This is a genomic window from Pseudomonas grimontii (assembly GCF_007858185.1).
Classification (GTDB): Bacteria; Pseudomonadota; Gammaproteobacteria; order Pseudomonadales; family Pseudomonadaceae; genus Aquipseudomonas; species Aquipseudomonas grimontii.
This window is the reverse complement of sequence record NZ_VFES01000006.1, coordinates 229,258-280,971: the sequence shown is the minus strand read 5'-3', so window position 1 is coordinate 280,971 and position 51,714 is coordinate 229,258. Positions and strand designations below refer to the sequence as shown.

Here is a 51,714-nt window from a genome sequence, read left to right as displayed (position 1 = left end):
CACAATGAGCATTCAGCCAAGCCGTTCAAGTGGAATAAAACGGCTGAGGCCATCATTAGCTCGGTACATAAAGCGAAGCTGAGTGTGATAAAAAATAAATTAATGGATTAACCGCTCAAGCCACTAGATGCTCAGTGACCTGATTAAGCTCTTGGATGAGCGAGCAACCGAAGCCGGGTTCACATCCCCCGAGAATGGTGTCTTGACGTTTATAGACGATCCTCACTGGCCGGGCCCTCCTCCAACGACTCAATTGAAGTATTGGTCGACCACTTTTGCATCTGTTTTGCTTGTGCGCGTCGACGGCGCTACGGCGGAGGAAGCCTGGATAGAAACAAAGCATGCTGAAGCGTTTCTAGACGCCGGACTTCTACGACTGGAAAAAAAGGGTTCAGTGGTGGATGGCTACCTGGTTTTAGCGCTGGCGCAATCGAATGAAGAGCTCAAGCAATTCATTAATGACGTCGAGAAAGATACGAGGTTCGTCAGGAAGCACGTCGTGTACAAGGACGCCGACGGCTGGCAACGGTGCCAACGTATCACCCCGCTTGGATTGGCAGGGCCGTATGAACAGGCTGACTACTCGCAGTTCGTGCCTGAAAATGAAGAGATGGCTGGCCTGCTGGCATCCCTATCAACGTCAAAAGGAAAGGAACTCGCACGCAATCATGGAAAGAAGTGGGATTTGAATGAATAACTTACCTATCAAATTCATTTCGGTAGAGATCCAGAATTTTCGAGGCGTGCGAGATGTTCTACGAATCCCACTAAACGCACCGCTGACGATCATTCACGCAGCCAACGGCACCGGTAAAAGCACCATATGCTATGCATTGGAATGGTTGCTAACGAATAAAGTGAACGATCTTCCAACTACCACTGATTTTTCGTGCCATTGGGGATCTGGCGACACATTTGTCAGCGCTGAATGTGAGATCAACAGCGAACGTTATCAACTAGAACGGATCAAGGGTAAAGCTTGGATCAAAAAACAGGGTGATCGCAAAAAGAAACCCATCAAAGACGCTAATCTGCTGGAGATGCTCACCCCAGCCTCCATTTCGGGTGGTAGCGCCCAAGCCACGACCAAAGCACGCCGTGACTGGCTACGCAATTGCAGGTGGCTATACGCAAACTCCTTGGCCCTTTTGGTAGACAACAGCGAATCGGCGCTCCGACAACAGATATTTGCGGACATATTGGGGCTGGGCCACCTTGCGAGCACACTCAGCAATTTAAAAGAATACCGGACTGAGCTTCCCAAAACCCAAGGTTTGGAGACAAAGCTGCAGGCGCTTGTGACAGAAATCGAAGCGCTTGAAGCAAGGCTTTCTGAAAGCCGGCATGAGCGCGACCAAGTCGCTCTCAAGCTGAATGAGGTGCTAGCTGGATTTCCAGACACTCAGTCAACAGGAAACCTTCTGCATGATTTCAAAACTGTTCAATTGAAGGTGGCCGGGCTACTGCAGACGGCTAAGCGTCAGAAGACCGTATTGAGTTTGTTGCAGGAGGGATGGGCGGAATACGAATCCGGTCTTCAGCAGTTGGGAATCAACCGGGATTTGCTGAAAGAGATTACTGAAACCATCGCGAAATTGAACAATGAGCACAGCCAGCTAGCTGAGAAGCTCTCTGCCCTCAATGCACAAATGGGCCAAGCCAAGATTAATGTTGACTGGGCGCGAAAAAATACCGAAATTCTGGATCGCTGGGACACCATCATTGCCGATCCGGTCTTCGTCCAGCGGTTCCCTCAACCCGATATTTCCTTCGAACTTTTGCAGCAAAACTTCGTTGAATATGGCTGGGATGCAGACCGGCAACAGCGATGGCTGAATGCTCTCGAATACTTGATCAGCCAGAAGAGCACCTTGTTGGATCTCCTCCAACGAAAAGAAGATTTGCTACGCAACCCTGTCTTACCCCCAGCAAACTTCGTTCAGACATCAAAATCTGCAGATGAGGCCAAGCAAGCGAGAATAAAAGCTCAAGCCGAATTCGACGCTTTATCAAGCGTTATAGATCGTCTAAGAGCTCTCGGACATGAAGCGGTGAAAGCTCTCACGAGTGGTCATTGCCCCTTGTGCAGCCATGACTGGAAATCGGCTGACGCATTGCACGAGCACCTTACTTACGCTGCTGCGACACCAGAGTTGCAGGCGGCCAAAAGCAACCTGGAAACGGCTCAGGCGACCGAGCAGCTGTGGAGCTCATCATTACAAACCGCTAACCTACAGCAATCTTCAGCTGAAAATTATTCCGCCCAGCTTAAGTCTGTAGCCGACAAACTGAAGTCAATTGACGAGAAAACAAGCTATTTAGCAACCATGAATAAAGCTGAGTTCTCAGCGTCTGACGTCAACAGCTTTGAATACCTGCTAACCAGTATCAAAATCGCGCTTGATGCAAAAAAAATCGCAGAAGCAATGCCAAGGATTGATGAGTTCTTTCAGCTGCCGTCTTCAGTCAACGCAAGAGATGGGGTACCTGCTGCACGGAAGGCCCTGATTCATTACACCCAGCATTTCGAGCAACAACTTAAGTCGGACGGTGCAGAGCAACCGGCTCTCACCCGCTCCGTGGCCGAGAAACTCCAAAGTATTCAGGCCAAAACCCAAGAATCTCACCAGGTCAACGCCAGCATTGCGGCGGTTTCTGAAATAGTAAATCGTTTCCAAAGCCAATGGAACGAAGTCAACAGCGGTCTCCCAGTTTCAGTGGAGTTGCACACCGCAACACAAACTTGCGTGGAAGGAGAACTCGCGAGAGCGGAGGGATATGAACTTAATATTAGCGAGTGCAAAATTCTCCTGAGTGTCGATGACGACTCCGAGAGATTGAGGAGCCTTCACAAAGAAAAGCAGGTGGTAACAGAGAAGCTCAAGGCAGGCCAAAGCCACATAACAGCCGCTGACAATGCGATCGGTCGATACAGCGATCATGTTCGTAACGCGACCGTTTCGAGTCTATCCCCCCTTTTGGGCCCAGCGACTGAATTGTTCTCTCGGATGCACGCCAACGAGGTCTATCACAAGCTGAGTGTCTCTGGGGACGATTTGAACTGGATGGTACTCGCTGAAGGTCACGACACACCGTTGGAAGCTCAAGAAAAATTAAGCCAAGGACAGCGGCAAGACCTGGCGCTATCTCTCTACCTTGCGAGAGCAAAAAGTACCGGTGGCAGTTTCCTGCTAGATGAACCGATCGCCCACCTGGATGACCTGAACCGCGTGGCGATGCTGGACATTTTCAGACTTGCCGCGACATCAATGCCGAACATGAATTTGATCCTTACTACCGCAAGCGACAGTTTAGCTCGACACCTGATGCAGAAATTTTCCAGCATCTCAGATAAGAAGCTATTGAACACAATCTATCTGGAAGGAAACCCGCGTACGGGCGTGAAAGCGACTGTAAATGGAATTCCTACCGATACAGCGGCGTAGTTTTCTAGGAATTGGAGAAACCACTGGGCCGGGAGATTAAGCATTTCCCGACTCAGAAGCCGAAGCTGATACCACCCGTTTAAAAATGAAAGCACATAGTTGGCCTGACAAGCCTAACTACAGGGATAAAAAAATGGGGCGAGGAAAAGAGTTCTTTCGAGGGATGACCAAAACCCGTCTGAAGGAGGTGATTCGGGAGGAAATCGCAGCGGTTGATTTCGGACAGGAATTTGAGTCCTCCCTCATTGCCGACCTCATACTCCAGAAACATTACCACTGCGCGGCGCAACGCCTTCGCCCTAGTCTCTTTCGAAAACTACACCGACACGGAGCGGCTTACGATTTCCAAGGCTACTTTCCAGACCATGGCTGGCACGGGGTCTCATGGACGCAATGCATCGACTCTCGAGACGAAATGGCCTGGTTGGATCGGGCGCTCAGGGATGCCGCGCACCCTATAATTTCCAGCTATAGGTCGACACACCCAATATGCGAACGGTGCGGGAACACCCCCTCAAGTGAAGTTGACCACGTGTCTCCCGAGTTCAACGTTGTGGTCACCCAGATCATTCAGACGCTCAGCCCTCCCCAGATCGAGGAGATATTTTCCCGCTTTAACTGGCTGGACAAAGAGCCATTCTCTTTGCCGCTAGGGCACGCTGCTTTGCAGCTTCTTGATGACGCTCATCAGACTGCAATCCTCCAAGCCGTATGCAGGCCGTGCCATGTGCTCAACGGGAATGAACGGCGGCGCTGAGCGACTCGGAGACTGGCGATGAAACCAAACTGACTACCTCCTCGTGGGTAATCCTCAGCAATTGGACTTGCTGGCACACAAGCCCGCTTATGAAGGTGCCTACAAAACCCGGGGCGATTCAGACTTCAGGTGGGCGATCAGCTAGCGGGCTTGTGCTTGCCCGTTCTCTGCGCTGGTCAAGAAACGACAATGCGATCTCCAAGCCGCTTTCGGACGGCTTCTCTCAACTGGACTTTGCCGAGATCGTCGAGAATAGAGACTGAAAGAGGTTCGGAAGCCACCAACAATTGACGTCCGGGATGATCCGGCTCAAGCATATCGAGGATTCGATCGGCAGTCGTACGATCACGCCTGGCCATGGCGTTGGCGCCAACCAGTAGCAGAGCGCGTCGCTTGTTCGAGTTGGCGACCCGCTCAAAGAGTTTAAGGGCATATTCCGCGGAAGCATGGGCGCCGACGAGATGAGCCGCTGACGCGGCAAGGATTGGCGGCGCACTCAGCAGAAACGCGGATGTCAGATGCGCGACAATGCTAGGGTCTACGGAATCGGCGTCGGCCAGGGCGTCAATGGCGTCGAGGCGTATCCAACGGGCTTCCGGAATATTGACGAGGTTCGATATTTTCTGCTGGATTCTGGCGCTGCAGCAATTCGCTGCGACGATCAGGGCATTTCGGCTAAGCGCGCGGTCGACCGTTGTGGCGGCAAGATCGAGAAGAGTATTGCCGATTGCATCGGATAAGGGACCGTTCACTGCAAGGGCAACGACTGCCTCTTGCGCAATATCAAAGCTCTCGGGCTCGTCGTAGTGCGGTTCGGCGCTCGACCAAGTGTCATGTATCAGAAACAACAGCGTTTTGAGGTGATCCGGGTGCGGCCGTTCTGCAAGCAGGGCGACTAGGGCGCGGCGTACGCGGCTACCTGGATCGGATGCCATTGCGAGGATTGCAGGCGGCAAGGGATCCGGGAATGTCGGCGCCAGATGAAACAGCGCCGTACGGCGCGCATCGGCGCGCTGGTGGCGAAGCGCAGCCTCAACAAGGACGGTATCGCCAATCGCAATCGCCGCCTCGGTCGCACTGACGGCATGCTCTGTACGGCTGGCAATGGTCAGCCATCGGATGATCGCTGGCGAGGCGTCGCCTCTGCTTGCGATGATGACCGGCACGACAAGTTCGAGCGCATCCGCATTGAGTTGCGAGGCACAAGCCGTCAGGAATGAGAGCGTCGGACCGTTGACCTTGCGAGCTTTCCGCTTCCTGGTTGGAATCGCTTTGTAGATTTCCTTTAGTTCCCTTGTAAGCGCACCTGTAATCAGCCTTAGTGTGGCCGCATGGCTGTCTTTTCTGAGTTGCCGACGGGCGCGCTGTATGGCAGTTAGCAGGGAGACTTGTCGATCAGGCTGTCCACTATTCACCTGGAATGCGGCGACCAGGGAGTTTGGTGCGACTTTCAAAGCTGTGAGCGCAAGCTCGTCACAAAGATCCACCTCAGAGGGGACTGAGCTGATCCGCGCCGTAAGCGTAGGCTCCAGCGCTTCGCGCCAGTGCTCTCGCGCTGCCGCCCAGACATATGGCTCCTCATCCATACCCTTGCCCGCTACGAGAATGGCTCGAAGCTCGCCTTCACCCACCGGTCCGGGGGAGGTTGAAAGCGCCAGCGCCCAGGCACGGACCAACTCCGCTACGCGCGGGTGGTTGGCAAGGACCAGCCAGCGACCCTCTACGCGAAGCTGGCGGATGTAGGCGTCGATAAAGACGCCGGATGTGTAACCGTCGCCTTCATGGTTCGACTGCGCGGCCTCTTCAGCGGCATGGTCCCGTTCGCCATCCTCAATTGCACGCCATTCCTCTCGGCCACTCTTAGCGTGTTGACGGTGGATGCTCGCGAGGTCGTCCAACGCAGCCTGCACTATCCTCTCGAACCCTGCTAGATCGCGCACGGCGCCGGCTGCGACGGCGTTGGCGTTAAGCTCGAAGCCGTGGCCGACCATCTCCTGCGCGGCGTCGAGATAGGCAGTGGTCAGGTTGGGTGCGAAGCGATCGAGCCGCTTGGCGAAGCCCACTCCGTAATCCCCTCGGTCGAAGCCAAGCTCCTCACGAATAAATCGAGCGGCAACTTTGGCCGCGATGGGGCTCGCGGACACAGTGTCGTGCCAGGCATCGTCAAAGACCGGCGGCTGCCAGTTACGGGTGAAGAAGGAAGCCCCCCGCTGTGTACCTTTCAACAGCCATCGCGCCACGCGGCTTGGTATCGAGGCATCGCTACCCACCTCGGACGCCAGCTCCAGCAATGGTGCGAACCTGGAGCCGGGGTCCATGAGGCTTTCATCCAGCCAGGCATCGATCGCTTCCTGGCTGTCGGAGTCAATTGCGAAGGTTTGGTCAACGTCCGGTCGGCCAGCGAACGTGCGAACAACTTCATAAACTCGGGCTGCCGTTTCCATGCCCCAGTCGCGATGCGTTGACGGTAGCTGAACGAGCGCGGAGATCAGGGTTTCGATCGCAAACTCGCTCTGCCCCCAGTTGCCCCTTGCGAAGGCCTCAAAGCCTTGGCGGACGCTCGGATGAGCGAAGGCGATCGTGCGGGCCGGCTGCCGCAGATGGCGGGCCGCGACCATACGGTCTACGAGGCGATCCAAGCCATCGCCTAGCGCTCGATCAAGTCCACGTAGGGCGCGTTGAAGAGCGTGAAGTCGGGCGCGGTCGAACTGGCCACGCGCCGCCAGCAGCGCCCAAACGATGGCTGAGGTTCCGCAAGTGTCGATGGATGATAGAGCTCTGACGACGACACCTTCCACCGCATCGCGCTGCGCCAACTCGAGCAACCGGCGAAAGAAGATATGGTCTTCTTCCCCGGCATCGGGGCCAGTTTGCATGTGGGCGAAATACAGCTCTATCTCGAGCGGCGTCCCAAGCTTGTCGAGCACCTCATCGCGAAACGCGTACGCCTTGGTTTGCAGAGCGGCCGGTAGCTGATCCATGCGATTGTCATGAATGTCGCGGAGTTGACCATCCCGATACTGGCCGGCATCCAACTCGACCGACCACGTGTTGAGACTCACCCCGACCTTGGCGCTCTGCATCATGTCGCTGCGGGACGTGATGACGAACTGGTGATCCGGTGTAGCCTTGGCGAGCAGGCGCGGCAGCTGCTCGGTCCATGCTTCGCTGCCCCCGCGAAGGCTAAATTGGCCCCACGGATCATCGACATAGAAGAGTGTCGATCCGTTGTTAACGACCTTGCGCACGCTGGTCGGCGAATCGTCCGCGCCGATGGTAACGACTTCCAGCGCACCATCGCGCCGTCGCGCGATATCGCATAGCTTGAGCGCCGCCTGCGTCTTGCCCGTACCTGAAGGGCCCATAATCACGACTGCATTCTTGTCGTTTAGGATTCTGAGCATTTCATTGAAGTTCGCAGGCGCCACGAAATGCTCGAGGCTGGCAGAGCTGGCCAGGAACCCGCCGTGCGTCCTTACCGTCGCGAGAAGATCGTCGCTCGTCCATAGACCGGGCGTGCTGCCTCGGGTCCTTCGCTTGGCTTCGAGACGCAGCTTTGCGATCAGATTTTGCTGCTCGACCTTCGGGACATGCAGCAGGTCCGACATCAGTTCCCGGATATCGGATGCGAGCTGCTTTTCGGTGAGCTTGCCCCAGATCGCGACACGGCCTTCGGGCGAAGCTTTCAGTGTGGCATGAAGGCTCGGAGGGAAGCTTGCCTTGTCGGATACCTCTTCGAAGCCTTCGACCAGCAGGTTACGCGCGACACCCTTGGCGTCGGCATTGGTCACGAGCAGATAGCGGGTGTTCGGATCGTCGAGATGATGCAGTGCTTTTCGGCGCCCACCTTTTTTGTCGGAGCCGTGCTTGAGCAGACCCTCGAAATTTTCGACCGACCAGGGCTCGCCGTTGTCCATTTTGATTTGGATGACAAGCTTATATCCGCCAGAGACAGTCGCACTGGGTTGTACGCGTCCTGGCACGTTGGGCTCCAGATCCGCCTCCAGATCTTCCTCGTTTGCCGGTTCCAGCACCAGGCGCGTAGCCGCTTTGGAAATGAGGAGGAGTTGCAGGGCTGCGAGGATCGAGACGTCGAGCTGATAGTCGAAGCCGGCTTGAGCGGCGGCCGCGCCCCGCAGGGGACGCCTTGCTTCCGCGCTATCGGAGAAGGATGTGTCCGACGCGTCGGAGTGCGATTGCTTGATGTCTCGACTATTATTTGTCGACATCGTCGAACACCGAGCGCTTTGTCACGACGGGGGTGGAAGGCGGAGCTTCATCCTTCTTTTGCGTCACGATGTGCGTCCAATCCGCTTCGTCTTCGGAGCCTTCATCATGCTGGCGCTTGCGCTCTTCAAGCGCCTCGACTGAGCGTTTCACGTGATCGCGCGCGTCGTCGATCAAAGCCGTGGCGTCCGCGTCGACACCAGTCGTCTCAATGCGATCAAGCACGCCGAGAAGCTTTTTAAAGTGGCTGTCAGGCTCTTCGTCCAAGTCAGCATCGGCGGCGATCTCATCGATCCTCTCTTCGAGCGACGGCAGCACAGTTGTCCGCAGCGCCAAGCCCACACCGATAAGCCTTAGCGGCGGTATGACCGCTAGCATCTGTGGCTCGTCGAAGAAGGAGACGTCGAGACCGTTGATCACGGCAGATTCCAGCCTGTCGGCTACCTCAGAGCGCAGATCGTTAGGCAAGACGCTGAGGTGATGAGCACGTGCATAGGTGGCGATCCGGGGATCGTTGCTAGTGAGATCAGATTGCCAGCAGGACCGTCGAAGTAGATTGGGAAATTGCTCGACGGCTTTGACGAACACGGCCTCGCTCGAACGATAGGAGAGGAAGTGGAACAGCATCCAATTGCGGTGCAATTCGTCGGGCGTGCGGCCAAGTCGTGCGACCAGAGCGTCGTCGAGGGTTGTCTGGATGACAAGCGCATCTCGAATGAGCGGCGAGCCCTCGCACGTGAAGCTGCTGAGAATGGTGTCGATAGTCGCGCCTCGTATGAGCGCCGCCATCATATGGGGTTTCTGGCGCAGAATCTCCGTTAGGGCGTCGGAGATCGTCGGATGGGCGAAGGTCCATTTTGATCCGGAAAGCTTCAGGAACGAGCCCTTCAGCTCAGCGAAACAATCCTGAATCTTAGTGAGAGTGTACCCAGTCAGCTCGGCGACCGCCTGTGCGGCCGAAGCGTCATGATCGCTAGGATCGAATCCGCCCTGATGGACATACACGAGGATGAGCGCGGCCTGCAGCTGATCATCTAAGGCGTTGACGGTATCAATCAGATGCTCTGTCGGCTCCTCCATAAAGCGTACGAGTGAGCTTTCGCGAGGTGCTAGGCCCTTGGTGAAGTTCGGGTCCCCGAGACGTTCGGCGATCCCTGGGAGAAAATCGCGAACCGCAGCGACAGCGGTTAGATGCGGTTTGATGCTCGATCGCCAGCTCTGGCTCTGCTCACCGAAATTCACATGATTATAGAGAATCTGCGTCTTCTCTTCGAACGTCAACTCGCCGACATCCACCACCGCGCTGCCATCTGCGAATTGGGCAAGGTTCCGCTGCCCGAGCCGGCGCCGCGCCGCTTCATAGATATGTTTTCGGGAAGTTAGAAGAAATCGATTGCCATGTTTGATCGCGGCCCGCAGCTTGGAGAAGGCAGACGTCCAATCCTGCACATAGTCGTCGCGTAGCACATTGGAGCCGAAGGCATCGTCGATCCAGAAGAAGCGTCCCGGATCATTAGGATTCCAACCTGCCTCAAAGTCGCGCGGGCTGGTCAAAGCAAGTACGGTGTTGTCTGGATTTTCCGACGCTATGGTCGACACGATGGCGCCAATCGCCGATTTACCGCTAGAGGGATTACCGAGTAGCAACACTACGCCGTGCTCAGAGATCGCGTTGACCGCATCGCGATGAGCCTGGGTAGGCACATAGGTGCGAAGCTTTGGAATCCAGCTGTCAAGCAACGCCCGGCTCTGCTCGCTGAGCCGCTCATCTACGATCGAGGTGAGGTCGCCTAGGCCGTAGACCTGCGGAACGAGGGCCCGGAGGCGCGCGCTGCTCCTGATAACACGGACGATATACTGGCGACCAAGAATGTGCGGCTTACGCACGCCAAGCGCGCGGAGTTTGGCACGCATTGCGGCTGCGATGGGCGCATCTACGCTCATGTTCGTCATGAAGACGTAGGTTTCTGCTTGGCCGGCTTTGACCAGTTCCTCGACATGAGCGATCTCGGCGGTGAGATCACTGAGCTTCAACGCCTTTGCGGCATCGGACGTATGCTTGCATTGCACGGTTCCGATCAACAGGGCGTCGTTTTCTGCAGAAATGAGGAAGACCGCGTCCTGACCGCCGTCTTGAGCTTCGCGGAAGATTTCCACGGGCCGGCCGAGCACGACCTCGCATACCTGCGAGCATAGATCCTGAAACGCGCGCCAGCCGATGGTATGAAGCGCTAGATCGCTCCAAGGGCCGTTTGCTCTACGTTCGGGCAGCACAGAAGCCTCGATTAGCACACCTTAGTCCTTCGTGCAGTGGCAACAACACGTAGAACGCCGACCGGAGTAGGATGGATTTCCGCGTCTGAGACGTCCCAATTTGCATCCAAATCAAGACGGTATTTGTCGAAGCAGCGCTTTGCCACCTCTCTAGCTGACGGCAGACTATTGGGAGGATCCATGGAAAGCCCAGCGCCGCAGACCACTAAAAGGCTGCCGGCGTTCATAGAGGCTAGTAGTCGAGTGATTGTCTCAGGCGTCAAGCACCCCCCCACGGAGAAATATCTCGCCTACCTGATTCAGCTGCGATTTTGTCGATCCTGTTGATCGCATTAGTAGCACTCACCGTTGTTCCTCACTTTGGCTTTCTCAAAGCTCTTCTTGACCTGATCAATGATCGAAGGAGTCATGCCGCAGCGCTTCATTCCTTGGTCTCCTCAAATCTATCCTGTCCGACCTTGATCGCATAGCCTGACTTCAGACTGCCAATCAGCAGATACCCGCTGCGCGCTCAGAAAATCCGTTGAAGGTCGCCCGATTGCGGCATGTAAATGTGTACTTAAAAACCGTGACTGGAGACAGATTCCAGTGGAATCCAGAAAACGAAAAAAGCGGCTAAAGACCGCTATTCCGTGGCTTCCAGGCGTTCAGAGGGCCTTAGTGGAAGCAAATATGGCGCAGCGGACGAGACTCGAACACAAATACGCCTCTCAGATGGCAGCGCTACCAAGATCCATGATATCCGTGGGAGTAAATGTGGGAGTAATTTTGTAGACATGAAAAAGCCCAACCTTTTCAGATTGGGCTAAGTCATTGAAAAATATGGTCGGGACGGAGTGATTCGAACACTCGACCCCTTGCACCCCATGCTAGTGCGCTACCGGACTGCGCTACGCCCCGACTAGGCGTGTTACTGGGTTCGCTTCGTAACGAAGCGATCAGGAATATACCGCAAGCTTTTGAAATGTGGAAGTATTTTAAAAGCCTGTATCACTTCTTCAAAACCACCAGCACATCTTCCAGCTCGGAGATCATCTGGCGGATCAGTTGCTTGTACTGGGTGGTGTCGTCTTTGGCTTCATCACCGGACATACGCTGGCGCGCGCCGCTGATGGTGAACCCCTGATCATACAGCAACGCACGGATCTGTCGGATCATCAGCACATCCTGGCGCTGATAATACCGACGGTTCCCGGTGCGTTTGACGGGGTTGAGTTGAGGAAACTCCTGCTCCCAATAGCGCAGCACGTGCGGTTTTACCGCACAGAGCTCGCTGACTTCACCAATGGTGAAGTAGCGTTTGCCAGGGATGACGGGTAGCTCGTCGTTATGACTTGGTTCCAGCATAAGCCTCAACTCGGGCCTTCAACTTCTGCCCTGGACGAAAGGTGACCACACGGCGAGCCGTGATCGGGATTTCTTCTCCCGTTTTTGGATTGCGGCCAGGCCGCTGGCGTTTGTCCCGCAGGTCAAAATTGCCGAAACCGGACAATTTGACCTGTTCGTTGTCTTCCAGAGCGTGTCTGATCTCTTCAAAAAACAGCTCGACCAATTCCTTGGCCTCGCGCTTGTTCAGACCCAACTCTTCGTACAGACGTTCCGCCATCTCAGCTTTCGTCAAAGCCCCCATACGTCACTTCCTTAACGTGGCGTTTAACCTTTGTTCGAGCGAGGTGAGGATATTTTGTGTCGTGGTATTCACCTCGTCGTCATTAAGAGTGCGCGATGGATGCTGCCAGGTCAAGCCAACTGCAAGGCTTTTTCTATGCGGATCAATGCCTTTACCCTGATAGACGTCAAATAGCCTGAGGTCTGTCAGCCATTCCCCTGCATTTTCACGGATTACATCCAGAACGGCAGTGGCGGCGACTTCACGATCAGCGATCAGGGCAAGGTCGCGACGGACTTCAGGGAAGCGCGACAACTCGCTGAACTTAGGCATCTTGCCCGAGGCCACCTCAGCCAGGACCAGCTCGAAGACGAAGACCGGGCGGTCGAGCCCAAGGGTTTTCGACAGCTCTGGATGGATGGCGCCGACGAAGCCCACCAAGCGACCTTCGCGTTCGATACGCGCAGTCTGACCAGGGTGCAACGCCGGGTGGTTACCTGGCACAAATGTGAAGTCGTCCAGTGCGCCGGCAAAGCCCAATACCGCCTCCACGTCAGCTTTAACGTCGAAGAAGTCCACGGCATCACGGCCTTGCGCCCAACCTTCCGGCAAGCGGCTGCCGCAAACAACACCGGCCAGCATTGGCTCTTGCTTCAGGCCGTCGAGTTGACCGACAAACCGCAGGCCGCTTTCAAACATGCGCACGCGGTCTTGCTGACGGTTCAGGTTATGGGAAAGGGCTTTCACCAGGCCTGGCCACAGGGACGAGCGCATGGCGGCCATGTCGTTGGAGATCGGGTTGGCCAGCAGCAGCGGCTCGACGCCGGGGTTGAACAGTTCGAACTGCTTTGGATCGATGAAGCTGTAGGTCACCGCTTCCTGATAGCCACGGGCAACCAGCAGGCGACGCAACTCAGGCAAGTGCGCACGCGCTTCAGCCTTGGGCTGCGGTGCCAGACGCGCTTGTGGGTAACGAACCGGCAGGCGGTTGTAACCGTACAGGCGAGCCAATTCTTCGATCAGATCAACTTCCAGGCTGATATCGAAGCGATGGCTTGGCACTTCAACATGCCACTGCCCTTCCCCATCCGTAGAAATGTTCAACCCGAGGGCCGACAACAGTTGCTCGATTTCAGCCGGGGCGATAACCAGGCCGAGCATTTGCTCAACGCTTTTGGCGCGCAGGGTGATCGGCGCAATGGACGGCAGATGCTGTTCGCTGACCGTCTCAGTGATCGGGCCGGCTTCGCCACCGGTGATTTCCAGCAGCAGGCCAGTGGCGCGCTCCATGGCTTCACGGGCGAGCTTCCAGTCCACACCACGCTCATAGCGGTGCGAGGCATCGGTGTGCAGGCCGTAGGAGCGGGCCTTGCCAGCGATGGCAATCTGGTCGAAGAACGCGCTTTCAAGGAATACGTCGCGAGTGGTCGCGGACACACCACTGTGCTCGCCCCCCATCACGCCGGCAATCGCCAGGGCGCGGGAATGGTCAGCGATCACCAGGGTGTCGGCGCGCAGGCTGACTTCCTGGCCGTCGAGCAGAACCAGCTTCTCGCCTTCTTCGGCCATGCGCACGCGGATGCCGCCATTGATTTCGGCGAGATCGAAGGCGTGCAGCGGCTGGCCCAGTTCAAGCATCACGTAGTTGGTGATGTCGACGGCAGCGTCGATGCTGCGCACGTCGGCGCGACGCAGGCGCTCAACCATCCACAGCGGGGTTGGCTTGGACAGGTCAACGTTGCGGATGACACGCCCCAGGTAACGTGGGCAAGCATTTGGCGCCAGCACTTCGATCGGACGCACTTCATCATGCACCGCAGCCACTGCGGCAACCACTGGACGAGTAACTGGGGCGTTGTACAGCGCACCCACTTCACGTGCCAGGCCTGCCAGGCACAGGCAGTCGCCACGGTTCGGGGTCAGGTCAACCTCGATGCTGGCGTCTTCCAGTTCCAGGTAGACGCGAATGTCCTGGCCCACCGGCGCATCGGCCGGCAGTTCCATCAGGCCATCGTTGCCCTCACCTACTTGCAGCTCCGCCTGGGAGCACAACATGCCGTTGGACTCGACGCCACGCAGCTTGGCCTTCTTGATCTTGAAGTCGCCCGGCAGTTCGGCGCCGATCATGGCGAACGGGATCTTCAGGCCCGGGCGCACGTTAGGCGCTCCGCACACGACCTGGAACGTTTCCGCGCCATTGCTGACCTGGCACACACGCAACTTATCAGCATCGGGGTGTTGCTCGGTGCTCAGCACCTCGCCCACGACCACACCACTGAAAACACCGGCGGCCGGCGTAACGCTATCGACCTCAAGACCGGCCATCGACAGACGCGCAACCAGCGCGTCGCGATCTACCTGCGGGCTTACCCAGCCGCGCAGCCATTGTTCACTGAATTTCATCCTGCTCTCCTAAAGATTCGTTACGACTAGCGAAATTGCGCGAGGAACCGCAAGTCGTTGTCGAAGAACAGACGCAAGTCGTTCACGCCGTAACGCAGCATGGCCAGGCGCTCAACGCCCATGCCGAAGGCAAAGCCCGAGAACTCTTCCGGATCAATCCCGGACATGCGCAGCACGTTGGGGTGAACCATGCCGCAGCCCATCACTTCCAGCCAGCCGGTCTGCTTGCAGACGCGGCAGCCTTTACCGCTGCACATCACGCATTCCATGTCGACTTCCGCGGACGGTTCAGTGAACGGGAAGAACGATGGACGGAAACGCACCGCCAGTTCTTTCTCGAAGAACACCCGCAGGAACTCTTCGATGGTGCCCTTGAGGTCGGCGAAGTTGATGTCGCGATCAACCAGCAGGCCTTCGACCTGGTGGAACATCGGCGAGTGGGTGATATCGGAGTCGCTACGGTACACACGGCCTGGGCAGACAATGCGGATCGGCGGCTTGTTCGCTTCCATGGTGCGGACCTGTACCGGCGAGGTATGGGTGCGCAACAGCATGTTTGCGTTGAAATAGAAGGTGTCGTGCATCGACCGGGCCGGGTGATGGCCTGGGATGTTGAGCGCCTCGAAGTTGTGATAATCGTCTTCGACCTCAGGGCCTTCGGCAATGCCGTAGCCGATGTGGGTGAAGAACTGCTCGATACGTTCCAGAGTCCGGGTGATCAGATGCAGACCGCCCGAGGCCTGGCCACGGCCAGGCAAGGTCACATCAATGGACTCGGCGGCGAGCCTGGCCGCAAGATCGGCCTCCTCGAGCGACGCCTTGCGCGCATTGAGCACCTCTGTGACACGCTCCTTGGCGACGTTGATCAGCGCACCGACTTGCGGGCGCTCTTCAGCAGGCAAATTCCCCAGGGTCTTCATCACCTGAGTCAATTCACCCTTTTTGCCAAGGTAGTGAACCCGGATTTGCTCCAGGGCATTGATATCTTCAGCGCTTTGCACAGCCTCAAGAGCTTGAGCGACGAGCGCGTCCAGGTTTTCCATGTACAGACTCCAGATACAAAATAGGGGAAGAGCTTGAAGGCTCTTCCCCTATTTATGACGTTTACCACCTTGGGCTACAGGAGCAGCCCAGGGTGACTGTCGGGGGTACTTAAGCCAAGGTGGCTTTAGCTTTCTCGACAATCGCAGCAAACACCGCTTTTTCGTTCACGGCCAGTTCAGCCAGAACCTTACGGTCGATTTCGATGGACGCTTTTTTCAGGCCAGCGATGAAACGGCTGTAGGACAGACCGTTAACACGTGCACCAGCGTTGATACGAGCGATCCACAGAGCGCGGAACTGACGTTTTTTCTGACGACGGTCACGGTAGGCGTATTGGCCTGCCTTGATTACCGCTTGCTTGGCAACACGGAATACGCGTGAACGCGCGCCGTAGTAGCCTTTAGCGAGTTTCAGAATTTTTTTGTGACGTTTACGGGCAATGACGCCACGCTTTACACGAGCCATGAGTTACTTCCTCTATTCTTGATCCAAAATTAACGAAGGCGCAGCATGCGCTCGACTTTTGCCACGTCAGACGGATGCAGCAAGCTGCTACCGCGCAGTTGACGCTTACGCTTGGTCGACATTTTGGTCAGGATGTGGCTCTTGAAAGCGTGCTTGTGCTTGATACCGTTAGCAGTTTTCAGAAACCGCTTAGCAGCACCACTTTTAGTCTTCATCTTTGGCATGTTCGGATACTCCGCATTCAGTTGATAAACATAATCAGAAGGCCTGCCGTGCCCTGTTGATTACTTCTTCTTTTTCGGGGCGATGACCATGATCAGCTGGCGTCCTTCCATCTTAGGATGCTGTTCGACCGAACCGTACTCGAGCAGGTCAGCTTCAACCCGCTTGAGGAGTTCCATCCCCAGCTCCTGGTGGGCCATCTCACGGCCGCGGAATCGCAAGGATACCTTGGCCCTGTCCCCATCACTCAGGAAACGTACCAGGTTGCGCAGTTTTACCTGGTAATCCCCTTCCTCCGTCCCTGGACGAAACTTGATTTCTTTTACTTGAATCTGCTTTTGGTTCTTCTTCGCTGCGGCAACCTGCTTCTTCTTTTCGAAGATCGACTTGCCGTAGTCCATCACCCGGCAAACGGGTGGGATTGCATCGGCGGAGATTTCCACCAAGTCCAACTTGGACTCTTCTGCAATACGAAGCGCTTCATCAATCGAGACGATGCCAATCTGCTCGCCGTCAGCGCCAATTAACCGAACCTCGCGTGCCGAGATATTCTCGTTGATCGGGGCTTTCGGTGCAGCTCGTTTATCTTGTCTCATTTCACGCTTAATAATAATTACTCCGAATCTGGGCGACCACGCCGGGAAACCGCTTGCGCGAGGAACTCAGCGAACTGGGCGACGGGCATCGAGCCCAGGTCAGCACCTTCACGAGTACGCACAGCGACAGTCTGCATCTCGACTTCCCGATCTCCGATAACCAAAAGATAGGGAACCTTGAGCAAAGTATGCTCGCGGATTTTAAAGCCGATCTTTTCATTTCTCAAGTCGGACTTGGCACGAAATCCGCTTTCGTTGAGAGTTTTTTCAACTTCAGCAGCAAAATCTGCCTGTTTATCAGTGATATTCATGATCACTGCCTGAGTCGGAGCCAGCCACGCAGGGAACGCACCCTCGTAGTGCTCGATCAGGATACCGACGAACCGTTCGAACGAGCCGAGGATCGCCCGGTGCAGCATAACCGGGTGTTTACGGCTGTTATCTTCGGAGACGTATTCGGCTCCCAAACGGATCGGCAGGTTAAAATCGAGCTGCAAGGTACCACATTGCCAGACACGGCCAAGGCAATCTTTCAACGAGAACTCGATCTTCGGCCCGTAGAAGGCGCCTTCGCCCGGCTGCAGATCGTACGCGAGGCCCGCACTGTCTAGCGCAGCGGCCAGAGCCGCTTCGGCGCGATCCCACAGTTCGTCCGAGCCGACGCGTTTTTCCGGACGAGTGGACAGCTTCATCTCGACTTCGGTAAAGCCGAAATCGCGATAAACGTCCATGGTCAGCTTGATGAATGCAGCGGATTCGGCCTGCATCTGCTCTTCGGTGCAGAAGATGTGGGCGTCGTCCTGGGTGAAACCGCGCACACGCATGATGCCGTGCAACGCACCCGATGGTTCGTTACGGTGGCAGGCACCGAACTCGGCCAGACGCATCGGCAACTCGCGGTAGCTCTTCAAGCCCTGGTTGAACACCTGCACGTGGCATGGGCAGTTCATCGGCTTGATGGCGTAGTCGCGGTTTTCCGACTGGGTGGTGAACATGTTGTCGGCGTAGTTGGCCCAGTGCCCGGATTTCTCCCACAGGCTGCGATCAACGACCTGCGGGGTCTTGATCTCAAGGTAACCGTTGTCACGCTGAACCTTGCGCATGTACTGCTCAAGTACCTGGTAGAGAGTCCAGCCGTTCGGGTGCCAGAACACCATGCCCGGCGCTTCTTCCTGGAGATGAAACAGGTTCAGGCGTTTGCCGATCTTGCGGTGATCACGTTTTTCGGCTTCTTCAATACGCTGGATATAGGCGGCCAGCTGCTTCTTGTCAGCCCAGGCAGTGCCGTAGATCCGCTGCAGCTGCTCGTTCTTCGCGTCGCCGCGCCAGTAGGCACCGGACAGCTTGGTCAGCTTGAAGGACTTGAGGAAGCGCGTGTTCGGCACGTGCGGGCCACGGCACATGTCGACGTATTCTTCATGGTAGTACAGGCCCATGGCCTGCTCGTCCGGCATGTCTTCCACCAGGCGCAGCTTGTAGTCTTCGCCACGCGCAGTGAACACGTCGATCACTTCGGCACGCGGGGTGACTTTCTTGATGACGTCGTAATCTTTTTCGATCAGGGCGTGCATGCGCTGTTCGATAGCGGCCAGATCGTCCGGAGTGAAAGGACGCTCATAGGCGATGTCGTAATAAAAACCTTCGTCGATGACCGGGCCAATCACCATTTTCGCGGTTGGGTACAGCTGCTTGACCGCATGGCCAATCAAGTGCGCGCAAGAGTGGCGAATGATCTCCAGCCCCTCTTGATCCTTGGGCGTGATGATTTGCAGGCTGGCATCGGAGGTGATCAGGTCGCTGGCGTCAACCAGCTTGCCGTCGACCTTGCCGGCCACGGTGGCCTTGGCCAGGCCAGCACCAATGGATGCGGCAACCTCGGCTACGGAAACCGAATGATCGAATGAACGTTGACTGCCGTCGGGAAGAGTAATAGTTGGCATGGCGCCTCCTCTCCTAGTGGTGACCCCTACCAAAGGTCACGTGGGTTGGGATGAGCCAGTACAAGATCCAACACCAGGCCGTTCAGTGATGAACGCCTGCCTTACAGCGGCAGGAGCCTTTCGGCCAACCGATAATCGAACCACAGTGACTGGAGTGAGCTAAAAGGAAACATGGCAAGGCGGCAAATGGCGCGCCCGGAATTAGCCAAGCCAAAGATGCTAGCACAGATGAACGGTCATCGCGCCGGCAGTATCCGATGCAAACACAAATTCCAGCCTTTATAGCTGCAAAAGTGAACTTGAGCTGTACGCCACGCCTCAAACCCACTGAGAATCGCTGTTCGTCATCGACCCAAAGGAGCATCCCATGATGCGTTTTACCTCGACCCTCGCTCTCGCCGCTTCCCTGACCCTGCTTTCCCTCGGCGCGCAAGCAGCGGCCCCTTCGAACTGGCCAGCCGGTGCCCGTGACAGCTTCGTCAAAGACTGTACTTCCGCAGCCAGTCAGAACGTGGACGTGAAAACTGCCACAGCCCACTGCGAATGCGGCGCCGACAAGATCAACGCCGAATTGAGCACTGCGGAAATCAAGGAACTCATGACCAACCAGAACGCCAGCCCGGCGCTTAAAAACAAAGCGGTCGCGGCTATTTCGTCCTGCAAAGTCGTGAAGAAAAAGTAAGATCGGCCCCTGATCAGACGGCCGTTTTGCCAGAAAAACAGCCTTAAAACTGCCATTTCGCACAAATTACGCAGCTTTTACGGCTTTTTTTACCAGCTGATATTTCGCGCCAAAGCCCCGTAGATCGGGGCTTTCAGCCGACACAAGTACCAAACGCAACGCTATTGATTAGCAAACAATGCCTTGGGGGGGCTCCCAAGTCGAACATTTCGACTATGATAGCCCAGTGTGCCCAGTTGGCCTGAGCAGCACAGCACTACTGAAAATATATGTTTCTTGGAGATACACCATGTCTAATCGCCAAACCGGCACCGTTAAATGGTTCAACGATGAAAAAGGCTTCGGCTTCATCACTCCTCAAGGTGGCGGTGACGACCTGTTCGTACACTTCAAAGCTATCGAAAGCGACGGTTTCAAAAGCCTGAAAGAAGGCCAAACCGTTTCCTTCGTGGCTGAGAAAGGCCAAAAGGGTATGCAAGCTGCACAGGTTCGCGGCGAGTAATTCTCCGCTGAGCTAAAAAAACCCCGTCCATGTGACGGGGTTTTTTATGGGTGTTGCAAACGCCTGGAAGCGATCAGCCGCAATTAACGCGCGTGATCACCAGGTTGTCATCGGTGTTCAGGTTCAGGCGGTCGGAGCGGTATTCCAGCGTGATCATATCGTTGGGCTTGAGGATCCGTGCGTTCTGCGCACCGGCGCGGGTACGGGCCTGCTCCAGCAACTGGGGCGAGGCCTTCTGGCCGATGGTGAATTCGGCGGCCTTCGACTCACAGCGGCTATGACCGGCATCGGTCACGGCGGCGTCTTTGGCTGGCTCAGAGGCACCCGGGGTGCTGCAACCCGCCAACGCGAGTGCTGCCAACAAAGTACCTAATGATGCGAGCTTCCAAGGCATGAAGCCTCCTATTGAAAAATGAACAGAGATCGTGCGACAGCGGTCTGGCTGATTGGTTTCAAAACGTAAACCGCCGATAGGCAAGTCTGCCCGACTATCAGCAGGCATTCGCCCGATCAATCGTGACCAAATATGAACGCAATCAGTAGATGTCGATGTAATCAAACGGCGGCTTCGGCCAGTTCTGCTTCAGCGCATTAAAAATCTGTGTGACCCAGACCTCATCGCTGGCCGCGACGTTGCCGACATAGCCGGAGCCCTTGGCCCAGGTCTCCAGGCGAAACAGCAGGCCGTCGATGTCAGTGCCTCCCACCACCCCCGAAGATATGTAGGCAATCCCAGCCTTGGTCACACGCAGCTGGGTATGTTCGTCATCACTGGCACTGGCGATCAGCTGGCGCACGGCGGCCAGGGTCAGGTTCTCGGGGTTATTCAAATCGATCTGCACGCGGTGTCCCCCGGCAATTAAACAGGGGGACAGTGTCGCACAGCACCTGCTTCATGCCTAAGTAGCAGTGCCAAACCCCGCGCAAAATGATTAACTGCGCCCGTTAGAGCCGCGTTCCAGCGCATTGCCCCGTATTTCAACCCGTGAGACTTCCATGACCACCGTAACGCTCCAAGCCGACATCAAAGCCAAGTGGCCCCAAGGACAAAGCTCCTACAGTCCAGGAAGCCCGGAGGAACTGGCAATCATCGGTATCGACCTGCTGGTCAAGGAACTCGGCACCCAGGCAGCGCAAGCATTCATCGGCCAGGTATTCGAAAAATACCCGGCCGATCACATGGGGGCACAAGACCCCGAGCGCGAATAAGAACCGGCTGACGAGCCGTCGGCCGGGTTACTTCAAGCGCGCCAGGCGCTCGGTGAGCAGATCGAAGAAGCCCTGGGCGTCGCCGTTCTCAACCCAGAACACATTCTTTGTCTGCTTCAGGCCGTCGTACCAATCAACGATGGTCTGGCCGAAGGTCGGGCCTTCGCGGCTGTCCACCACCATATTGGCCTGACGCCCCGTGAACAAAGACGGCTTGAGCAGGTAGGCAATGACAGTGGCGTCATGGACCGGGCCGCCCGGAATACCGTAGTGCTCCATATCGCCCTTGACGTATTCATTGAGAATATCGCCGACGACCTTGCTCGCGTTGTTCTTGATATCGGCGATCTTTTTCAAGCGCGCCTCACTGGTCAGCACCTTGTGAGTCACGTCCAGCGGCAGGTAAGTCAGCTTGACGCCACTCTTGAGCACAATCTCGGCCGCAATCGGATCGGCAAACAGGTTGAACTCGGCAACCGGCGTAATGTTGCCGCCGTTGAAGTGCGCGCCGCCCATCACCACCACTTCCTTGATGCCTTGGGTGATTTCAGGGTCCTGAGTCAATGCCAGTGCCAAGTTGGTCTGCGGGCCGAGCATGGCAATGGTGATGCTGTGAGGCTTGGCAGCACGGAGGGTCTTGACCAGGTAATCAACGGCGTTGCCTTCAGCCAGGCCCTTTTTAGGCTCGTGGACGGTGACGCCGGAAATACCTTCTTTGCCATGGATGTTCTCGGCATAGATCGGTGTGCGCAGCAGCGGCTTGGGTGCGCCGGCGTACACCGGGATGTCTTCGCGCCCGGCCCACTCGCGGGCCAGACGCGCGTTACGCGAGGTCTTGTCCAGGCGCACGTTGCCGGCGACGGTGGTCAGCGCACGAATATTCAACTCGTCCGGTGAAGCCATGGCGAAGAGCAAAGCCACCACATCGTCGGCGCCTGGGTCGGTGTCGATGATCAAGTCGATTTTTTCCGCCGCCTGGGCGCTTGCAGCAGTGAGTGCGGACAAAAGCAGGACACTCCGAAACAGATTTCTCAGGGTTGGGAGACCACGTTGCATAAAACACTCCTTGTCGTTGGGAAACTCTAGAAGGTTACGCCGGACACCAGCGCGATATTGCAGTAAGGCTGGCACTCGCCGGTGCGCACGACAGCGCGCGCGTTACGGCTCAGTTGCTTGAATTGTTCATGGCTGAGCAGACGTCGCTCGCCGAGGGCGGCCTGTTCAGTCATCGCGTTCAGCTCAGTCAGCGCGGGTGGCTGCTTGAGCAGGATTTCTTCCGCCAGCACGTGGCTTTCCACCTGCATTTCACTGAGCACGATACGTAGGGTGCTGATGAAGTCCGGAATGCCCTGGGTCAGCGCCAGGTCAATCAACTCGACTCCCGGCGGCACTGGCAGGCCGGCGTCGCCGATCACCAGGATGTCGCCATGGCCCAGGGATGCGATCAAACGCGACAGAGCGATATTGAGCAGAGGGGTCTTTTTCATAAAGGCACAAAACCTTGAACGTCATGCAGCGTAGGAATGGAGGGTTGCGCACCGGCACGGGTGACTGACAATGCTGCCGCGACCTGGCCGAAACGGATGGCCTCGGCTTCACTTTTGCCACTGGCCAGTGCCGCGGCAAAACCACCGACAAAGGTATCGCCGGCAGCCGTGGTATCCACCGCCTTGACCTTGGGCGCCACCAGGTGCTCAAAGCCCTGGCCATCGGCAAACAACGCACCTTGGGCACCCAGGGTAATAATGACTTTACCGGCTCCCGCCTGGATCAGCCGTGTCGCCGCCGCCTTGGCACTGTCGAGGGAGTCGACTGTCACGCCGCTCAGTGCGCTGGCTTCGCTTTCGTTGGGAATCAGGTAATCGACCGAGGCGTACCAGTCGGCGGGCAATGGACCGCTGGCCGGCGCCGGGTTGAGGATCACGGTCTTGCCTAGTTCACGACCGCGCTTGAGGGTGTAGCCCACGGTGTCCATCGGCACTTCAAGCTGGCAGATGATCACATCGGCGGCCTGCAGCACCGCATCAGACGCCTGCAGTGAGGCGGGTGTCAGCTCGCCGTTGCTGCCGGCAACAATCACAATCGCGTTCTGGCTGCTGTCATCCACCACAATCAAGGCCACGCCACTGGAACCGTCCACGGTGCTCACCGCCTGGCAATCAATACCTTCCACCAGCAAGGCGTCACGCAGTTCAGTGCCATAGGCATCGGCACCGACACAGCCGATCATTGCCACATCAGCCCCCAGTCGCGCCGATGCCACGGCCTGGTTGGCGCCCTTGCCGCCAGGCACCGTGGAAAACGTCTGGCCGATCAAGGTCTCACCCGCACGGGGCAGCCGACTCGCGCGGGTGACCAGGTCCATGTTCAAGCTGCCTACTACCACTACTTTTGCTGGCATACATCAGTACTCATCAATTCGGTTCAGCGGTATTGGGCAAACACACCGGCGACTGGCGCCGTCGACTCGCGCAACACGATGCTTGGCGTCACGATGCGTTGATCGATCGGCAGTTGGGGGGGTTGCAATTCGTCGCAGTAAAAGCTCGGCAGCCGTCTCGCCCAGTTGCAGGATCGACTGGCCGACCGTGGTCAGCGCCGGGTACACGTAGCGGCTCATTTGAATGTCATCGAAACCGATCACCGACAGTTCGCCGGGCACGCGAATATTACGCTCCGCCGCCGCGCGCAACACGCCAAAGCCGATCATGTCGTTGCTGGCGAAAATCGCGCTGGGCGGGTTTTGCGCCAGCAATTGCACGGCAGCAGCATAACCGCCGGTGCTGGTGAAGTCGCTTTCCCGGATGCGATTGGCGATCACCCGCACACCCGCTTCATGGAGCGCACGGTGGTAACCCGCCAGGCGCATTTGCGCGACGCGCGTATGGGCCGGGCCGCCGATGCAGGCGATGTCCCGATGCCCCAGCTCAAGCAAGTGCCGGGTCGCCAGGTAGGCGCCCTCCTCGTGGTCGATGCGCACCAGGTCGACATCGATGCCATCCAGTGCCCGGTCGACAATCACCATGGGCGTGCGCACTGCGCTCAAGCCTGCGGCGAGGCCGCTGTCATCACCACCTACCGAGGTCACGATCAAGCCATCGACGCGTTTTTCCAGCAACACCCGCAAATAGCTGCGTTGTTTTTCCGCGTTGTCGTCGGAGTTGCAGAGAATCACGCAGTAGCCGTTACGCTCACAATAATCCTCAATGCCCCGGGCCAACTCGGCAAAATACGGGTTGAGGCTGTTGGGCACCAGCAATCCTATGGTGGCCGTGGTCTTGGCCTTGAGCGAACGCGCGACAGCGCTGGGCACGTAGTCGAGCTGCTTGATCGCCGCTTCAACCTTGATCCGTACCGGCTCGCTCACCGGGCGCGTCTTGTTCACCACATGGGATACCGTGGTGTAGGAAATACCCGCAAGCGCTGCCACATCCTTGATCGTCGCCATGGTTCAGCCTCGCCGACTGGCGCGGCGGCTGCGGTAAGTATCCAGGACCACGGCGATCACGATCACGGCACCGGTAATGATGCGCTTGGTGGGCTCCGTGGCACCGATCTGCGCAAGGCCGGCGGCCAATACCGAAATAATCAACACACCGAAGAAGGTACTGATCACCGACCCTCGCCCACCCATCAGGCTGGTACCTCCGATCACCACCGCAGCGATCACTTGCAGCTCCAGGCCGGAGCCCGCATTTGGGTCTGCTGCTTCCAGGCGCGAAATCTGGAACAACGCCGCCACACCGGCCAGCAGTCCCATGAGACTGAATACCAGAATCTTGTACGGCTTGGGGTTGATCCCGGCCAGGCGCACAGCTTCTTCGTTGGTGCCGATACCGATCAGGTAGCGACCGAATACGGTGCGGGTCAATACCAGTTGGGCGGCAATGATCACCAGCAAAGCGATGATGAACGACGGCGAAATGCCGAAGGCTATCGGGTTGGACAGCCAGGCAAACGAATCGCCGATATAGGCCGTGCGCGAACCGGTCATCTGGTACGCCACGCCACGAGCCATTTCCAACACACCAAGAGACACGATAAACGATGGAATGCGCCAGGCCACCGTGATCGAACCAGTGATAGTGCCGGCCAACGCGGCGCAGCCCATGCCGAGCACGGCGGCCGGTAAAACACTCCAGCCCCAACCGAGAATCGCCACGCTGACCGCCGACGCCGCCAACGCCAGCACCGAGCCCACCGACAGGTCGATACCGCCGATGATCAGGATGAAGGTCATGCCCACCGCCAGCACCATCAGGTCCGGAATCTGGTTGGCCAGGGTGCTGAACGTGTCATAGGACAGGAAGTGATCGCTGAGCACCGAAAACAGCGCGATCATCGCCAGCAATGCGCCGGCCAGCCCCAGGTAGGTGCCCAGGCCGTAGAAGTTGCCGCCGGTTTTACCGGGGGAAGTTGTGGTTTTCATGGGGTATTCCTAGGCGCGGCATCGTTGAGCAGCGCATCACGTTTCTGATAGCCGGCAAACGCGGCGGCGAGCAATTCGTCCTGGGTCCAGCTGTCGCGCTCGAAGGTCTCGATCAGGCGCCCGGCGGATAGCACGCCGATGCGGTCGCAGATCAGCATGAGTTCCCGCAGGTCGCTGGACACCACCACCAGCGCCTTGCCCTGGCGGGTCAACTCGCCGAGCAAGGCATAAATGTCGAACTTGGCACCGACGTCGATGCCCCGGGTAGGCTCGTCGAACAGCATTACTGAGCAATCGCGCTCCAGCCAGCGACCGATCACAACTTTCTGCTGGTTGCCGCCGGACAGTTCGGAGACCAATTGCGCCGGGCTGGAACTGCGGATACGCATGGCGTCGATCTGACGCTTGGCCAGTGCGGTTTCGTTGCGGTTATTGACCAAACCGCCAGCGGAAATTTCCGGCATGTTGCCCAGCGCGATATTCGCACTGATCGACTGGGTCAGCAGCAGCCCTTCGCCCTTGCGGTCCTCGGTGATCAGGGCAATGCCATGACCCACGGCGTCCACCGGCGAGCGGATACTCACCACCTGGGCCGGCGTCCCCAGGGCCACAGTGCCGCTGTCGGCCAGGTCGGCACCGAAGATAAGGCGCAGCAACTCTGTACGACCAGCGCCGATCAGGCCGGAAATGCCATAGATCTCACCGGCACGCACTTCAAAGGATACGTCGCGGACCTTGTCCGAGCGGGTCAGGCCCTTCACGGTCAGGGCCGGGCCGCCGATGCTGCGCGGTCCCAGGTCGATGTGTTCACCCAGCTCCCGGCCGACCATCAAGGTGACCAGTTGTTCGCTGTTGTAATTGGCCATCGGCTCGACGCAGACCAGTTTGCCGTCGCGCAATACCGCAATGCGCTGGGCGACACGGGCCAGCTCTTCCAACCGATGGGAAATGTAAATGATCGCCACGCCCCGAGCCTGCAAGCGGGTGATTTGCTCAAACAGCATCTCGACTTCACGGGCCGTGAGCATCGCCGTGGGCTCGTCGAGGATCAGCACATGGCAGTCGCCAATCAGGTTGCGGGCGATCTCGACCATCTGCTGGTGGCCGATACCCAGGCTGCCAACCAGAGTGTCCGGGTCGATGGCGTCCAGGCCGACCTGAGCCATGGCCTCGATCGCAGCCTTGCGCAACTGCTTGCGGCTGATCCAGCCACAGTGACTGGGCAGGTTATCCAGGAACAGGTTTTCGGCCACGGTCAGCGTCGGCAACAGGTTGAGTTCCTGCATGACCATGCGCACGCCCAACGCTTCAGCCTGGGTTCGGCTGCCGGGGCGGTAATCCTGGCCATTGAACTGCATGTTCCCGGTGGTCGGCATGACCAGCCCGCCAATGATCTTCGACAGCGTACTTTTGCCTGCGCCGTTCTCACCGGTCAGCGCCAACACTTCACCACGGTTGAGCGTGAGGGTGATGTCGGACAGAACCGGCTGGGCATAGGTCTTGCCGATACCGCTGACCGAGAGGACAGCGTTCGGGGCGGAAGATGACATAGGAAAATCTCCAGGCGTCCGCTCAGGACGAGCGGACGCTGTTGGGTGCCGCCAGGATTACTTTTTGAGGACGAGTTCGACCGGAGTTTCGATCACGCCATCTTTGGCATCGACTTTCTCACCCTTGACCAGCTTGAGCGCGTTCTGGATACCGAACACAGCCTGCTGCGCGGCCGCCTGGTCGGCAGTCGCCAGGACGCGACCGTCCTGCAGCATCGGCTTGATGGCTTCGATGTTGTCGTAACCCACCACCAGCACCTTGCCGGCCTTGCCAGCCGCGCGTACGGCGGAAACAGCGCCCAGGGCCATGTTGTCGTTACCGGCCAACAGAGCCTTGAGGTCCGGGTATTCACTCAACATGGCCGAGGCCACTTTCTGGCCCTGGTCAATTTCCCAGTTGCCGGATTGGATGGAAACGATCTTCATGCCCGCAGCGTCCATCGCATCCTTGTAGCCTGCGGTGCGTTGCTGGGCATTGGTGGTGGTCGGTACGCCTTCGATGATGCCGACCTTGTCGCCTGCCGCCAGTTGCTTGGCCAGGTAGTCGCCGACCAGCTTGGAACCTTTGCGATTGTCGGGACCGACGAAGGGAATATCGAGTTTTTTGCTTTTCAGAACGTCAGGGTCGAGGCGGTTGTCGATGTTGACGATCTTGATACCGGCGTCGGAGGCTTTCTTCAGCACGGTGACCAGCGCCTTGGAGTCGGCAGGCGCGATGACGATGGCGTTGACCTTAGCGAGGATCATTTGATTGACGATGTCGATCTGCGCGCTGGTATCGGTTTCGTTCTTGATACCGTTGGTGATCATGTCGAAATCAGCGGTGTGGTCTTTCTGATACGCCTTGGCACCGTCCTGCATGGTGACGAAGAATTCATTGGCAAGGGACTTCATCACGAGGCCGACCTTGGGTTTGGCGGCTGCGTCATCAGCGAATGCAGAGGAAAAAGGTAAGGCGGCGGATGCGGCAGCAAGCACAGCGACAGCAAGAAGACGTCCAGCGAATGGCAGCTTCATGGGTTCACTCCGATCTTATGATTATTGTGAGCAACGCTTGCACCGAAGTGTACTTCGGCGGCCCTCCCACCCGGGTGGCTGATACGAGCTGACAGGAGACTCAGTGAGCGCCCCATGAAACATCTCGCAAACGTTTGCGTTATTCAAACTATGAGAACCTTGTCGAGATTTGTCAACGGTAGAACACCGCCTTTCATGCAAGGCCTCTAGCCCCTGCCCTTCTGCCTTGTGAATGACGTCGCTAAACATATCCCCCACCGGTTCGTTCTCTGAAACGACAGGCTTCGGCGTATCGCTCAGGTTTTTCCGTGATCATTTTCGGACAACCGAACGCGATGCCGCAGCTTGTTCGGAAAGCCGGACAGCGGTACGACGCGACGCGCAAAAAGTCACGATATTTTTTGTTATAAATCAATAGTTTAATTTATATAAACGCACACAATCGGCTTGGTACAAATCCTGCTCTTACCCAGCACCCCGTGGCGTTCAGAACCGCCCGGGCGCTCTAGATGAACTTGCTACAGCACTCATCAAAAACCAGAGAGAAAAATAATGAAATCTGCATTGAAGAACTTTGTTCCGGGCGCGTTAGCCCTTCTGCTGCTGTTCCCTGTTGCCGCTCAGGCAAAGGAAGTCGAATCCAAGACCAAGCTGTCCAACGTGGTGATCCTTGCCACCGGCGGTACCATTGCCGGCGCTGGCGCCAGCGCAGCCAACAGCGCGACCTACCAGGCAGCCAAAGTTGGCATCGAGCAATTGATCGCCGGTGTTCCTGAGCTTAGCCAGATCGCGAATGTGCGCGGCGAGCAAGTGATGCAAATTGCGTCCGAAAGCATCAACAACGAGAACCTGCTGCAACTGGGCCGTCGCGTCGCCGAACTGGCCGACAGCAAGGACGTCGACGGCATCGTGATCACCCACGGTACCGACACCCTGGAAGAGACCGCCTACTTCCTGAACCTGGTGGAAAAAACCGACAAGCCTATCGTGGTGGTCGGCTCCATGCGCCCAGGCACCGCCATGTCGGCTGACGGCATGCTCAACCTGTACAACGCCGTGGCCGTGGCCGGCAGCAAGGATGCACGTGGCAAAGGCGTACTGGTGACCATGAACGACGAGATCCAATCGGGTCGCGACGTCAGCAAAATGATCAATATCAAGACCGAAGCGTTCAAGAGCCCATGGGGCCCGCTGGGCATGGTCGTTGAAGGCAAGTCCTACTGGTTCCGCCTGCCGGCCAAGCGTCACACCATGGACTCGGAATTCGATATCAAGAACATCAAGAGCTTGCCCGATGTTGAAATCGCCTACGGCTACGGCAACGTGAGCGACACAGCCTACAAGGCACTGGCCCAGGCTGGCGCCAAAGCCATCATCCACGCCGGCACCGGCAATGGTTCGGTGTCGTCCAAAGTGGTCCCTGCGCTGGTGGAGTTGCGCAAGCAAGGTGTGCAGATCATCCGTTCTTCCCATGTAAATGCCGGGGGCATGGTGCTGCGTAATGCCGAACAGCCAGACGACAAGTACGACTGGGTCGCCGCCCTTGACCTGAACCCGCAGAAAGCACGGATTCTGGCAATGGTTGCCCTGACCAAGACCCAGGACAGCAAAGAACTGCAACGGATGTTCTGGGAATATTGATTCCTGATGACATCGCTGTAGAGGCGGGTTTACCCGCCTCTACCTCATCTGCAAATCCCGCAACAAACACCTCCCCGCCTTACACCAAATCATCTAAACAGCTGTCAGACGAACTTATTGAATTTTAAGCGGTTGCGAAATTGCCCACAGTTAAATACTGTATGCACGTACAGCTTACTAAGGATCACTCCGTGGCAAAGTCCTCTTCCGCAGCGCTAACCCCACCTGATGCCTACGAACGCCTGGCCATTCGTGTGCAAAAGATCATCAACTCCACCAACGCCCAAAAAGCCAAGGCAGCCTTGATCTTCCGCTTGCCGGACGAGCCGGAAGACGAGTGGCAGCGCTTGCTGGAGGAAATCGCGGAGAACGACAACGTCACCCTCGCCTACCGGGATGACGGCGGCGTGCAGATTTTCTGGGTTGTGCCGAAGGAAGATTGATTCAATGAGTGCCCGTTTTATTGCTGTGTGTTGCCTGCTTTTTGCCGTGACTGCCCATGCCCAGGCACCCCGAACCTTCAGCGAAGCCAAGAAAGTCGCCTGGACGCTCTACGCGCCACAGTCCACCGAGTTCTATTGCGGCTGCAAATACACCGGCAATCGTGTTGACCTGAAAGCCTGCGGCTACATCCCGCGCAAAAACGCCAACCGTGCGGCGCGCATCGAGTGGGAGCACATTGTTCCGGCCTGGCAGATCGGACATCAGCGCCAGTGCTGGCAGAACGGTGGACGCAAGAACTGTACGCGCCATGACGACGTGTTCAAGCGTGCCGAAGCGGATTTGCACAACCTGGTGCCGAGCATCGGCGAGGTCAACGGAGATCGAAGCAACTTCAGTTTTGGCTGGCTGCCGGTGCAAAGCGGGCAGTACGGTTCATGCCTGACCCAGGTGGACTTCAAGGCCAAGAAGGTCATGCCGCGCCCGTCCATTCGCGGAATGATCGCACGCACTTATTTCTACATGAGCAAGCAGTACGGCTTGCGCCTGTCGAAACAGGATCGCCAGCTGTACGAAGCCTGGAACAAGACTTATCCAGTACAAGCCTGGGAGCGCCAGCGTAACCAGACAGTGGCGTGCGTGATGGGCCGTGGCAATGAGTTTGTCGGCCCGGTAAACCTGAAAGCCTGCGGTTGAACATGGGCGGCACTGCCGCCCAATCAGCCGTTACTGCGCGGCCTTGTGCTCGATGATCTCGGACACCGTGTCGCTTTTCTTGGCCCGCGCCATCTTCTCGTTGAGCAGTGTCTGCTTGGCTTCGGCCTCGGCCCTGGTTGCAAATGGCCCCAGCAGCACTTCGTCCTTGCCATCGACCTTCACGATATAAAAATTGAACCCGTGTTCGAGCAACCAGGCGGTCAGGTCCGTGATTGCCTGCAGCTTGTGGTCCGGCGGTCCTACTCGCAGGTCCCATTCCTGGGCGGCAATCGCGCCGGTTTGTGGCTGGCTTTCGGTCACGGCAGGCTTGGCCTTGGGGGCATCGACGCTTTTGCCTTCACCGCAACCGGCCAATGCCAACACCGCCATTGCCATCGCTACTTTACGCACTGCCCTGCTCCTTCAACGGATAAAGAGGCGACTTTATCATTCACTGTCTATTCTGGCCGTCATAAACGTTGGCTTAAACAATGCGAATGATGTATCCCAGACCTGTATGATGCCGCCATGGGAATTAATGTCGCCTCTATGCGTCCTAAAAGAGGCAGTCACAGGGACGCGCTTAGCAGTAAGCTACACACATACGACACCTGCCCTGTCTGAAACATGTGTCCTTAAAAGTAATCAAGGAGAAGTCCATGCTTATACTCACCCGCAAAGTTGGTGAAAGCATAAACATCGGTGATGACATTACGATCACCATCCTGGGCGTCAGCGGCCAGCAAGTACGAATCGGCATCAACGCACCTAAGGATGTTGCCGTGCATCGCGAGGAGATTTACCAACGCATCCAGGCCGGCCTGACCGCTCCGGACAAAAACCAGACGCCTTGAAGCGCCTTCAGTAGCCAGCCCTTTCGTTCACTGTAACGGCTGGCGAAAACCTCTTCGGTCTGCTTTTGTCTTTGTTTCGCGAACCGTTTTTTGCCGCACGCTCATCCATGCATCAAGATGAAACTATCTTCACGCCTGGAACTTCTTACATAATCTGCAACCGAATCCTCTGACTGATATCCCGCCATCCGTGTGCGCTTGGGAGCACGACGATGATGCCTGGCAATGCCCAGCCATTTTTTTCCAGATCCTGGATGATCGCCCTGCTGATAGGGCTGGTCTTTGTCGGTTTGGAATATGGACTGAAGATTGAAATAGAAGGCACAGACGCCCCCCGTTCGCGGCTGGACCTGGTACTGCTGCTATGTGGCTACCTGTTCATGTTCTGCCTCAAGCCCATCCAGATAGCCGTGCAGCGTAAGCTGTGCCAGCGAAACGTCCGCAACACCGCACGCTGAAGCCCCCCCTGGTTCACTATCAGATCGCCGGTATTTACAGCGTCGCAGCAAGACCTATTCTTGGGTGTGTTTGCACAGTCAGTAAGAAGGTGCCGGTACAGATGGATACGCTCACTAAAACCCAAATCGAATCTGAATTGGCGGCCCGCCTGCCCAGCTATACAGTCACGTGTACGCTGCACGCCGACGGCACGCTCTCGGCCGTGCTCAGCGGTCCGGAAACCGACCATTTCGCAATCACCGGAATCGTGCGGGCGCATTATCGCGGTGCCGAAGCGATTGCCCGGCTTGCGAACGAGATTCTCAGGGAGATGGTGCTGTCACGCCAAGGCATGCGCAGTGATCGAATGCAGGCGCCGCCTTACCCAGCCGCCCGCCAAGCAGGCCGAGACCGGTAGCGGGCTCGGCTTGCCTGTGTCAGCCCGCCACACTCTCCAGGTACAACAAGCCCTCTGCGTTGCGTTGCACCTGTAGCTGTTCATACCCATCAACCGAAGGATGCGCGGTCACCATGGGCTTGAGGTGCGTCGAGGTCACGACCATCACATCCGCTCCAGCCGCCTCCCCCGCACGAATACCCACCGTCGCATCCTCAAACACCAGGCAGTCCTGCACCGACACACCCAGGCGCTGTGCACCGAGCTGATAACAGGCAGGGTCAGGCTTGCCGATGGCCACGTCTTCAGCCGTGACCAGCACCGCTGGCGGTGTAATCCCTGCCGCTTGCAGTCGACGCAACGCCAGCTCCCTGGGTGCAGAGGTGACCAGCGCCCACTGCTCACCAGGCAAGCGGTTCAGAAATTCGACGGCACCGGAAATTGCAACGACGCCCTCCACATCATTGATTTCAGCCTCGGCAATCCACTGCGCTTCAATCTCTGGGTCGACGCCGGGCAATGCTTGGCGCGTGATGGTGTCGATCGCCCTGGCGCCATGAATGGTGGTCAGAAACGTCGCCACCTCCAGCCCATGGCGCTCAGCCCAGATACTCCACACCCGCTCGGCGGCGGCAATCGAATTGAGCAGCGTCCCGTCCATGTCGAACAGAAAGGCGCGGTAAGGGCGGGCAAATACGGCTGAACCTCGGATGGACACTGCGGGGTTTCCTCGTGGGCTGAAACGAATAATCGGCGCGATGCAATCTACGGATCACCCGGCTGCTTGTAAACGCCACCGACGCCGGCAATAACATGGCGACGTCGAGCGCCATGCGGGTGATCGAGGTAATTGCCCCTGCTCGAACGGAGGCGCAACGCACCGTCAGCTCAATCGAGGGCGCCATTGAGGACTTCGTAGATGATGCCCGTTGCAATGGCCACCAATATCAAGTCGGTGCCCGCCTGCTGCCACTCGTACCCATCGTAATGGGGCAAGCGGCCCAACAAACGGCCGTCCAGTTTCTTGGCAATGCCCGGCGGCAGCGGCTTGCCGCGTGCCAGGTTCTTCTGGATACCAGGCGGCAAGGCCGGCCCTGGACTCCAGTAGTCGCGATAACCGCCCAATACATTCAGCACGCTGCCACGGTCGACGCTGGGGCCGTGACTGCCTGACGCACCTTTGCCTTTGGGCTTGTCATGCCCCTGCCCGCCTTGACCATTACCTTTATTGTTCCCTTGCCCCTTGCCATTGCCTGGATCAGCCAGGGCCATACCGCTACCGGCAAACAATACAAGCGATAGTGCAACAGACACGAATTTCGGGCACTTGATCATGGCGATTATCCAGGTCAGGAATGTAGCAGAACTGTAGTCGAAGTTACCGCACCATGTGCGGAGTCAACTCACCTGGCCACCCACTTCCACCACGTCCACCGGGGTATTCCAGGCCGTCGAAACAGCGATGCGCAGCCCATCGACCAGGCCCTCTCCAAGCTGGCTCGACACGTGGATAAAACCACTGCGTACGCCCGAGCCCGCGAGTTCGTGCTGCAAGCGGTAGAACACCTGGTTGCACACGAAGGTACCGGCCGTCTGCGACACCGCCACCGCAATCCCCGCCTCGCGCACCGCTCTGGCCATGGCCTTGATCGGCAGCGTCGAGAAATACGCCGCAGGGCCGCCGACCACTACTTCCGTATCGATGGGCTGCTCCCCCAGATTATCGGGGATGCGCGCATCGTTGACGTTGATCGCCACCCGCTCAATAGAAATTTCGCTACGCCCAGGGGCCAACCCAGTGGCGATGACCATCGCCGGGCGTAGTTCACTGATCAGTTGGAGCAAGCACTCACTCGCCGTGGCAAACGCACAGGGCAACCGACGCGCAACAATCCGCACATCGTCGTCGAGCTGCATGCCGTCCAGTTGGCGCACGGCTTCCCAGGATGGGTTCACCACATCTTGATCAAAGGGCTCGAACCCCGTCAGCAATACAGTTCGCATCTTGGCCTCACATCAACAGGTAAAGCAGGACAATATTGACCACCAGCATCATCAACGCGGTCGGCAGTTGCGCCTTGATCACCGCGTTCTTGTCCGGCAACTCCAGTAACGCTGCCGGCACGATATTGAAGTTGGCAGCCATTGGCGTCATCAGCGTGCCGCAATAGCCAGAGAACATACCGATGGCCGCCATTACCGCCGGGTTACCGCCATAGATACCCACCAGCACCGGCACGCCGACGCCCCCAGTCATCACCGGGAACGCCGCGAAGCCGTTGCCCATGATCACCGTAAACAAGGCCATGCCCAACACGTACACCATGACCGCCACCAACTTGAAATCCAGGTTGATGTAGGTGGTGGTGACGTGTGCGACGGCCGTGCCGACACCTGCCTCATTGAACAGCAGGCCAAGCATCGCCAGCATCTGCGGCAGCACCATGGCCCAGCCCAAGGCCTCGGTGAGACGCCGGGATTCGCGCAAGGCCTGCACCGGCGTATCGCGGGTCAGCCAGCAAGCCAGGCCGAGGGCGATCAGGCAGCCGATGCCGAGAGACACGAAGGTGGTGTTTTTCGGGTCCAGCAGCGGTACGCCGCCAATCTCGGTGTGCTTGAGCAAGACCGAACCGATCACGGTGGTCAGCGGGATCGCCAGCGCCGGGATAAACAGCTTGTGCCCGAGGCGACCAGCACTGGCGCGCGAAGCCTTGTCATGCAACTCAGCATGGGTGCCACGGCCAACGCCGCCCAAACCGGCGATCAGCGCCATCACCACCACACCCGCACCGACAACTACCGAGGGCAGGCGCTCGCCCACCAGGAACGGGATGGCAAACAGCAGCCAGAACAGCGCACTGGACCAGCGCTTGGGGTGGGTTCGATCCAACAGAATCATGCCGGCGGTAATCAGCAGCAGGGCCCCGGCGAGCCAGTACAGGTATTGGATGGAGATGATCATTGCGCGGCCTCCACTGGGGTCGCGGCGGGCGTCATCTCGCGGGTCAGTCTTCGGTCAAACCGATGAAGTCGGATCGCGTGAATGATAAAGGCGCAAATCGCCGTAGGAATGCCCCACACCGCGATGTGCAGCGGCTCCACATCAATCCCCGAGCCCAATAGAAAGGTGTGCATCAACGCAATCGCACCAAAGGCGACGAAGATGTCTTCACCAAAAAACAGGCCGACGTTATCGGTGGCAGCGCACATGGCCAACACCTTGTGACGCAGTTTGTCCGGCAGTTTGCCGTAGCGCTTTTCCGCCGCGCCTTCGGCCATCGGTGCCAGCAGTGGGCGCACCATTTGCGGGTGACCGCCGAGACTGGTCAAGCCCATGGCTGCGGTGGACTCACGTACAAATAGATAGATGATCAGCAAACGCCCTACCGTGGCGCGCTCAAACCGCGCAATCCAGTTCTGCGCGTGCAGGCGCAAGCCGTGGCGCTCCAGCAAACCGATGACTGCGAGGGGCAACAACAGGATCAATTGCAGGGCACGAGTCTGTAGGAAACCATCACCCATAGTGGCGAGGATTTTCTCCAGCGGGAAGTGGGCTGCGAGCCCAGTGGCGATAGCCGCGGCGGTGACCACCAACAGCGGATTGAAACGCAAAACAAAGCCAACCACGATCACAAGTACGCCGATCAACGGCCATAAGTTCACAACAGTTTGCATGGCGGAGAGGTCCTTAAGTGCGCGCTGCGGCGCCATTACAGCAGGATGTGAACAAAGGGTTCACAGCAGGAAGTGGCGTGCAGTCGGCTCGGTTTTTTATTGTTGACCCGTCAGGGCGAGCGTCAGTGGCGGCAACTGTGCTGCCTGGGAGAGGGAGGTGTCCAACAAGAAAAATTGTTGCTGCAAACCAATAAATTTTGTGGGTAATGGAGGGCTGTGTGGGTAACAAGTTGCAGACAGGCTGTAAGGGATTCGCGCATCGTAGCGCCGCCTGTTTATCAAGTGTCCCCGCCACTGCGGTGGTGTTCAGCGCCAAAACAAGTTCAGGCGATTGCTAAACAGATGATCAGTGACATCAAGAGCACCAAGGCCAAGTAAGGCACCCCGCCTGGGATAACGCCAGCACGTCATCCCAGGCGCTTCTGGAAAAAGTAGCGTTGATGACCTGGCGGGTAATCGGCCATATGGCCAAATTCACTGAAGCCTAACTTGCGATAAAACCCAGGCGCCTGAAAGCTGAACGTGTCCAGCCAGATACCCGTACACCCCTTACGCAGGGCCGCCTCTTCAGCAGACAGCATCAAGCGAGTGCCCGTGCCTTGGGCGCGCATCGAATCAGGGATACTCAAGAGCTCTATGAACATCCATCCATAGGAAATTTTCCCGTAGAGACCGCCGACCACTTCTTGAGTCACGGGGTCGCGCAGTAAAATTCCGACCGTTTCGAACGCCATTTCACCGGTATGACTCAGGTTATAGGCTCTCAATGGTTTGAGAATTGCCTGGCGCTCTTCCTCAGACACGTTGTAAGACACTTCCATTGCCATCTCCATTGCAGCGCTCTGTGTTGGTTTGAAAAGCCGCTCACTATTGCTTCATGAATGCAAAAAGGGCCAACCCATTGGTTGACCCCAGAGATTCACTCACGCCAGATCGGTTGGCGTCAAAGCTGCTTGAATGTCTCCCGCGACACTTCCTGCAGACCTGCCTCGGTAATTTTCTTCCAATCGCTTTCCGTCACCGCCTGCATGCTTTCGCTTTGACGCGTGACTACATTCATCGCCTTTGCGCCCGGAGTTTCGATGCGCAGAAGGGACTTGCTAGTGACGTCAACGGAGAAAAATCCGGGAGTGAACCAAGACCAGAACTCGACGATATGAACCTTCACCATCGCCGCATCAGCAGCACTTGGCTCGCTTACGACCTCATAACCCGCCTGCTTATATGCCGAGGCTACCGACTCATTGACCAATTGGGAAAGTGTGCGGCCCGACGGGAGCAACACATCGCCCAGCGCCATGCCATAACCGTTACGCTTACGGGCAATGGCGCGTTCGGTGATGGTTTTGTCCGTGACTTCGTTATTCTTCAGCGAAGGAATGTCCGGACTACGAGGGTCGATTTGAAAGATGCGTTCGTCCACTGTACTGATCAGCACTTTCTTGCCATTGCTGGCAGTGGCTTGCACGTTACTCAACGGCGCAACATTGACATCGATCTCGGACCGACTGGTGGCACATCCCGCCAACACCATCAATGCCGCAATTCCCACAGCTAAACGAACGCTCATACCTACCACTCCCTCTCGCCATCATTGGCTTGACCGGAAATCGATCGAAAACGATTGTACCTAGATGATGGCACTTAGACACCTTTTGACCGACTCTGGAAACCGCGACTATCGTCACGTGTGCATCCAAGCCTGAGCCGGTATCGTTAACCCGAGCGACCATCATCGAACAAGGGACAGCACCGGTGACATCATCCACTCCAGCCACCGCCCTCAGCACGCGAACCCACCTGATCGCCCTGGTGGTCGCCGTAACTTTCTTCATGGAGAACCTTGACGCCACGGTAATCGCCACCGCACTGCCGACCATGGCGACCGCCTTCGGGGTGACACCGGTCGACATGAACATCGGCATCACCGCCTATATCCTCGCCGTGGCGATCTTCATACCGCTGTCCAGTTGGGTCGCCGACCGCTTTGGTGCGCGCCGGGTATTCGCTGGCGCAATCATCGTCTTCACCCTCGCCTCACTGCTCTGCGGGCTGAGCCAAAGTATTGAGATGTTCGTGTTCGCCCGAATCCTGCAAGGCATCGGCGGCGCATTGATGGTGCCCGTGGGACGCTTGGCGGTGTTACGCAATACGGATAAGAAAGACCTGGTGAAAATGATCGCGATCATTACCTGGCCGGGCCTGGTCGCACCGATTTTAGGACCGTTGGCCGGCGGGTTGATCGTGACGCATGCATCGTGGCCATGGATCTTCTACGTGAATCTGCCGTTGGGTGCGTTGGCATTGGCCGCCGCACTGTGGTTGGTTCCGGAAGGCCGTGAAGCCAGCGTGCGCACGTTCGATGCCAAGGGTTTTGTATTGCTGGCAGGCGCCTGTGTGGCGCTGCTGGGCGGGCTGGAATGGCTGGGCAACCAAACCGGTGAACGCCTTATCCCAGGCGCCATGCTGGTCGCGGCAGGCATCGCGCTGGCGGTGTGGGCCGTGCACCATTGCTGCCATTCCAGGGATCCGTTATTGCCGCTGGAGACCCTGTCCATCCATACATTTCGCGTGAGCATCTATGGCGGGTCGCTGTTTCGCCTGGCCATCAGCGCCCTGCCGTTCCTGCTGCCGCTGCTGTTTCAAGTCGCCTTTGGTTTATCCCCGGTGGATGCAGGCTTGCTGGTGCTGGCGGTATTCGCTGGCAACTTGGCGATGAAGCCGTTTACCACGGCCATCATGCGCCGCTATGGGTTTCGCCAAGTCTTGCTGGTAAATGGGGTGATCGGCGTGATGTCGATAGCCGCTTGCGCGTTTTTCACGACGCAGACCCCATTTGCACTGATCGTGGCAGTGTTGTTTGCGGGAGGGCTGTCCCGCTCCATGCAGTTCACCTGCTACAACTCGATCGGCTTCGCGGATGTGCCCAAGCCGCGCATGAGTGAGGCGTCGGCGCTGTTCAGCATGTCATTCCAGCTGGCCATGGGGATGGGCGTAACGGTGGCGGCGCTGCTGCTACGGGCATCCATGACCCTGCAGGGGCATGAGATGCAGGCACAGGTCGGGGATTTTCGCGTGGCGTTCGTCGGCGTGGCGCTGCTGGGAGCGTGGGCGCTGGTAGATGTATATCGCTTGAGGGTGGGAGCGGGAGAAAGTGTGTTGAATCGACAGTGAAGGCTGCGACTCAACACACTGTTGCCAGTATCAGGCGGTGGTACTGACCATCGAACCCGACGTGCTGTTGCCCTCATCGGTGACCGCCTGCAACAGCGCGGAAGTCACTGTCTGCAACGCCGCCGCAGTGCCGGCGATCTGCATCTGCGCCGCCGCTACTGCCGCCGCTTTGGCTTCTGCATTCTGGTTGCTGGACTGAGCTTTCTGCAAGGCTTGCTGCTGCGCTTGAAGCTGCTTTTGCAACTGCTCGATCTGCTTCTTCAATTCTTTGACGGTATCGGACTCCTTCGAGATCGAGGAGGCTTGGCCACCGCCACCGCCACTTACACCTGCCGCACCATTGGAATCAGCGTGCATGTTGACGGTCATGCCGCCTGCGCTGCTTGTACTTTCCTTGGTCGCGGCAGACGTCGAGCTGACAGTGCTTGGGGTGCTTGCTACGGAGGCGGTAGTGCTGATGTTGATAAGCATGCCAAGTGTCCGAGAGTAAGAGATTTGCGATCTCTATCGGCCTGGGTGTCGATTACTTTAGGCGGGGGTGGGAAGGTTTTCGGGTAGTAATAAATCGCACGAACAAAAAAGGGCCCACCTTTCGATGAGCCCTTCCAGACCGCCCAGCAGAGCGGATTTTGTTTGGTAGGCGCGATTGGACTCGAACCAACGACCCCCACCATGTCAAGAGCCACCATGCCAGGCGCCAGGCCACGTAGCCTATAGCCCTAAGAGAACGCCCATTCACATTATGAGGCGTCAATCATGGCTAACATTCGCTCCCTTCCCTCTGGCAACTGGAACGCTCAGGTTCGGTTGAGAGGAAGCCCCCCGCAGTCTAAAACATTCCCCACTCAAGCATTGGCCCAGGCATGGGCAGATCAGCTAGAGGCTGTTACCAAGACGCATCAGACGCACACCCTGTACACCCTTGGCATGACCTATTGCGAAACCATGCTCAAGGGCAAGGGTAGCTATGACCACGCAATCAAGATTGTTGACCAGCTCTTTGCTGCCTTCCCTCAGTCAATCCATGACATCACCCCTCAGCTAGTCAATGACTTCAAGCTGAAGCGTCTACAAACGGTCAAGCCTGCGACCTGTCGCATACAGCTAGCGTTCATGTCTCGTTTCTTCAGGTTCGCTAAGCGTGGCCTGCTCATAGACATACACAACCCCGTAAGTGACATAGCCCTACCCAAGCCAGACAAGTCGAGCGACAAGGTAATCAGTGCTGGCGAGCTTAGACAGTTGCTCAACAACCTCTCCCCCACCATGGCCCTAATCGTGGAACTAGCCTATGAGACAGCGATGAGACGCTCAGAAATACTCAAGCTCACAACCCAATGCCTTCACCTGGATGAGCGTATTGCGGATGTAGTGGATGGTAAGAACGGCACTAGGTCTGTGCCCTTGACCATGCGTGCCATAGAGCTACTGAAAGAAGCACAGCGGCTGGCTCTAGCAAACAAGGCACATAGGGGGAGACTGTTTATTGTGACGCCTCATGCAGTGTCACAGGCCGTTAGGCTGGCAAGGAACAAGGCAGGGCTTGACTGTAGCGTCAGGCTTCACCAGTTAAGACATACACGTATAACCAATGTAGCCAAGAAAGGATTCAACAACGCTCAGATAATGATTGTATCGGGACATAGGGATACTAGGTCCGTGGCTAGATACTCACATTTGAATGCGAAGGATGTACTTCACCTCATTGATTAAGCCACTTGTGAGCGCACAGGAACAACGATAGGCAATCGACTGCCACCCATATAGCCATGTAAGCCTGTAGCCCCTCATAGGGGCTTACAGTGGCAACGAGTAAAGGAATGGGTGTGCATGGGAGTTACGGATAGACATTATTTTCGAGAATCCGTGTAGAGTTTTCACTTAGATTTAAGTATATACGTATAGGAACTGAAATTATTTTCGCAATCGTTGTCCCCTTTTCCCTCAAAAACAAGTATATACGTAGAGGACTACAAATTATTTTAAAAAGCGCTGTCCTATTTTCTCTCAGAAACGAGTATAGATAGGTATAGAAAGCAATTTTCTAAACTATTTAAGTCACGCCTTGTAGACCTTTACCTCGAAAAACCAGTATAGCTTATACCAGCATAAAGATTGCTTCCTCACACTGCTTACACAGAGTCAGTAGGTTGCGGTCTTTTTTATTGCCTGGGCGATGAGCTTTCCAAAACAACACAGCTGAAGAGGAATCTAAAGAGAGGACAATAATGGAAATCGAAAAAATCATAGAAAGTAAAGCCATGAGCCTTAACACAACTGACCGAAAGCTCATGTACTTGATGATCAGAAATAATAGCAACGATGGCGCACGCTGGTGTGAAATTTCTCTCACAGAGTTTTCTTCAGCGACAGGCAAGTCACCTAGCGCATGCAGCAAAGTAATTCAATATCTAGTAAAGCATGAACTCATAGTCATCCGAAAGGTAAGACTTGGGTCTTCATATCGCAATCAATTTAAAACAATCCCGCTGGAGTATGACTAATGAACACAATAACCATGACAGAAATCAACGAACTCGCACGTCAGACAGGTAATACCTCAATGGCAGTCCTAACAGACCTTATCGAACGGGGCTATCAGCTAGTCGAAGAACCTCCCGCACCTAGAGGTAATCCATTGACTTCCTCTAAGGATGCGTTAGCACAGTGGAAGGCATCTAAGCAGAAGGTACGAGACGAGCTTTATAAAGCAGACCCTCTTGTTCGACAGCTTACTGACTTGGACACAGCATATAACTCATCCGCTCAGCAGGCCAAGCAAAGCATTGTCCAACGTGATGCGTTTGGAAATATTACAGGCACCACTAAATCCGTCCTCACTGGTGCAACCCAGAAAGAGCAAGCGGAACTGATGGCAGCCATTCGCGCAATGTATAATCAAGGAGAATAACCATGAAAGCAGTAGACCTAACACCAGCAGAAATTAAAGTGCTAGAACAACGTCGCTCAGCGCTAGGCGCTATCGACTGTAGCATTGAGCAAAAGAACAAACTCATCTCAGGCATTAGGGACTACAAAGGGAGTGAGTATGGTATGACTCAATATGGCTCATATCAGGTGCTGTCCGTTCATGGTAACAGCTCGCTCCCTGTAGAGCTTGAAGGAACCTTCACAGACGCTCGACATATTACCAGAACGATAGATAACTTAATCACAGAAGGGAAACTGATTGAACCCAAGTAACCCATGGGACATTTAAAAATATAAACATCTAGCCACACACATCTACCGCACCGACAACACAAGACAATTACAAAAACAACAATCGGAGCTACCTATTGATAAGAGTAGTTGACGCAATATGTGGGGCAGGAAAAACCACTTGGGTATTCGACCATATCCGCACAAACTCAGATAAGCGCTGGCTATTCGTATCTCCCTACCTTAGCGAAGTGGGTGACGGGAAAACCAAAGGGCGCATCCAACTAGAACTCCCCGCACTAGACTTCAAGGCTCCTGGTACGAGTTCACTTAGCAAGGCTTCACACCTCAAAAACCTTCTCACTGCCGGACACAATATTGCATGCACCCATGCGCTATTCGAGGACATTGATAAGGACACAGTACAAATCATCTATGAGAATGGCTACCACTTAATCATTGATGAAACGATGGACATGATTGAAGTCTGGAAAGAGTACCACCCTCAAGACATTACAGCACTCGCCGAGGCTGGCATGATTAACATTGCTGAAAGCGGCAAGGTAGAATGGAATCACATAAAGTATCCAAACTATAAAGGCCGTGACCTTTCAGTGAAGAACAAATGCGATATAGGCTCTCTATGGTTATATGGAGATAGTATCTTCATTGCTCGAACACCTCCTTGCGTCATTGATGCTGCCAAGACCGCTACCATTCTAACCTACCTTTTTGAGGGTAGCTTAATGGCTGCATGGCTGAAAGTTAACAAGCTGAGCTACACGCCCTACTACCCAGAAGGACTACGCTCAGAGGAGGAGATCAAGCGCATTATCAAGTCCAAGCTCAGCATTATCAATACGCCCAAGAAGGTGCTAGAGATACAGAGAGATGACAGAGGTATGTATGCACCACATACATTCTCTTACTCATGGTTTGAAAATGCTGACAGTGAGTCACTGAAAGTTCTTGGTGCGAGCCTAGAGAATGCTAGACAGAAGAGTATGCCGAAGGGTGCATACTTCTGGACGGCACCAATAGGCTCCACACCGTACCAACAATTAAAGGTTATGACTCATAAGCGCTGGCAGACTGACCTAGATAATAAAGACGGCTCCAAACACAGGACATTCGTTCCTTGGAACACTAGAGCAACCAACGATTTTGCAGACAGGACCAATTGCATATACGCGTACAACGTCTACCCGAACGTCTCAATAGTTCAACATTATAAGACCTTGGACATTGAGATTGACGCTGAGAAATATGCACTAGGCTACATGCTTCAATTCATCTTCAGAGGGTCGATAAGAACTCACAACCCTATGAGCATCTTGGTTGCTAGTGAGCGAATGAAAACCATGCTAGAAAACTGGCTAGAAATTTAGTGACAAGAAAAGCTCATTTCTTTGTCACCAAATCGCTAAACCCCCTTGTATTACGTGGCCTGTAGAGGGGCTCCCCTAAAGATATAGATATACCATAGATCAACGGCGTCAATACTGAGATCATTTTCTCTTAAAGACCTTTAAGGGTTTTTGATCTTTTAAAGCATACAAGACTACCAATCTTATGCTTAGAAGCAAAAGCAACGTCGGCATAGCCGACAAAGAGCACGCATTAAAAGATAAAATCAAAAGCAGAGCACCTACCAATGTATCGCTCTTGATCCTTTCTTTATGCGTATGCCACTCCGTGGCGTGCTTTTGCTTTTGCCTCTGTCACGCAGTGACGTTAAGACAACTTACCCAGGACAACACAATGTCAGACAATGATAATATTAGAATACCTGATCTAACCTCTTTCGTAATTCATAGCATCACCATACGAAGGGGTTTAGCCAAAGAGATTATTGCTAAGCGTGAGGACCACCAAGCGCTGTATGACATCTCATATAATCATGGCCTCTCTCTTCAAGCAGTAGGCTATCTATCAAGATGTTCACTAGAGGAAATTGAGAGAGCGCCCGCTACTCATCAACTCTAACAACCATAATTAAAAACAGAGACAAGTAATGAACCTAACAGATAAAGACAAGACAGAATACATTGAGACAAACTCACATTGCGCACTAGCTAAGCGTTTAGGCGTCAGCATGATTACGCTTGACACTTACGCAGAAGAACAAGGATGGAAAGAGGAACACCGTATCTATTGGCATGACAAATCAATTGAGATATTGAAACAGGAGCTAGTCAATGGAAATATTGCTGCCGTTAAGGAGATGTTAAAGGTAACTGGTGGCGTAAGACCTGTAGGACGCCCACGCAAATTAGAGGTTGAGCGTGAAATTGCTATCGACAAACGCATTCAGGAAGAATACGACGCAGATATTCGACGAATGAAGCTCGTAGACAGCAAACCAAGATAATTATTTATTAAGACGAGATGAGTGCATTGATCATAGAAGCTAGCGTTCAATTTAAAACAGTGGGCACTGGACATAGCAAGGGCAGGTAGAGCGTGATGCTCAGATTCTAGGCTTACCTAGATGCCCCTCAGGGGTGCTCAATGCGTTACCACACTGGCCGTTCTTCATAGGGGCTAACGCCCTCTACGCCTGATAGTTCAGCTACCAGTCACCTGCCCTCCTAACCACGCCAGAAGGGGTGAGCGTTCCACGTCTGAGCGTGGCTACTCCCATCGCTTATAGTCTCGATGCGACCGACTGTGCGTTCCTGATAGAACTACACCATTGAAGGTTCGCCCTACCGCTACTTACACATTCGCGCCCCTCAAAGTCAGGGACATACAGTTCAGCTTACGCAAGGCCCGTTTGCACAGCTACTGATATACGCCGTGCAGTGAGTAGCGTCAAGCCCTAGCCTCGCCGAACTTGGCAGGTCATCGCAGCCAATGCACGCGTCGTATCATCGTCGGATTTTGCTTGGGTCACATAGCCAGCCACGCAGTCACGAAAAGGCATGCTGATAGCGTATGAGAGAATCAAAGCGGAGCATACAATTGAAGCTGCAATCCATCTCATAACTCACCCTTCTATCGAGGCAATCAAGCGCTTGGATTTTTCTTCATATTATTAAGCATTTTCTCATTAACTTTCATGCGTGTCTCAAGCTGTCTATCAGAAAGCTTTCTCTTGCTCATCGTATCAATTGAAAATTTATACTCCCACTCATTTATCCAGCCTCTTGTATATGCATGAGTAATCGCTTCAAAATTTAGCGACTTACTCTCATCCTTTCGAACACGTTTCACTGCCTGAAAAATCAGATCTGAGGGTAAGCCAATAAATTTTTTAACACAGCAGTTCCCTACCGTAGCCATGCTTCGATTTTTCTTGTTTTGAAGTACACAGACTTCTTTAATCGGATAATGACCGCACAAGCAAGTCTCAAATTCATCCGCCTCATAAATATTGTGAAGCGCCCATTCACGCTTAGCTTCATCCCATGAGGTGGATTGAGATAGCGCGAGTATCTCTCTCGTCAAATTGTACTCAGACATTGCTTCCCCTCGCACATAGCGTATTGACACTATAGCAGCGGGAGAGACGTATAGAATTTTTCCTAGAAATTCATTAGCGACATTGCATATATAAGCACCCCACCCCACACCCCCTGCCCCACCCCTAGAGAGACGCCCCCGCCAGCCCTACAGCAGCACACAGAGCGTGCAGGATTCACCACAGAGCGTAGGGTGTTGAGCGTGGCCGACAGGCGTACCCGCCTCACAGCAGGCACGTAGCTCAGTTGGTTAGAAGCCTGCCCTTGCGAGGCACGAGCAACGGGCAAGGGAGTGAGCTTGCGAACGTACCACCACCTAGACAAGATAGTGAACGAGCCATGCATATCAATGGGTTAGGTAGAGTCGTTCACAAATCTGAGTGTGAACAGAGGCAGGCATGAATCCACGTTCACATTGCCTTGTGTGAACGAAGCCTATAATTTGTGAACGTTTTCTTAGGCAAAGAAAAAGGGGAACCCTTTCGGATTCCCCTTCACACCGCCCAGCAGAGCGGATTTTGTTTGGTAGGCGCGATTGGACTCGAACCAACGACCCCCACCATGTCAAGGTGGTGCTCTAACCAACTGAGCTACGTGCCTGCTGTGAGGCGGCATTCTACGGAATTCCGAAGGGGTGTCAACATCTTTTTTGCAGCTAACCCTATGAATATGCGAATTATTTATTTGCAGTCGGTGCACCGCACTTTTTTGGGTGGCTGGCAGGCAATTTTCAACTCAGGTAGGATCGGGGCACTCGTAAAAAATATAAAACAGAGGTTCCAGGATGGCGAACACCCCCTACCCCCAGTCGTATTACGCCGCTTCCGCAAATGCCGTTCCGCCGCGCCCAATGTTGCAAGGCGACGTTGAAACCGATGTGTGCGTGATTGGTGCCGGATATACCGGCCTGTCCAGCGCGCTGTTTCTGCTGGAGAACGGTTTTCGCGTGACGGTACTGGAAGCCGCCAAGGTGGGCTTTGGCGCATCGGGCCGCAATGGCGGGCAGATCGTCAACAGCTACAGCCGCGACATTGACGTGATCGAGCGCAGCGTCGGCCCCCAGCAGGCACAGTTGCTGGGGCAGATGGCGTTCGAGGGCGGCAGGATCATTCGCGAGCGGGTCGCCAAATACCAGATCCAATGCGATCTGAAGGACGGTGGCGTATTCGCAGCACTCAACAGCAAGCACATGGGCCACCTGGAGTCGCAGAAACGCTTGTGGGAGCGCTACGGCCATACACAGCTGGAGCTGCTGGACGAGCGTCGTATTCGCGAGGTAGTGGCCTGTGACAACTATGTCGGCGGACTGCTGGACATGAGTGGCGGCCACATCCATCCACTCAACCTGGCGCTGGGTGAAGCCGCAGCCGTGGAGTCCCTGGGCGGTACGATCTACGAACAATCGGCGGCAGTACGCATCGAGCGTGGCGCCAACCCGGTGGTCCACACCGCCGAAGGCAAGGTCAGGGCCAAGTTCATCATCGTCGCGGGCAATGCATACCTGGGTAACCTGGTACCGGAGTTGGCGGCCAAGTCGATGCCCTGTGGCACTCAGGTGATCACGACGGCGCCACTCGGGGACGAACTGGCCAAGACCCTCCTGCCGCAGGATTACTGCGTAGAGGACTGCAACTACCTGCTCGACTACTATCGCCTCACCAGCGACAAGCGCCTGATCTTCGGCGGCGGCGTGGTGTATGGCGCGCGCGACCCGGCGAACATCGAAGCAATCATCCGCCCGAAAATGCTCAAGGCCTTCCCGCAACTCAAGGATGTGAAGATCGACTACGCCTGGACCGGCAATTTCCTGCTGACTCTGTCGCGCTTGCCGCAGGTCGGTCGCCTGGGCGACAACATCTACTACTCACAGGGCTGCAGCGGCCATGGCGTGACGTACACCCACCTGGCGGGCAAGGTGCTGGCGGAAGCGCTGAGGGGCCAGGCAGAGCGTTTTGATGCGTTTGCCGACCTGCCGCACTACCCATTCCCGGGCGGGCAACTGTTGCGCACGCCGTTTGCGGCACTGGGGGCTTGGTATTACGGGCTGCGAGATAAGCTTGGCTTCTGACAAATCAATGGGAGCCGGTTCGCCGGCTCCCGCAGAAATTGCCAAATCGCAGACACAAAAAACCCCGGTCTTTCGACCAGGGTCTTTGCTATCGGATCAAAGTAGCCAGTGGCTTTCTTTGTGCTTCAAGGCGTTCAGTGGGCCTTGATGCAGATATGGCGCAGCGGACGGGACTCGAACCCGCGACCCCCGGCGTGACAGGCCGGTATTCTAACCGACTGAACTACCGCTGCGTATCGCTTGACCGGGTGAGTAAACCACCTCAACCGTCTTTAAACATCTGATCAAGCAGCCTTGGCTGTTCAATCTCAAGCCCGATAAATCGAACCTGGAAAATATGGCGCAGCGGACGGGACTCGAACCCGCGACCCCCGGCGTGACAGGCCGGTATTCTAACCGACTGAACTACCGCTGCGCGTCGGTGCAACCTTTAACGTTGCGTCTTACCCGAAGGCAAAACTCTCAAGAAGTGGTGGGTGATGACGGGATCGAACCGCCGACCCTCTGCTTGTAAGGCAGATGCTCTCCCAGCTGAGCTAATCACCCTTTGCTTCGTTGAGGCCGCGAAATTTACGCAGGTAGCGGACCTAAGTCAATAGCAGGATTGAGTTTTTTTCAAAAACAGCTTCGAATTGCAAGCTGCAAGCTACAAGTCGAAAGCCACCAAAATCCGCTTTAACTTGCAGCTCATCGCTTGAAGCTGCTCTTCACTGCTCATAGACCATCTTCTTGCTCATGCCACCGTCCACCACAAACTCTTGCCCGGTGACAAACCCGGCGTGGCGCGACAGCAACCACGCCACCATCGCCGCCACGTCCTCCACCGTCCCCACCCTGCCCGCCGGGTGCTGGGCATGATCGGCATCGGTCAAAGGCTCGGCACGCCGCGCCGCAGGATCGCGGGCATCGATCCAGCCAGGACTGACCGCATTCACCCGCACCTCCGGCCCGAGACTCATCGCCAAGGCATGCGTCAGCGCCAACAGACCGCCCTTGCTCGCGGCATAGGCCTCGCTATCCGGCTCCGACTGGCGAGCCCGGGTCGACGCCAGGTTGACAATGGCCCCGCCGTGGGCGCGCAGGTAAGGCGCACAGTGCTTGGCCAGCAACATCGCCCCACTGAGGTTAACGGCCAGCACGCGGTTCCAGTAAGCCAGATCAAGGCTTTCCAGGGTGATATTGTGCGGGTCGGCCACCGCAGCGTTACAGACCAATGCGTCCAGGCGACCGAATTGCCCCAGGACTTCGGCAACCCCCTGGGCCACCTGTTTCTCATCAGCCACATCCATGGTGATAAACCAGGCGTTGTCGCCCAGCACCTTGGACACTTTGGAACCGCGCTCGCGGTCCAGGTCAGTCAAGACCACCTGCCAGCCTTCGCAGATCAGCCACGCGGCAATTCCGAGGCCAATGCCCCGCGCCGCTCCCGTCACCAGGGCGACGCGCCCATTACCGGCCGCTGCAGCCTCCAGGGACCACTCGATCACAAGGCAGCCAGCCCGCGAGCCAGGTCAGCTTGCAGGTCAGCGACATCTTCCAGGCCGACCGCGATGCGGATCAGGCTGTCCCGGATACCGGCCGCCTCACGCTCTTGCGGCGCCAGGCGTCCGTGGGACGTAGTGCTCGGATGGGTAATGGTGGTCTTGCTGTCACCCAGGTTGGCCGTGATGGAGATCAGGCGCGTCGCATCGATAAAGCGCCACGCGCCCTCTTTGCCGCCCTTCACTTCGAAACTCACCACCGCGCCGAAGCCACGCTGCTGGCGCTGGGCCAATGCGTGTTGCGGATGGCTCTTGAGGCCGGCGTAATGCACTTTCTCGATACCGTCCTGCTGCTCCAGCCACTCGGCCAGGGCCTGAGCGTTGGCGCAATGGGCTTTCATACGCAGGCTGAGGGTTTCCAGGCCCTTGAGGAAGATCCAGGCGTTGAACGGGCTCAAGGTTGGGCCGGCAGTGCGCAAAAAGCCCACCACTTCCTTCATCTGCTCGCCGCGACCAGCAACAACGCCGCCCATGCAACGGCCCTGGCCGTCGATAAACTTGGTAGCCGAGTGCACCACGATGTCCGCGCCCAGCTTCAGCGGCTGCTGCAAGGCAGGCGTGCAGAAACAGTTGTCGACCACCAGCATCGCGCCTTTGGCGTGTGCCACTTCGGACAACGCGGCGATATCCACCAACTCGGCCAACGGATTGGACGGCGACTCGACGAACAGCAGCTTGGTGTTGGACTTGATTGCCGCATCCCAGCCGGACAGATCCGCCAGGGGCACGTAATCCACCTCAATACCGAAACGCTTGAAATACTTCTCGAACAGGCTGATGGTCGAACCAAACACGCTGCGCGACACCAGCACGTGGTCACCGGCACTGCACAGGCTCATTACCACCGCCAGGATCGCCGCCATGCCGGTGGCCGTTGCTACCGCCTGTTCTGCGCCTTCCAGCGCCGCGATGCGCTCTTCGAACGCGCGCACAGTCGGGTTGGTGTAGCGGGAATAAACGTTACCCGGCACTTCGCCAGCAAAGCGCGCGGCGGCGTCGGCCGCCGTGCGGAACACGTAGCTGGAGGTAAAGAACATCGGGTCACCGTGCTCACCTTCCGGGGTGCGGTGCTGGCCGGCGCGCACAGCCAGGGTATCGAAAGCTACGCCATCGAGGTCGCTGTCCAACCGACCGGCATCCCATTCCTGACTCATGCTGCGACTCCTTACTCAATTCTTTATTTAAGATACAAAACCGGCCCCTCAGGGCCGGTGTCTACTCAGTTGTTGTACAGATCGATGATCGCGCTGACCGCCTGGGTCTTGATCTTCGACGAGTCGTTACGCGCCTGCTCGATCTTGTTCAGGTAGGCCTCGTCGACGTCACCGGTCACGTACTTGCCGTCGAACACGGCGCAGTCGAACTGCTCGATCTTGATCTTGCCACCGCCGACCGCTTCGATCAGGTCCGGCAGGTCCTGGTAGATCAGCCAATCGGCGCCGATCAGGTCGGCCACGTCCTGGGTCGTGCGGTTGTGGGCGATCAGTTCGTGGGCGCTCGGCATGTCGATACCGTACACGTTCGGGTAACGCACGGCAGGCGCTGCGGAACAGAAATACACGTTCTTCGCACCGGCTTCACGGGCCATCTGGATAATTTGCTTGCAGGTGGTGCCGCGCACGATGGAATCGTCCACCAGCATCACGTTCTTGCCACGGAATTCCAGTTCGATGGCGTTGAGTTTCTGGCGCACCGACTTCTTGCGCGCAGCCTGGCCAGGCATGATGAAGGTACGACCGATGTAACGGTTCTTCACGAAGCCTTCGCGGAACTTGACGCCCAAGTGGTTGG

At 56.3% G+C, this 51,714-nt stretch carries 49 protein-coding genes, 5 tRNA genes and 1 pseudogene (1 of these 55 only partly in view); 18 read left to right on the top strand and 37 right to left on the bottom strand.

What is annotated here, in order from left to right:
- Positions 1 to 127 precede the first annotated feature (127 nt).
- Both FIV39_RS12800 and FIV39_RS12795 read left to right on the top strand, forming a co-directional pair.
- Positions 128 to 697 (top strand): hypothetical protein, encoded by a 570-nt coding sequence (locus FIV39_RS12800; protein ID WP_090406541.1) that lies wholly within the window; start codon positions 128 to 130, stop codon positions 695 to 697.
- The gene (locus FIV39_RS12795; protein ID WP_090406544.1) at positions 690 to 3,446 is read left to right on the top strand and encodes an AAA family ATPase; all 2,757 of its coding nucleotides are present in this window, start codon (positions 690 to 692) and stop codon (positions 3,444 to 3,446) included. The genes FIV39_RS12800 and FIV39_RS12795 overlap by 8 nt, the downstream gene beginning before the upstream one ends.
- Before the next feature lie 933 nt (positions 3,447 to 4,379).
- On the opposite strand, the gene FIV39_RS12790 is transcribed toward FIV39_RS12795, so the two are convergent.
- The 11 genes from FIV39_RS12790 to thrS form a co-directional block, all read right to left on the bottom strand.
- Positions 4,380 to 8,432 carry an nSTAND3 domain-containing NTPase gene (locus tag FIV39_RS12790; protein ID WP_244176375.1) on the bottom strand — a complete coding sequence of 1,351 codons (4,053 nt, stop codon included), beginning with the start codon at positions 8,430 to 8,432 and terminating at the stop codon, positions 4,380 to 4,382.
- The gene (locus FIV39_RS12785) at positions 8,419 to 10,704 is read right to left on the bottom strand and encodes an nSTAND3 domain-containing NTPase (protein WP_208603994.1); all 2,286 of its coding nucleotides are present in this window, start codon (positions 10,702 to 10,704) and stop codon (positions 8,419 to 8,421) included. Before FIV39_RS12785 ends, FIV39_RS12790 begins: the two co-directional genes overlap by 14 nt.
- Positions 10,705 to 11,527: 823 nt before the next feature.
- A tRNA-Pro gene (locus tag FIV39_RS12775) sits at positions 11,528 to 11,604 on the bottom strand.
- A 90-nt stretch (positions 11,605 to 11,694) separates the two neighbouring features.
- Positions 11,695 to 12,051, bottom strand: coding sequence for a MerR family transcriptional regulator (locus FIV39_RS12770; RefSeq protein WP_003174972.1), 357 nt, complete (start codon positions 12,049 to 12,051; stop codon positions 11,695 to 11,697).
- Positions 12,032 to 12,334 carry an integration host factor subunit alpha gene (gene ihfA / locus FIV39_RS12765; RefSeq protein ID WP_002553164.1) on the bottom strand — a complete coding sequence of 101 codons (303 nt, stop codon included), beginning with the start codon at positions 12,332 to 12,334 and terminating at the stop codon, positions 12,032 to 12,034. Before ihfA ends, FIV39_RS12770 begins: the two co-directional genes overlap by 20 nt.
- Positions 12,335 to 12,337: 3 nt before the next feature.
- Entirely contained in the window at positions 12,338 to 14,716 is a 2,379-nt protein-coding gene (gene pheT, locus FIV39_RS12760; RefSeq protein ID WP_090406556.1) for a phenylalanine--tRNA ligase subunit beta, read from the bottom strand.
- Positions 14,717 to 14,742: 26 nt separating this feature from the next.
- Entirely contained in the window at positions 14,743 to 15,759 is a 1,017-nt protein-coding gene (gene pheS / locus FIV39_RS12755; RefSeq protein WP_146371529.1) for a phenylalanine--tRNA ligase subunit alpha, read from the bottom strand.
- Positions 15,760 to 15,868: 109 nt separating this feature from the next.
- A complete protein-coding gene (rplT, locus tag FIV39_RS12750; protein ID WP_003174975.1) occupies positions 15,869 to 16,225 on the bottom strand; it encodes a 50S ribosomal protein L20 in 357 nt (118 codons plus the stop codon).
- A 29-nt stretch (positions 16,226 to 16,254) separates the two neighbouring features.
- Positions 16,255 to 16,449 (bottom strand): 50S ribosomal protein L35, encoded by a 195-nt coding sequence (rpmI, locus tag FIV39_RS12745; RefSeq protein ID WP_002553160.1) that lies wholly within the window; start codon positions 16,447 to 16,449, stop codon positions 16,255 to 16,257.
- Between the two features lie 60 nt (positions 16,450 to 16,509).
- A complete protein-coding gene (infC, locus tag FIV39_RS12740; RefSeq protein ID WP_015884933.1) occupies positions 16,510 to 17,061 on the bottom strand; it encodes a translation initiation factor IF-3 in 552 nt (183 codons plus the stop codon).
- Positions 17,061 to 18,983 carry a threonine--tRNA ligase gene (thrS, locus tag FIV39_RS12735; RefSeq protein WP_048719014.1) on the bottom strand — a complete coding sequence of 641 codons (1,923 nt, stop codon included), beginning with the start codon at positions 18,981 to 18,983 and terminating at the stop codon, positions 17,061 to 17,063. The genes infC and thrS overlap by 1 nt, the downstream gene beginning before the upstream one ends.
- A 367-nt stretch (positions 18,984 to 19,350) precedes the next feature.
- Here thrS and FIV39_RS12730 point away from each other — a divergent pair, with 367 nt between their 5' ends.
- Both FIV39_RS12730 and FIV39_RS12725 read left to right on the top strand, forming a co-directional pair.
- Entirely contained in the window at positions 19,351 to 19,665 is a 315-nt protein-coding gene (locus FIV39_RS12730) for a hypothetical protein (protein WP_090406561.1), read from the top strand.
- 289 nt (positions 19,666 to 19,954) lie between these two features.
- On the top strand, positions 19,955 to 20,167 hold the full coding sequence (locus tag FIV39_RS12725) for a cold-shock protein (RefSeq protein WP_003234260.1): 213 nt from the start codon (positions 19,955 to 19,957) through the stop codon (positions 20,165 to 20,167).
- A 73-nt stretch (positions 20,168 to 20,240) separates the two neighbouring features.
- On the opposite strand, the gene FIV39_RS12720 is transcribed toward FIV39_RS12725, so the two are convergent.
- Together FIV39_RS12720 and FIV39_RS12715 are read right to left on the bottom strand one after the other, a co-directional pair.
- Positions 20,241 to 20,561 (bottom strand): I78 family peptidase inhibitor, encoded by a 321-nt coding sequence (locus FIV39_RS12720; RefSeq protein WP_090406564.1) that lies wholly within the window; start codon positions 20,559 to 20,561, stop codon positions 20,241 to 20,243.
- A gap of 142 nt (positions 20,562 to 20,703) precedes the next feature.
- Positions 20,704 to 21,009, bottom strand: coding sequence for a hypothetical protein (locus FIV39_RS12715; protein WP_090406567.1), 306 nt, complete (start codon positions 21,007 to 21,009; stop codon positions 20,704 to 20,706).
- 154 nt (positions 21,010 to 21,163) lie between these two features.
- Between FIV39_RS12715 and FIV39_RS12710 the strand changes: the two genes are divergently transcribed.
- Positions 21,164 to 21,376, top strand: coding sequence for a hypothetical protein (locus FIV39_RS12710; RefSeq protein WP_053128891.1), 213 nt, complete (start codon positions 21,164 to 21,166; stop codon positions 21,374 to 21,376).
- 27 nt (positions 21,377 to 21,403) lie between these two features.
- On the opposite strand, the gene FIV39_RS12705 is transcribed toward FIV39_RS12710, so the two are convergent.
- From FIV39_RS12705 to FIV39_RS12675, 7 genes and pseudogenes are all read right to left on the bottom strand, one after another.
- A complete protein-coding gene (locus FIV39_RS12705; protein WP_090406570.1) occupies positions 21,404 to 22,432 on the bottom strand; it encodes a nucleoside hydrolase in 1,029 nt (342 codons plus the stop codon).
- A gap of 26 nt (positions 22,433 to 22,458) precedes the next feature.
- Positions 22,459 to 22,863 carry a D-ribose pyranase gene (gene rbsD / locus FIV39_RS12700; RefSeq protein WP_090406573.1) on the bottom strand — a complete coding sequence of 135 codons (405 nt, stop codon included), beginning with the start codon at positions 22,861 to 22,863 and terminating at the stop codon, positions 22,459 to 22,461.
- Complete coding sequence (gene rbsK, locus FIV39_RS12695) at positions 22,860 to 23,777, bottom strand: ribokinase (protein ID WP_090406576.1); 918 nt, start codon at positions 23,775 to 23,777, stop codon at positions 22,860 to 22,862. The genes rbsD and rbsK overlap by 4 nt, the downstream gene beginning before the upstream one ends.
- 23 nt (positions 23,778 to 23,800) lie before the next feature.
- Positions 23,801 to 24,824 (bottom strand): annotated as a pseudogene (locus tag FIV39_RS12690) (LacI family DNA-binding transcriptional regulator).
- A 3-nt stretch (positions 24,825 to 24,827) separates the two neighbouring features.
- The gene (locus FIV39_RS12685; protein WP_090406582.1) at positions 24,828 to 25,805 is read right to left on the bottom strand and encodes an ABC transporter permease; all 978 of its coding nucleotides are present in this window, start codon (positions 25,803 to 25,805) and stop codon (positions 24,828 to 24,830) included.
- Positions 25,802 to 27,355, bottom strand: a complete 1,554-nt coding sequence (locus FIV39_RS12680; RefSeq protein WP_090406584.1) for a sugar ABC transporter ATP-binding protein — start codon at positions 27,353 to 27,355, stop codon at positions 25,802 to 25,804. Before FIV39_RS12680 ends, FIV39_RS12685 begins: the two co-directional genes overlap by 4 nt.
- Before the next feature lie 57 nt (positions 27,356 to 27,412).
- The gene (locus FIV39_RS12675; RefSeq protein WP_090406587.1) at positions 27,413 to 28,372 is read right to left on the bottom strand and encodes a sugar ABC transporter substrate-binding protein; all 960 of its coding nucleotides are present in this window, start codon (positions 28,370 to 28,372) and stop codon (positions 27,413 to 27,415) included.
- A 552-nt stretch (positions 28,373 to 28,924) separates the two neighbouring features.
- On the opposite strand from FIV39_RS12675, the gene FIV39_RS12670 reads away from it, so the two are divergent.
- The 3 genes from FIV39_RS12670 to FIV39_RS12660 all read left to right on the top strand — a co-directional run bounded on the left by FIV39_RS12670 (position 28,925) and on the right by FIV39_RS12660 (position 31,150).
- Positions 28,925 to 30,013 (top strand): asparaginase, encoded by a 1,089-nt coding sequence (locus tag FIV39_RS12670; protein ID WP_010209102.1) that lies wholly within the window; start codon positions 28,925 to 28,927, stop codon positions 30,011 to 30,013.
- A gap of 191 nt (positions 30,014 to 30,204) precedes the next feature.
- A complete protein-coding gene (locus tag FIV39_RS12665) occupies positions 30,205 to 30,456 on the top strand; it encodes a DUF1654 domain-containing protein (RefSeq protein WP_174562738.1) in 252 nt (83 codons plus the stop codon).
- Positions 30,457 to 30,460: 4 nt separating this feature from the next.
- Positions 30,461 to 31,150 (top strand): endonuclease, encoded by a 690-nt coding sequence (locus FIV39_RS12660; RefSeq protein WP_090406593.1) that lies wholly within the window; start codon positions 30,461 to 30,463, stop codon positions 31,148 to 31,150.
- Between the two features lie 30 nt (positions 31,151 to 31,180).
- On the opposite strand, the gene FIV39_RS12655 is transcribed toward FIV39_RS12660, so the two are convergent.
- Positions 31,181 to 31,546, bottom strand: a complete 366-nt coding sequence (locus FIV39_RS12655; RefSeq protein WP_167361154.1) for an SPOR domain-containing protein — start codon at positions 31,544 to 31,546, stop codon at positions 31,181 to 31,183.
- Between the two features lie 263 nt (positions 31,547 to 31,809).
- Between FIV39_RS12655 and csrA the strand changes: the two genes are divergently transcribed.
- The 3 genes from csrA (at position 31,810) to FIV39_RS12640 (ending at position 32,860) form a co-directional block, all read left to right on the top strand.
- Positions 31,810 to 32,004 carry a carbon storage regulator CsrA gene (gene csrA / locus FIV39_RS12650; protein WP_003192511.1) on the top strand — a complete coding sequence of 65 codons (195 nt, stop codon included), beginning with the start codon at positions 31,810 to 31,812 and terminating at the stop codon, positions 32,002 to 32,004.
- 212 nt (positions 32,005 to 32,216) lie between these two features.
- Positions 32,217 to 32,462, top strand: coding sequence for a hypothetical protein (locus FIV39_RS12645; protein WP_090406599.1), 246 nt, complete (start codon positions 32,217 to 32,219; stop codon positions 32,460 to 32,462).
- 101 nt (positions 32,463 to 32,563) lie between these two features.
- A complete protein-coding gene (locus tag FIV39_RS12640; RefSeq protein ID WP_090406602.1) occupies positions 32,564 to 32,860 on the top strand; it encodes a hypothetical protein in 297 nt (98 codons plus the stop codon).
- Between the two features lie 19 nt (positions 32,861 to 32,879).
- On the opposite strand, the gene FIV39_RS12635 is transcribed toward FIV39_RS12640, so the two are convergent.
- From FIV39_RS12635 to FIV39_RS12605, 7 genes are all read right to left on the bottom strand, one after another.
- On the bottom strand, positions 32,880 to 33,557 hold the full coding sequence (locus tag FIV39_RS12635) for an HAD-IA family hydrolase (RefSeq protein WP_090406605.1): 678 nt from the start codon (positions 33,555 to 33,557) through the stop codon (positions 32,880 to 32,882).
- 170 nt (positions 33,558 to 33,727) lie between these two features.
- Positions 33,728 to 34,174, bottom strand: coding sequence for an anti-virulence regulator CigR family protein (locus tag FIV39_RS12630; RefSeq protein ID WP_090406608.1), 447 nt, complete (start codon positions 34,172 to 34,174; stop codon positions 33,728 to 33,730).
- A 63-nt stretch (positions 34,175 to 34,237) separates the two neighbouring features.
- Complete coding sequence (pcp, locus tag FIV39_RS12625; RefSeq protein WP_090406610.1) at positions 34,238 to 34,843, bottom strand: pyroglutamyl-peptidase I; 606 nt, start codon at positions 34,841 to 34,843, stop codon at positions 34,238 to 34,240.
- Positions 34,844 to 34,850: 7 nt separating this feature from the next.
- A complete protein-coding gene (locus FIV39_RS12620) occupies positions 34,851 to 35,801 on the bottom strand; it encodes a DUF979 domain-containing protein (protein ID WP_090406613.1) in 951 nt (316 codons plus the stop codon).
- Positions 35,798 to 36,514: a DUF969 domain-containing protein gene (locus FIV39_RS12615; RefSeq protein WP_033901741.1), complete on the bottom strand. Its 717-nt coding sequence runs from the start codon at positions 36,512 to 36,514 to the stop codon at positions 35,798 to 35,800. Before FIV39_RS12615 ends, FIV39_RS12620 begins: the two co-directional genes overlap by 4 nt.
- A gap of 407 nt (positions 36,515 to 36,921) precedes the next feature.
- Positions 36,922 to 37,347, bottom strand: coding sequence for a GNAT family N-acetyltransferase (locus FIV39_RS12610; RefSeq protein WP_090406616.1), 426 nt, complete (start codon positions 37,345 to 37,347; stop codon positions 36,922 to 36,924).
- Positions 37,348 to 37,457: 110 nt separating this feature from the next.
- Complete coding sequence (locus FIV39_RS12605; RefSeq protein ID WP_186731516.1) at positions 37,458 to 38,084, bottom strand: YajG family lipoprotein; 627 nt, start codon at positions 38,082 to 38,084, stop codon at positions 37,458 to 37,460.
- A 185-nt stretch (positions 38,085 to 38,269) separates the two neighbouring features.
- Here FIV39_RS12605 and FIV39_RS12600 point away from each other — a divergent pair, with 185 nt between their 5' ends.
- The gene (locus FIV39_RS12600) at positions 38,270 to 39,688 is read left to right on the top strand and encodes an MFS transporter (RefSeq protein ID WP_261384789.1); all 1,419 of its coding nucleotides are present in this window, start codon (positions 38,270 to 38,272) and stop codon (positions 39,686 to 39,688) included.
- Positions 39,689 to 39,718: 30 nt separating this feature from the next.
- Here the strand turns inward: FIV39_RS12600 and FIV39_RS12595 are convergent, their stop codons facing one another.
- Complete coding sequence (locus tag FIV39_RS12595; protein WP_090406619.1) at positions 39,719 to 40,159, bottom strand: hypothetical protein; 441 nt, start codon at positions 40,157 to 40,159, stop codon at positions 39,719 to 39,721.
- Between the two features lie 285 nt (positions 40,160 to 40,444).
- Here FIV39_RS12595 and FIV39_RS12585 point away from each other — a divergent pair, with 285 nt between their 5' ends.
- The 5 genes from FIV39_RS12585 to FIV39_RS12565 all read left to right on the top strand — a co-directional run bounded on the left by FIV39_RS12585 (position 40,445) and on the right by FIV39_RS12565 (position 45,221).
- A complete protein-coding gene (locus tag FIV39_RS12585) occupies positions 40,445 to 41,401 on the top strand; it encodes a tyrosine-type recombinase/integrase (RefSeq protein ID WP_090406622.1) in 957 nt (318 codons plus the stop codon).
- Positions 41,402 to 42,191: 790 nt separating this feature from the next.
- Positions 42,192 to 42,599 carry a hypothetical protein gene (locus FIV39_RS12580; protein WP_090406627.1) on the top strand — a complete coding sequence of 136 codons (408 nt, stop codon included), beginning with the start codon at positions 42,192 to 42,194 and terminating at the stop codon, positions 42,597 to 42,599.
- A gap of 2 nt (positions 42,600 to 42,601) precedes the next feature.
- Positions 42,602 to 42,892, top strand: a complete 291-nt coding sequence (locus FIV39_RS12575) for a hypothetical protein (protein WP_090406630.1) — start codon at positions 42,602 to 42,604, stop codon at positions 42,890 to 42,892.
- A 95-nt stretch (positions 42,893 to 42,987) separates the two neighbouring features.
- Positions 42,988 to 44,238 carry a hypothetical protein gene (locus FIV39_RS12570; RefSeq protein ID WP_090406634.1) on the top strand — a complete coding sequence of 417 codons (1,251 nt, stop codon included), beginning with the start codon at positions 42,988 to 42,990 and terminating at the stop codon, positions 44,236 to 44,238.
- Positions 44,239 to 44,864: 626 nt separating this feature from the next.
- Positions 44,865 to 45,221 carry a hypothetical protein gene (locus tag FIV39_RS12565; protein ID WP_090406637.1) on the top strand — a complete coding sequence of 119 codons (357 nt, stop codon included), beginning with the start codon at positions 44,865 to 44,867 and terminating at the stop codon, positions 45,219 to 45,221.
- Between the two features lie 638 nt (positions 45,222 to 45,859).
- On the opposite strand, the gene FIV39_RS12560 is transcribed toward FIV39_RS12565, so the two are convergent.
- Both FIV39_RS12560 and FIV39_RS12555 read right to left on the bottom strand, forming a co-directional pair.
- On the bottom strand, positions 45,860 to 46,315 hold the full coding sequence (locus tag FIV39_RS12560; protein WP_090406640.1) for a hypothetical protein: 456 nt from the start codon (positions 46,313 to 46,315) through the stop codon (positions 45,860 to 45,862).
- A 522-nt stretch (positions 46,316 to 46,837) separates the two neighbouring features.
- Positions 46,838 to 46,914, bottom strand: a tRNA-Val gene (locus tag FIV39_RS12555).
- 184 nt (positions 46,915 to 47,098) lie between these two features.
- Here FIV39_RS12555 and FIV39_RS12550 point away from each other — a divergent pair.
- The gene (locus tag FIV39_RS12550) at positions 47,099 to 48,382 is read left to right on the top strand and encodes an NAD(P)/FAD-dependent oxidoreductase (protein WP_053128857.1); all 1,284 of its coding nucleotides are present in this window, start codon (positions 47,099 to 47,101) and stop codon (positions 48,380 to 48,382) included.
- 156 nt (positions 48,383 to 48,538) lie between these two features.
- Here the strand turns inward: FIV39_RS12550 and FIV39_RS12545 are convergent.
- From FIV39_RS12545 to purF, 6 genes are all read right to left on the bottom strand, one after another.
- A tRNA-Asp gene (locus tag FIV39_RS12545) sits at positions 48,539 to 48,615 on the bottom strand.
- 105 nt (positions 48,616 to 48,720) lie between these two features.
- Positions 48,721 to 48,797, bottom strand: a tRNA-Asp gene (locus FIV39_RS12540).
- A gap of 55 nt (positions 48,798 to 48,852) precedes the next feature.
- A tRNA-Val gene (locus tag FIV39_RS12535) sits at positions 48,853 to 48,928 on the bottom strand.
- Between the two features lie 161 nt (positions 48,929 to 49,089).
- Positions 49,090 to 49,854, bottom strand: coding sequence for an SDR family oxidoreductase (locus FIV39_RS12530; RefSeq protein WP_090410080.1), 765 nt, complete (start codon positions 49,852 to 49,854; stop codon positions 49,090 to 49,092).
- Positions 49,855 to 49,865: 11 nt separating this feature from the next.
- The gene (locus FIV39_RS12525; RefSeq protein ID WP_090406643.1) at positions 49,866 to 51,077 is read right to left on the bottom strand and encodes an O-succinylhomoserine sulfhydrylase; all 1,212 of its coding nucleotides are present in this window, start codon (positions 51,075 to 51,077) and stop codon (positions 49,866 to 49,868) included.
- Between the two features lie 65 nt (positions 51,078 to 51,142).
- Positions 51,143 to 51,714: the 3' end of an amidophosphoribosyltransferase gene (gene purF / locus FIV39_RS12520; RefSeq protein ID WP_090406646.1), read on the bottom strand. It continues 934 nt past the right edge of the window; the window shows 572 of its 1,506 coding nt (coding positions 935–1,506); its start codon lies beyond the right edge, outside the window; its stop codon occupies positions 51,143 to 51,145.

Excerpts from the sequence above, each read along its gene's own strand:
- FIV39_RS12800 (WP_090406541.1), top strand. The coding sequence starts at position 128 with ATGCTCAGTGACCTGATTAAGCTCTTGGATGAGCGAGCAACCGAAGCC.
- FIV39_RS12795 (WP_090406544.1), top strand. The coding sequence starts at position 690 with ATGAATAACTTACCTATCAAATTCATTTCGGTAGAGATCCAGAATTTT.
- FIV39_RS12790 (WP_244176375.1), bottom strand. The coding sequence starts at position 8,432 with ATGTCGACAAATAATAGTCGAGACATCAAGCAATCGCACTCCGACGCG.
- FIV39_RS12770 (WP_003174972.1), bottom strand. The coding sequence starts at position 12,051 with ATGCTGGAACCAAGTCATAACGACGAGCTACCCGTCATCCCTGGCAAA.
- ihfA (WP_002553164.1), bottom strand. The coding sequence starts at position 12,334 with ATGGGGGCTTTGACGAAAGCTGAGATGGCGGAACGTCTGTACGAAGAG.
- pheT (WP_090406556.1), bottom strand. The coding sequence starts at position 14,716 with ATGAAATTCAGTGAACAATGGCTGCGCGGCTGGGTAAGCCCGCAGGTA.
- pheS (WP_146371529.1), bottom strand. The coding sequence starts at position 15,759 with ATGGAAAACCTGGACGCGCTCGTCGCTCAAGCTCTTGAGGCTGTGCAA.
- rplT (WP_003174975.1), bottom strand. The coding sequence starts at position 16,225 with ATGGCTCGTGTAAAGCGTGGCGTCATTGCCCGTAAACGTCACAAAAAA.
- rpmI (WP_002553160.1), bottom strand. The coding sequence starts at position 16,449 with ATGCCAAAGATGAAGACTAAAAGTGGTGCTGCTAAGCGGTTTCTGAAA.
- thrS (WP_048719014.1), bottom strand. The coding sequence starts at position 18,983 with ATGCCAACTATTACTCTTCCCGACGGCAGTCAACGTTCATTCGATCAT.
- FIV39_RS12730 (WP_090406561.1), top strand. The coding sequence starts at position 19,351 with ATGATGCGTTTTACCTCGACCCTCGCTCTCGCCGCTTCCCTGACCCTG.
- FIV39_RS12725 (WP_003234260.1), top strand. The coding sequence starts at position 19,955 with ATGTCTAATCGCCAAACCGGCACCGTTAAATGGTTCAACGATGAAAAA.
- FIV39_RS12720 (WP_090406564.1), bottom strand. The coding sequence starts at position 20,561 with ATGCCTTGGAAGCTCGCATCATTAGGTACTTTGTTGGCAGCACTCGCG.
- FIV39_RS12710 (WP_053128891.1), top strand. The coding sequence starts at position 21,164 with ATGACCACCGTAACGCTCCAAGCCGACATCAAAGCCAAGTGGCCCCAA.
- FIV39_RS12705 (WP_090406570.1), bottom strand. The coding sequence starts at position 22,432 with ATGCAACGTGGTCTCCCAACCCTGAGAAATCTGTTTCGGAGTGTCCTG.
- rbsD (WP_090406573.1), bottom strand. The coding sequence starts at position 22,863 with ATGAAAAAGACCCCTCTGCTCAATATCGCTCTGTCGCGTTTGATCGCA.
- rbsK (WP_090406576.1), bottom strand. The coding sequence starts at position 23,777 with ATGCCAGCAAAAGTAGTGGTAGTAGGCAGCTTGAACATGGACCTGGTC.
- FIV39_RS12685 (WP_090406582.1), bottom strand. The coding sequence starts at position 25,805 with ATGAAAACCACAACTTCCCCCGGTAAAACCGGCGGCAACTTCTACGGC.
- FIV39_RS12680 (WP_090406584.1), bottom strand. The coding sequence starts at position 27,355 with ATGTCATCTTCCGCCCCGAACGCTGTCCTCTCGGTCAGCGGTATCGGC.
- FIV39_RS12675 (WP_090406587.1), bottom strand. The coding sequence starts at position 28,372 with ATGAAGCTGCCATTCGCTGGACGTCTTCTTGCTGTCGCTGTGCTTGCT.
- FIV39_RS12670 (WP_010209102.1), top strand. The coding sequence starts at position 28,925 with ATGAAATCTGCATTGAAGAACTTTGTTCCGGGCGCGTTAGCCCTTCTG.
- FIV39_RS12660 (WP_090406593.1), top strand. The coding sequence starts at position 30,461 with ATGAGTGCCCGTTTTATTGCTGTGTGTTGCCTGCTTTTTGCCGTGACT.
- FIV39_RS12655 (WP_167361154.1), bottom strand. The coding sequence starts at position 31,546 with ATGGCAATGGCGGTGTTGGCATTGGCCGGTTGCGGTGAAGGCAAAAGC.
- csrA (WP_003192511.1), top strand. The coding sequence starts at position 31,810 with ATGCTTATACTCACCCGCAAAGTTGGTGAAAGCATAAACATCGGTGAT.
- FIV39_RS12645 (WP_090406599.1), top strand. The coding sequence starts at position 32,217 with ATGATGCCTGGCAATGCCCAGCCATTTTTTTCCAGATCCTGGATGATC.
- FIV39_RS12640 (WP_090406602.1), top strand. The coding sequence starts at position 32,564 with ATGGATACGCTCACTAAAACCCAAATCGAATCTGAATTGGCGGCCCGC.
- FIV39_RS12630 (WP_090406608.1), bottom strand. The coding sequence starts at position 34,174 with ATGATCAAGTGCCCGAAATTCGTGTCTGTTGCACTATCGCTTGTATTG.
- pcp (WP_090406610.1), bottom strand. The coding sequence starts at position 34,843 with ATGCGAACTGTATTGCTGACGGGGTTCGAGCCCTTTGATCAAGATGTG.
- FIV39_RS12620 (WP_090406613.1), bottom strand. The coding sequence starts at position 35,801 with ATGATCATCTCCATCCAATACCTGTACTGGCTCGCCGGGGCCCTGCTG.
- FIV39_RS12615 (WP_033901741.1), bottom strand. The coding sequence starts at position 36,514 with ATGCAAACTGTTGTGAACTTATGGCCGTTGATCGGCGTACTTGTGATC.
- FIV39_RS12610 (WP_090406616.1), bottom strand. The coding sequence starts at position 37,347 with ATGGAGATGGCAATGGAAGTGTCTTACAACGTGTCTGAGGAAGAGCGC.
- FIV39_RS12605 (WP_186731516.1), bottom strand. The coding sequence starts at position 38,084 with ATGAGCGTTCGTTTAGCTGTGGGAATTGCGGCATTGATGGTGTTGGCG.
- FIV39_RS12595 (WP_090406619.1), bottom strand. The coding sequence starts at position 40,159 with ATGCTTATCAACATCAGCACTACCGCCTCCGTAGCAAGCACCCCAAGC.
- FIV39_RS12585 (WP_090406622.1), top strand. The coding sequence starts at position 40,445 with ATGGCTAACATTCGCTCCCTTCCCTCTGGCAACTGGAACGCTCAGGTT.
- FIV39_RS12580 (WP_090406627.1), top strand. The coding sequence starts at position 42,192 with ATGAACACAATAACCATGACAGAAATCAACGAACTCGCACGTCAGACA.
- FIV39_RS12575 (WP_090406630.1), top strand. The coding sequence starts at position 42,602 with ATGAAAGCAGTAGACCTAACACCAGCAGAAATTAAAGTGCTAGAACAA.
- FIV39_RS12565 (WP_090406637.1), top strand. The coding sequence starts at position 44,865 with ATGAACCTAACAGATAAAGACAAGACAGAATACATTGAGACAAACTCA.
- FIV39_RS12560 (WP_090406640.1), bottom strand. The coding sequence starts at position 46,315 with ATGTCTGAGTACAATTTGACGAGAGAGATACTCGCGCTATCTCAATCC.
- FIV39_RS12550 (WP_053128857.1), top strand. The coding sequence starts at position 47,099 with ATGGCGAACACCCCCTACCCCCAGTCGTATTACGCCGCTTCCGCAAAT.
- FIV39_RS12525 (WP_090406643.1), bottom strand. The coding sequence starts at position 51,077 with ATGAGTCAGGAATGGGATGCCGGTCGGTTGGACAGCGACCTCGATGGC.